Raw genomic sequence first — 57,671 nt, 5'->3', positions numbered from 1 at the left:
AATGGAAGAATCCCGCAGCTACACAGGCGCGCACCTAAAAAAATGGTTGGAACGCAACCATCAGGAGGATTGAAATGGACAATAAAGACCGCATTTTAAAAATGCTCGAAGAAGGAAAAATCACTTCTGAAGAGGCGATCAGACTCATGGAAGCGATGGAATCCAAAGAAAGCGATGCATCGGAGAGCAAACGCAGCAGCCATTCGGATGAACAGAACCGTCAGCAGAACCGGCACAGTCAGCAGGAGAGGCAGAGCGGAAAATCCTCAGGCAACTTTGCAGGCGCAGGCGAAGCCTGGGACCAGTTTGTCGGGGAATTCCAGAAGATAGTCAATCCTGAAAAAGCGAATGAAACGTACAGCAATGTTAAAAGTAAATTTGAGAACCAGAAATATGCATCCCAGGTGTTCGGTTCGCTTGAGAAGGCATTTGACAGTGTCAAAAATTCCAACATCGATTCCATGTTCTCGGCCGGCGCCAAAAACCGTCTGATAGAAACCATTGATGAAGACTTCTCCAATATCTCCGTGGACATCACCAACGGTAACGTTGTCATCGTGCCGACAGACAGGGTGACGACGGCAAAATTTGAAGTGACATCCTTCTACCGCAAACTCGATAAGAAGCGGAACTACTTCCAGGACATCATCTGTGAAGTGAAGAACGGAGAGCTGATGATCGTCTCCGACATCCGCACTGCACGTGTGAACGTCGAACTGCAGGTCAATCCCTCCATCGTCAACCGGCTGATCGTCTCCAGTTCAAACGGCAATGTGACGATAGAGAACGAGGAACTAAGCGACCTCACGGTAGACATACTGAACGGGAACATAACGCTTGAGAATGTTTCTGCAAACAGTGCATTCACAAGGACTTCACGCGGGAATATTACAGTCGGCGGCGGTGGATACGGTGCGCTGGAACTCATTTCGATGGTCGGCACCGTGAATACCGACAGGCTGAATGCCAAGGATCTGACAGTATCATCCAACGGCTCCGTCAACCTGTCATTGAAGGAAGAGACCGAATCTGCATCGATCAACACGAATATGGGCAGCATCAATATCAGCGTGCCGCAGGGCCGCGCCCTCGAAGGCAGGATCAGTACGGTTGTAGGACAGCTGAACTATCCGCCGGATATCAATGTAAGATTCATGAAACAGCAGGATATCGGCTTAAAAGAACTGATGCTCGTAAATGATACGGATGAAAGAGGACTTATTCTGGAAGTCGGTACGAAATTCGGCAGTGTGACGCTGCACCGCCACTAATTGAAAAGACAGCAGCAGAGCCCGGCCGGCAGGAATTGCTGGCCGGGTTTTCATTTTGAGTTGCAGGAGCGTGGTGTCGTAGGTCTGACACATACATTAAATTATCATTTCAATAAACCCCGAATGATTGAAAATGAACAAGTGTTTCTTTATAGTTGAATTATTAAATAGCCGAGGTGACGATATGCTCACAGTAGAAGCATTGGTAGATAAATTCGACCTGACGGTCAAAGCTGGAAATGACGGTCTCGACAATGAGATTGTAAATATAGATGTCTCACGTCCGGGTCTCGAAGTGGCGGGATATTTTTCACACTATTCCTCCGACCGGGTCCAGGTGCTGGGAATGAGTGAAACTTCCTTTTTTGAAAGGATGCTGACGGATGAAGAGCGTGAGGACCGCTGCAAGCGCCTCTGCCGCAGGGAAACGCCATGCATCATCATTACGCGTGGGCTGTATGCACCGCTTGAATTGATTGAAGCGTGCAACCTGACGCACACCCCCCTGCTCATCACAGAGGACAGTACGACAAACTTCATAGGCAGAGTTTCCAATTTCCTGGAGAAGGCGCTGGCGCCTGAAACGAACATGCACGGTGTGCTGGTCGACATCTACGGCATCGGCGTGCTGATTACGGGCGAGAGCGGTGTCGGTAAAAGTGAGACGGCACTGGAACTCGTGAAAAACGGTCACAGGCTGGTTGCCGATGACAATGTGGAAATCAAACAGGTCAGCAAAAATGTCCTGATGGGCTCCGCACCCTCACTGATCAGGAACCTGCTTGAAATCCGGGGCCTGGGCATCATCAATGTCATGACATTGTTCGGCGCGGGGAGCATCCTCGAAGAAAAACGTGTCATGCTGAATGTCAATCTTGAACCATGGGAAGCGAATAAGACGTATGAACGCCTCGGCCTCGATCAGAAGAAGATCAGGATACTGGATACGGAAATAGATCAGAAGACAATACCGATCCGTCCGGGACGGAGTCTCGCCGGCATCATCGAAGTGGCTGCTATGAACCATCGTATGCACTATATGGGATACAATGCCGCTGAGGAGTTCAATGACCGGCTGAATGCACAGATTATGGCAGGCGGAGGGAACAACAATGATATTTAGCACACCGCCGCTCAATCCGGTCGCGCTGGATCTGGGGCCGCTTGAAATACACTGGTACGGCATCATCATTGCAGCCGGTATGCTGCTCGGATTCTATATCGCAAACCGTGAAGCCGACAGGCGCGGCCTCCCCGAAGGCATGTTCATGGATCTGATGTTCTACATCATCATTTTTTCAATCATCGGGGCAAGGCTCTATTATGTAGTATTCCAATGGGAATACTACAGCCGGAACCTGGTCGACATCATCATGATCAATGAGGGCGGCATGGCAATTCACGGCGGTCTGATCGGCGGATTCCTGGCCGGCTTCATATTCTGCCGCGTGAAAGGATACAGCTTCTTCCAGGTTGCGGATATCGCGGCGCCCAGTCTGATCCTCGGCCAGGCGATCGGCCGGTGGGGCAATTTCATGAACCAGGAGGCGCACGGCGGTGAAGTGACGCGCGGGTTCCTGGAATCGCTGAAACTGCCTGAATTCATCATCAACCAGATGTATATCGACGGTGCCTATTATCATCCGACATTCCTCTACGAATCCCTTTGGAATCTCCTCGGGTTCGTCATACTGATGCTGCTGCGTCCGAAATTGAAGATCGGCCAGACGATGCTGCTTTATCTTATCTATTATTCAGCCGGCAGATTCTTCATTGAAGGCATGAGGACGGACAGTCTGATGATCGGGGATGTCCTCCGGACTGCACAGGTCATTTCAATCGTTCTCATTGCCGCTGCAGTCGTCATCTGGATCTACAGGGAGATGAAGTATGATCTGCCGAAGTACGGTAATGTCCACGGAATCTACGGGAAGGCCGGCCGTACCGGAAAGCAGAGAGGCGGACAGAGTGCACCCTCTCAAAAGGTGAAAAACAGGAATCAGAAAAACAGCAATCAGAATAACAGGAACAAAAAGAATAAAAACCGTAAAAAAGGAAGATAGCTCATGAGAAGGCTCGATGTCAGAAAAGCAGGCAGGATCAATCCGCTGTGGAATATGTACAAGACCATTTCCAGGTTCAAAGTGATCAAAAACTTCATATTCATCGAAATCGGGCGCTATGCACCTTCCACCAGGATAAAGCACACTCTCTACCGGAAAATGCTCGGGATGAAACTTGGGAGTAACGTGTCGCTTGCATTCAGGGCAATGCCGGATCTCATGTATCCGGAGCGCATCCATATTGGCAAAAATAGTATAATCGGGTATAATACAGTAATATTGACCCACGAATATCTGGTTGACGAATACCGCATAGGTGATGTCAGAATCGGCCATGATACGATGGTGGGTGCGAACGTGACGATTCTGCCGGGTGTGGTGATTGGAAATCACGCGGTTGTCGGTGCAGGGAGCGTCGTTTCAAAAGATGTCCCCGACCATTCAATCTGCTACGGGAACCCGCTTGTAATAAGGAGCAGGAATGATGAATGACAATAGGAAAGTGATCCCCTTCAACCAGAATGGTGAATTCCATTTCAATCAGGGGATGAAGAAATCAGGACAAAATAATAAACATGATGCTCTGAGGAGTTTCCAGAAAGCGATCGAACTCGAAGGGAACAACCTTGCGTATCTTTCCCAGTATGCCTACTTGCTTGCCGAAGTCGGCCGCGGGGCGGAAGCGGAACATATTCTAATCAATGAGTTCATTCAGCATCAGTACGATGCTGAATTTTATTTTATATTGAGCCAGCTGTTCATCATCATGAATGACCCGAACAAGGCGTTCCTCTTCGGTGTGCAGTATGTGAAGCATGAGCCGGACTCCGGATACGACGAGGAGCTCGAAAACATGTTTGAGGTGAGCATTGATGATGAGGACGAGGTGGAGAAGGAAGCGGACCGTTTTACCGGCCAGCACCTGTTCCAGCATCTTTTCATGAATGCCCGCATCGAGGAGGCATTGGAATACCTCGCCTCCATACCGGTTGAAATCCAGGAAGAGCGGGAGTTCAGGAACCTGAAGGCGATGGGGTCTTTATTCCTTAACAGGTATGAAGAAGCACATGTGCTTCTTGAGCAGCTGCTGAAAGAAGACCAGACGGATATGCATGCACTGAGCCATATGACACTGCTCTATTACCATACGGGTGAGCAGCAGAAGTACCGTGATTATCTGAAGAAGATGGAAGTGGTGCAGCCGCTCGATGACGATGCGCGGTTCAAGGTGGGGCTGGTGCTGAACTTCCTGAAGAAATACGCGCGTTCCTATGAGCTGCTGTTCCCGCTGTATAAGAAACAGGCATTCGTCAGCTTCCAGCTGCTGCATGCGCTGAGTCACTCGAGCTACCATATGGGAGACCGGGCGGAAGCGGAGATGTTCTGGGAGAAGATGCAGTTATTCCACAAAGTGGATGAATCCTACAGCCCGTGGAAAAAGGACGAGGCGGCACAAAAGATCACCCGTCTGGAAACGAAGTATTTGAAAGATGATGACGGATACAGGCGTCTGCTCGGTATATACAGAATATATAATGTGGAGCCGCGTGATGCGATTCTCGGGCATGATGTGTGGGAAACGATCGAGTCGATGGAGGATTATGAAAAACTGTATATCTCCTACCTGTTCCAGGGTCTGAACCTTGTCAGGCTCGGCCGTATGCATAAGGGACTCGAAGCGCTCAGGGAAGCAGGCTTTTCTGATGAGGAGGACCAGCTGGCATGGATTGAAACCTTCCATGATCTGTATGACAAAAAGGAAGATGTCGAAGATACCGGCGCACTCGCTGCGGCGACTATGCATTTCCATAAAAGAGGCAGGAAGATTACGAAGAAAGCACTGGTGGAAAAGTTCGATACGAGCATGTACCGTTTGAACAAGGCGATAGAGAAAATTGAGCACATTTGATGAAATATTGCACGCCACCATTTATAATATGTAAGAATGATTATGAGGTAAAGGAGTAATTATCATGGCTGAAGAAACAATTTATGATGTAGTCATCATAGGTGCCGGCCCTGCGGGAATGACGGCTGCGGTATACGCTTCCCGTGCAAATCTGAAGACTGTAATGCTGGAGCGCGGAATGCCGGGCGGACAGATGGCGAATACCGAAGAAGTCGAAAACTTCCCCGGATTCGATTTTATAACAGGACCGGAACTCTCGACTAAAATGTTTGAACACTCACAGAAATTTGGTGCGGAATATAAATATGGTGATATCAAATCCGTTGAAATCGACGGGGATATCAAAATCCTGAAAACGAGTTCTGAGGATATCAGGACAAAAACAGTAATCATCGCGACGGGCGCGGAATATAAGAAGGTCGGCGTCGAAGGCGAAGATACACTCGGCGGACGCGGTGTAAGCTACTGTGCAGTATGTGACGGTGCGTTCTTCAAGGAAAAAGAACTTGTCGTCATCGGCGGCGGTGATTCTGCAGTCGAAGAGGGTGTATTCCTCACCAAATTCGCAAGCAAAGTGACGATCGTCCACAGAAGAGACGAACTGAGGGCCCAGAAGATCCTTCAGGACCGTGCATTCAAAAACGATAAGATTGAATTCATCTGGGATACGGAAATCCAGGGGATCAACGGCGACAGCAGAGTGGAAAGTGTCACACTGCTCAATAAGAAAGACGGCTCGATCTATGATTATGAAGCTGACGGCGTATTCGTCTATGTCGGCATGAAACCACTCACGGCACCGTTCGAATCCCTGGGCATTCTGAATGACCTTGGATATGTCGATGCGGACGATGAGATGGAAACAGCAATACCGGGCATTTTTGCAGCAGGCGATGTCCGTGATAAAACGCTCCGTCAGATTGTGACAGCAACAGGAGACGGCAGTATCGCGGCGCAGAACGCCCAGCATTATATTGAAAAGCTTGCAGATATGCAGGAATCCAAATAGCATTTCTCAGACCTTCCGGCCGCTTTTCCGGAGGGTCTTTATTATGCATGATTTGAGCCGTTCCGTTGAAAACAAGGATTGCGGATAGTATCATAATATATTGCTATAATCTTTTTAAATTACAAGAATTAGTGTAAAGTAGCCTTAAGAATATCAGGAGGGTGTGGGGCGAGTGAAAGAATTGAAAATTTTAACCGGCATGAGCGGCGCAGGAAAATCCGTCGGTATCCAGGCGCTGGAGGATATGGGGTATTTCTGTATCGATAATCTGCCGCCTATCCTGCTGCCGAAAGTAGTGGAGCTGATGGAGACGGCCGACGGCCATATGTCCAGGGTGGCACTTGGAATCGACCTCCGCGGCAAGGAGTTTTTTGAAAGTCTGATTTCCGAGATTGAAGAACTGCGGGACAATAATGAAATTGCCCTGGAAATCATCTTCATCGATGCTTCGGATGAAACTCTGGTGAGCAGATACAAGGAAACACGCCGGGCGCACCCGATTGATAATACATTGAATGTGCTTGATGCCATTCATGTCGAACGCGGCCTCCTGTCTGAACTGAAAGGCCGTGCCAATAAGATCATCGACACTTCGGAAGCGACCGAAAAGGAACTGAGGAATAAAATATTCGAGCATGGAAGCGGGGAGAACCAGTCGCCGTTTAACGTCAACATAATGAGTTTCGGCTTTAAACATGGCATCCCGATCGATGCGGACCTTGTATTCGATGTGCGTTTTCTGCCAAATCCGCATTATGTGGATGATCTGAAGCCGCTTACGGGATTGGATAAGCCGGTCTCGGACTATGTGATGAAATGGAAGGAAACCCGGACGTTCTATGGAAAACTGCTCGATCTGCTGAAATATATGCTGCCGCAGTTCATGAAGGAAGGCAAGTCCCAGGTTGTAATTGCCATCGGTTGCACAGGGGGACAGCACCGTTCAGTCACTCTTGCTGAACAGCTTGCCAAAGACCTTTCGGAACCTTTCGATTTCAAGATGAAGGCGGTGCACCGGGATGCACCGGTCGAAAGCAAATCTTATGAAGAAGATTAAAATCACCCTGGTCGGTGGCGGCACGGGGCTCAGTGTACTGGCAAGAGGGCTCAGACAGTATCCTGTGGACATTTCAGCGATTGTTTCGGTGGCGGATGACGGCGGTTCGACGGGCATCATCCGTGACCAGATCGACATGCCTGCACCGGGGGACATCAGAAACGTAATGAGCGCCCTGAGTGATGTGGAGACGAAACTGGAAAATCTGTTTACATACAGATTCAATAAAGATGCGCTCGGCGGACATGCGCTCGGCAACCTCATGCTTGCGGCAATGTATGACATGACCGGTGATTTTGCCGTGGCTGTAGAGGAACTGAGTAAGATCCTGAACGTAAAAGGCACGGTGATTCCTTCGACGAACATCAGTCCGAAGCTTGCTGCACGTATGAAAGACAACTCTATCATCGTCGGCGAGAGCTACATTCCGGAAGTGCAGCAGAAAATAGAGGAAGTATATCTGATTCCGAACGACACGGTCGCGACACCGGAAGCGATCGAGGCCGTCGAAGAATCGGATGTCGTCGTTTTCGGACCGGGCAGTCTGTACACGAGCATCATACCGAATCTGATCCCTTCAGGAATGAAAGAGGCGATCATCAATTCGAGAGGTGTAAAAGTATATGTATCAAACATCATGACACAGGTGGGGGAAACGGTGGATTACACGGCCGCAGACCATCTCGAAGCGATCAATTTCCACATGGGCGCGCGGGTGATGGATTTCATCATACTTAATGAACAGAACATCAAAGGCCGGATTTCCGACTATTACGACAGGAACGGCATGACTGTGGTGGACAGCGATGCGCGGCGCCTTAAAAAGATGGGCGTTGAAATCATCACGGATTACCGGCTTGTCCATATCGACGATCAGGGTGCGGTACGACATAATAACAAAGTGCTTGCGGAGAAGATCTATGACATCGCTCTGAAGGAGATCAGCACTTTGCAGTACAGGAAATAAGACAATATTTAAGGGCGTGATTGCATGTCATTTGCTTCAGAGATGAAAAGCGAATTGACAAGGATCGAAGTGGATACGTGCTGCATGAAAAGTGAGCTTTCCGCACTGATCAAAATGAACGGGGTGCTCAGTCATTTCGACGGGGACTGGATCATCAATATCCAGACCGAAAATGCTGCGATTGCGAGGAGGATCTTCAGTCTGATCAAGAAGGTATACGGAGTGGAGATTGAACTGCTTGTGCGCAGGAAGATGAAGTTGAAGAAGAACAACGTCTATATCAGCCGGATTAAAAATGACAGCAGACTGGTTCTGGAAGATCTCAATATCATGAAAGACGGTATCATCTCACATGAAATCAGCGATGAGATCAAGACGAAGGAATGCTGTATCAGGAGCTACCTCCGCGGGGCATTCCTCGCCGGCGGATCCGTTAACAATCCTGAAACGTCGGCATATCATCTGGAAATCTTTTCATTGTATGAAGAACACGCAGAGAGTCTGGCAGAGCTGATGAACGGCTATGAATTGAATGCCAAGTATATCGAACGGAAACGCGGATTCATAACGTATTTGAAAGAGGCGGAGAAGATAGCGGAATTCCTCAGCCTGATCGGCGGTTACCAGGCCCTCCTTAAATTCGAGGATATCCGAATCGTGCGTGATATGCGCAACTCGGTGAACCGCTTGGTCAACTGCGAAACGGCCAATCTGAATAAAACCATCGGTGCCGCGATGCGCCAGGTGGAGAATATCCAGTTCATAGATTCGGAAATCGGACTGGATGAACTGCCTGACCGTCTCAGGGAAATAGCCAGACTCAGAGTGGAGCATCAGGAAGTTTCCTTAAAAGAGCTCGGAGAGATGATGTCTACGGGCGCAATTTCCAAGTCAGGGGTCAATCACCGCCTGAGGAAACTCGATAAAATTGCCGAGAAATTGAGAAACGGTGAAGCAGTCACATTTTAATGATGACAGAAAGAAGCACCGGTTCCGGGACATGGAAATTTTGTCCGGAGCCGGTGCTTCTTTCCTGCGATTAGTATGTTTATTATTTCTTGGATTTCTCTTCCGGTTCGAACAGATCTTCAAGCGCAATTTCCAGAGTCGGGAATATGAACTTGAAATCATGTTTCATCAGGACTTCAGGCACAACGTACTGCCCTTTGAGTACAAGGATGGATTGTTCACCCAGAACTTTTTCAAGCAGGAATCCCGGTGTCTTGAAAAAGTTCGGTTTGCCGAGTGCGGCAGCCAGATAGATGGAGAATTGCTTCTGCCTGTGCGGCATCGGTGCGGTCATGTTCACGGGACCGGAAATCTCTTCGTTAACACCGGCGAAAAGGAGTGCATTAAGCAGATCGTCGATATGAATCCAGCTGTACCACTGATCACCGCTGCCAAGCCTTCCGCCTGCTCCTAACTTATATGGAAGGACCATCTTCGGCAGGGCGCCATTCTCCGCATCCAAAATCAGTCCGAATCTTGCACATACTACACGGACCCCGTGTTCAGATGCTTTTTTTGCTTCCCTTTCCCATGCTGTGACCACAGAGGACAGGAAATCATGCGGTGCGAATGTATCATTCTCATCGAACCGTGCGCTTTTACTTACAGGATAATAGCCGATTGCGCTTGCATTCACCAAAGTGGATGGTGTGATTTCAGTTTTCGCAATCCATTTATTCAACATGCGCGTGACATCAATCCTTGAATCGAATATTTCCTCCTTGTACTCATCAGTCCATTTATCCTGCAGAGATGCACCTGCAAAATTATAGATGATATCAACCTTTTTCGGCATTTCATTCATCCATGTAAAATCATCCGGGTTATCCGGATTGTACTTGATATAATGTAAATAAGGATGTTCGGAATAGTGCTCGCTTCTTGAGAGGATGTAGACGTGGTCATGCTCCTCCTTAAGAATTTCAGCGAGTTTTCCACCGATGAATCCAGTACCGCCAGTAATAAGTACGTTCATATTAAAACGCCTCCTCACTACATTATAACCCGGTTGGTAAACTCGTAATCAGAAAACAGAGAAATTTTTTTGGGAGCGGGTGCGTGCGGAGGGCGTTAAATGGTGTTATCGGCCTCGGCAGCACAAACGGAGACCGACAAACTGTTTTATCGGCCGCCGTTCTCATATTCTTCCAATCTGACATCATCCAACAAAATAAAAAAAGCAGAATCCCATTTTTGGGATTCTGCTTTCGCCGGCTGGGAATTATTTGTTGTCCAGTTTTTCCGGTTCCATTACTTCATCGACAAGGCCGTATTCTTTTGCTTCTTCTGCTGTCATGAAGTTGTCGCGGTCAGTGTCTTTTTCGATTTTGTCATATGGCTGTCCTGTGCGCTCTGCAAGGATCTTGTTGAGTTTTTCGCGTGTTCTGAGGATGTGTTTTGCAGCGATTTCGATTTCAGTCGCCTGACCTTGCGCGCCGCCGAGTGGCTGGTGGATCATCACTTCTGCGTTAGGCAGTGCGAAACGTTTGCCTTTTGCGCCTGCTGCGAGCAGGAATGATCCCATTGAAGCTGCCATGCCGAGGCAGATTGTCTGTACATCCGGTTTGATGTGCTGGATTGTATCATAGATTGCCATGCCTGCCGTTACGCTTCCGCCCGGTGAGTTGATATAAAGGTAAATATCTTTCTCGGCGTCCTGCGCCTGCAGGAATAGAAGCTGGCTGACTACTGAGTTTGCAACGTTGTCATCAATGCCTGTGCCGATCATGATGATTCTGTCTTTAAGCAGTCTGGAGTAAATGTCATATGCACGTTCTCCACGGTTGGTCTGTTCAATGACTGTAGGAATTAAATTCATTTATACTACCTCCTGAAAATATACAATTCATTATTTGCTAATTATGTTATATCATATTAGTCAAATAAGGTCAAAAGAAAATGCTTGGAATAATTGGCCTTCAAAGGGTAAATTTAACTCTTTCATTCGACGCTGATTATTGCTATACTGTATTTGCTTTCAATGCTTATTGAATGTTTATAATAATAACCTACCCCCGTGGTGTAATGGATAACACGTAAGATTCCGGTTCTTGAGATGGGAGTTCGATTCTCTCCGGGGGTGTAAATTGAATCGAGGTGGCCGTATGAGTGGCGAACTTGAGATCATTGAAGCTCCAGACAAAGTCTACAGTGATGACTTTGTCCGGGACGTATTTTACATTGCGATAAACAGTGGAAAAATACTGTTGGAAAATGGAGCGGAAACCTACCGTATTGAAGACACGATGGCGCGTATTGCGTCAAGCTACGGTATTGAAAATGCTCAGGTTTTTGTTACTCCTACGGTCATTATTTTTTCTATGAATGATTACGCACTGACACAGACTGTCCGCATAGAGGAACGTGCAAATAATCTGGAGAAGGTGGCCGGCATCAACAATCTTTCCCGGAGGATATCTGAGGGGTTGCCGCTGAAAAGAGCGATTAATCAGTTGGAGACAATCCATGAAGCACGGATGTTCCCATTCTGGCTGGTCATACTTTCCGGTGGTGTCATCGGTGTCATGTTCCTCTATCTGTTTGAAGGGGTCTTCGTCGACCTGCCGGCGGCATTCATCGGCGGCGCCGGCGGTGTACTCATATTGGAAGGTATACTCCGCTATACGAAACTCAAATTTTTCATAGAGTTCTTTGCAGCCTTGTTCATCGGTATCGTCGGTATCGTATACGTGGAATACGGCCCGGGTCAGATGCTGGATACTATTGTCATTGCGAGCGTCATGCCGCTGGTGCCCGGTGTGCTGATCACAAATGCGATACGTGAAATGCTCCGGGGGCATCTGCTGGCGGGGATAGTAAAAGGTGCGGAAGCGGCACTGACGGCCATTGCCATCGGTGCGGGTGTCGGTCTTGTATTCATGCTGTCATAGGAGGGAAGACCAATGATATATGTATATCAGTTGATTGCCAGTTTCTTCGCCTCCGCGGGGTTCGGCATACTCTTCAATGCACCGAGACGCGCATTGATCAGCTGCGGGGTCAACGGTGCTCTCGGCTGGCTTGTATTCTATCTTTTCCGTGAGGGCGGAACGGATCCTGTACTGGCCTCATACGCCGGTGCCATTTTACTGACTGCGATGGCACTGTTCAATTCCAGAAGAATGAAAATGCCGGTCATTATTTTCATTACATGCGGGATAATTCCGCTTGTTCCCGGCGGTACGGCATATGAAGCAATGCGCCATGTTGTCATGGACCAGTATATGGAAGCGCAAGGATTCGCCTTTGAAGCGGCTCTGGTATCAGGGGCCATTGCACTTGGGATAATCAGTACAGAAATGGCTGATTCTGTCATACAGTCAATAAAGAAAAAATTTAATGAGAAAGAGGCTTAGGCATGTTAGAGCTGGTTTATTATACAAGAAAGAACTGCAAGCTTTGCGAAGATGGCCGGGAACAGATCAAACTGGCATTGTCGGAACTGAGGTACAATAAAGTGAAACTGACGCCGGTTGATATAGATGAAGATGATGCGCTCCAGGAAGAATATATGGTCCGTGTCCCTGTTCTTGTGCATGAAGAGGAAGTAGTCCAGGAAGGACTCATCGATTTTGTGCAGGTATATGATTACTTAAAAGAATATTTGGGTAAAAGGTAAATATCGATTGGTTTTACCCAGTTAGAAATAATTGCATTTTTTAATATATATGCTATATTAATCATGTAGTTATTTTTTTGTCCCTGGTGGGACGGAAATGGTCTCACAGTGGCGAGAGGTGTTGATGCCCATGTGGCAGAGATTGTTGGACATTCAAAGGCGCATCGCTCCGGAAGCCATAGACGAGCTTTTAAAACGTTTCGAACTGCTGAAACGGATAGAAGCGAATCAGCCGATTGGCAGGCGGACACTTGCCAAAAAATTGGAACTGAGCGAAAGGATACTGCGCAGGGAAGTGGACAGGCTACAATCCCTCGGGTTAATCCTGATTGATAAAAGAGGCATAGCTGTCTCGCCGGCGGGTATTGAAGTAATGGAAGAATTATCTCCATACATCACGACAATTGACCGCCGGAGCGATCTTGCACGCGGACTCAGGGAGAAGTTCGGTTTGAAGGACTTTTTCATCGTCCGCGGAGATGCAGACGGCAACCCCGAACTTCAAAAGGAATTATCCAAACGGATGGCCGAAGAACTTCAGAAGATGTTTTTCAACGGCGCAGTCATTTCTGTAGCAGGCGGTTCGACGATGGCGAATGTAGGGAACTATCTGAAGCCGACGGAGCAGGAACTGCTGTTTGTTCCGGCGAGAGGCGGACTTGGAGAAGAAGTCGGCAATCAGGCGAATTCGATTGCAAGCCGTCTGGCAGTCGCAACAGGCAGTGCGCATAAAGTGCTGTATGCACCGGATAACGTCGGTGAATCCGTACTTGAATCGCTTAAACTGGAACCGGCAGTGAAAGAAGTGGCGAAGCTTAACCAGGCGTCGGATTTTGTAATCCATGGCATCGGCGAGGCATTTACGATGGCCAGACGACGGAATGTCGGACAGGATGTTCTTGAACAGCTTGAGCAAAAAGGAGCTGTAGGCGAGACATTCGGCTATTACTTTGATGCCGATGGCGATATTTTACGAAAAGTGAAAACCATCGGATTACAGCTCGAAGACTTGGAAAGCAAGCAGGCAGTTTTCGCAGTTGCAGGCGGCAGCAGCAAGAAAGAGGCAGTGCGGGCATATATGAAGATTGCTCCCAAGAACACATTGCTTTTCATCGATGAGACAATCGCAGAGTATTTGTTAAATAGTTAAACAGTTTATCTATATATCAAGGAGGCCATATATTATGGTAAGAGTAGCAATTAATGGATTTGGACGTATCGGAAGACTGGCAGCAAGAGTGATTCAGAATTATGACGACATTCAAGTGGTAGCAGTAAACGACCTGACTGACGATGATTTTCTCGCCCACCTCATGAAATACGATACAACTCAAGGTCGTTTTGAAGGCGAGCTCGAGCAGATCGAAGGCGGCTTCAAAATTAACGGACAGGAAGTAAAATCTTTCAACCAGAAAGACCCTGCACAACTTCCATGGGGAGACCTCGATATCGACATCGTGCTCGAATGTACAGGTTTCTTCACAGATGAGGAAGGCGCAAGAAAACACATCGAAGCAGGCGCTAAAAAAGTACTTGTTTCAGCACCTGGTAAAGGCAATATGAAAACAATCGTATTCGGTGTGAACGAAGATGTACTTGATGGTTCAGAAGAAATTGTGTCAGCAGCTTCATGTACAACAAACTGTCTGGCTCCTGTAGTGAAAGTACTGAATGACAAATTCGGACTGAATCACGGTCTTATGACGACAATCCACGCTTACACTGGCGATCAGAACACATTGGATGCACCACATCCGAAAGGCGACTACCGCCGTGCACGTGCTGCAGCGATGAACATCGTTCCAAACTCAACAGGTGCAGCTAAAGCAATCGGACAGGTAATCCCTGAGCTTGACGGTAAACTTGACGGTGGTGCTCAGCGTGTACCGGTAGCAACTGGTTCACTTACTGAAGTGACAGCTGTTCTTGATAAAAACGTAACAGTGGATGAAGTGAATGAAGCGATGAAAGCTGCGAATAACCCTTCATTCGGATATAACGAAGATGAGATTGTCTCCGCAGACATCATCGGTATTACACAAGGTTCACTGTTTGATGCAACTCAGACACGTGTGATGGATGTAGACGGCAAACAGCTTGTACGTGCAGTTGCATGGTACGATAACGAAATGTCCTACACTTCCCAGCTTGTAAGAACCCTTCATCACATGGTGACGAGCAAATAATTCTTTTTAATTCAGAACGGGCGGGGGAACCGCCCGTTTTTATTTTATTTAAATTTGAACAATGGGTATAATGGAATGGAATAAAAGTATAGGAGGCAAGGCGATGAAAAAAACTGTAGAAGATGTAGAACTAAAGGGCAAAAAAGTACTGCTTCGCGCAGACCTCAATGTCCCGATGTCAGATGGGACCATCACGAATGACAACCGCATTGTTCAGGCGCTCCCAACGATTGAATATGTACTTGACCAGGGGGGACGTGTCATTTTATTCTCCCACCTCGGAAAAGTGAAATCAGAAGAAGACAAGAAAGAACTGACACTTCAGCCTGTTGCTGAAAGTCTCTCTGAAAAATTGGGCAAAGAAGTGGTGTTCGTCCCTCACACAAGAGGTGAAGAGCTGGAACAGGCGGTCGACGCGCTCAAAGACGGGGAAATCCTGTTGTTCGAAAATACACGGTTCGAAGATCTTGACGGCAAAAAAGAAAGCGGCAACGATGAAGAACTGGGCAGATACTGGGCCTCCCTCGGCGATATTTTCGTAAATGATGCATTCGGCACAGCGCATCGCAGCCATGCATCCAATGTCGGTGTCGGTTCTAACATTGAAACAGTATCCGGGTATCTTATGCAGAAAGAGATTGATTTCGTCGGCGGTGCAATCGATGCACCTGAACGTCCGTTTGTGGCGATTCTCGGCGGTGCAAAAGTTTCTGATAAGATCGGGGTCATTGAAAATGTCCTGTCCAAAGCGGACAAAGTCATCATCGGCGGCGGCATGGCCTATACTTTCCTGAAATCCCAGGGTAAAGAAATCGGCAAGTCACTGCTGGAGGAAGACAAAGTGGAGCTCGCCGGCTCACTGCTTGAGAAAGCCGGGGACAAAATTGTTCTGCCTGTCGACGTTGTCGCAGCAGATGATTTCGCGGAAGATGCAGCCCATGAGACGGTTTCAGTTGACGAAATCCCGGCGGACAAGGAGTGTCTGGATATCGGAGAGGGCAGCATCAAGAGATTCAAGGAAGTGCTTGACGGCGCAAAAACTGTCGTCTGGAACGGACCGATGGGTGTCTTCGAAATGGAAGCGTTCGCCAAAGGAACGATCGGTGTATGCAAAGCAATCGCAGAACTGGAAGATGCGACAACGATCATCGGCGGTGGAGATTCTGCAGCAGCGGCAATGGATCTTGGCTACGCGGATGACTTCTCCCATATTTCAACAGGCGGCGGTGCTTCACTGGAATATCTTGAAGGCAAAGAACTGCCAGGTCTGACTGTCATAGACGACAAATAGTAACAAGAGAAATCAAATGATACTAGGAGGATGTATATGAGAACGCCATTTATAGCAGGTAACTGGAAGATGAACAAAACAGTTTCAGAAGGTGATGCATTTATTGATGCGCTCGGCAGTCTGCCAAAGAAAGATGAAGTGGAAAGTGCAATCTGTGCTCCATTCATCCATCTGCCGTCACTCGTTGCCAAAACGAAGGATTCAGAGCTCGGCATCGGTGCCGAGAACAGCCACTTTGAAGACAGCGGTGCATTCACAGGGGAAGTTTCTCCTGCAATGCTTGAAGACCTGGGTGTGGCCTATGTCATTGTCGGCCACTCCGAGCGTCGCGAACATTTCGCTGAAACAGATGAAACGGTTAATAAAAAAGCACATGCACTGCATGCAAAAGGTCTCGTACCGATCATCTGCTGCGGCGAGACAGATGAAGAACGCGAAGGCGGTGAGGCCGAGTCCCGAGTCAAAGATCAGGTGACGAAAGCATTGGACGGTCTTTCTCCCGATCAGGTAAAGACGTCAGTGATTGCTTATGAGCCGATCTGGGCGATCGGTACGGGCAAATCTGCAACAAGTGATGATGCGAATGAAATGTGCGGTGTCATCCGTAATACGGTTGCATCCCTCTATGATGAAGAGACATCTGAGGCAATCCGCATCCAGTACGGCGGTTCTGTCAAACCGGCCAATATTGAAGAATACATGGCGCAGGAACATATCGACGGTGCACTTGTCGGCGGTGCGTCCCTCGAGCCGGAATCCTTCACTGCATTGCTTGAAGGTGCTAAAAAATGACTGGACCGGTAGGACTGATCATCCTTGACGGCTTTGCCAACAGGGATGAAGTGAAAGGGAATGCTGTCAAAGCCGCCGACAAGCCGAACTTTGACCGCTTCTTCAATAAATATCCGCATAATGAACTCTCAGCATGCGGCCTAGACGTTGGACTGCCTGAAGGACAGATGGGCAACTCAGAAGTCGGCCACCTCAACATTGGTGCCGGACGGGTAGTCTATCAAAGTCTGACACGCATCAATAAATCCATTGAAGACGGTGATTTCTTTGAGAACGACACATTGCTTAATGCAATGGATCATGTAAATGCCAACGACAGTGCACTCCATGTCATGGGGCTGCTCAGTGACGGCGGCGTTCATTCCCATTATGAGCATATGTTTGCGATTCTTAAAATGGCCAAAGAAAAAGGGCTGAAAAACGTCTATGTCCATGCTTTCCTTGACGGCCGTGACGTGAATCAGGAATCCGCCCTCAATTACGTGAAAGAATCTGAAAAAAGGTTTGCAGAAATCGGCATCGGTGAATTTGCGACTGTGAGCGGGCGTTACTACGCTATGGACCGCGACCAGAGATGGGACCGTCAGGAAGCGGCGTATCAAACGATTTCCAACGGCGTCGGCACCCGCTTTAAAACGGCGGAAGAAGGTATACAGGCGAGCTATGATGAAGGCATCTCTGATGAGTTCGTCAAGCCGTTTGTCGTGTTCGGACACGATGATGATTACGACCACGGTGTAATGAACAATGATGCGGTGATCTTCTACAACTTCCGTCCGGACCGCGCAGCCCAGCTGTCAGAAGTCTACACGAACGAGGAATTCATGGGATTTGAAATCGATAAGAAATACAGCGATCTGAAGTTCGTTACATTCACCAAGTACAGTGACAATGTGCGGGCTGATGTTGTATTCGAAAAAGAGGATATCGTCAACACGATTGGTGAAGTGGCGGCAAAAGCAGGTAAAAAGCAGCTGCGTATTGCCGAAACTGAAAAATATCCGCACGTGACCTATTTCATGAGCGGCGGGCGCCATAAAGAGTTTGACGGTGAACGCAGAGCGCTTATTGATTCGCCGAAAGTGCCGACTTATGACCTGAAACCGGAAATGAGCGCATATGAAGTGCGGGACAGATGTATGGAAGAGCTCTCCAAAAAGGATCTCGATCTCATCCTCCTGAACTTCGCCAACCCGGATATGGTCGGCCACAGCGGCAAGCTTGAACCGACCGTCAAGGCAATCGAGGCGGTCGATGAGTGTCTCGGGCCGATCGTCGATGAAATCATCGCACAGGGCGGTACGGCAATCATTACGGCCGATCACGGCAACTCCGATGAAGTGACGTCAATGGACGGTGATCCGATGACTGCACATACGACGAACCCGGTACCGGTCATTGTGACAAAAGAGGGTGCTGATGTGAGAGACGGCGGAAAACTCGCCGACCTTGCACCGACACTCCTCGACTTGATGGGTGTTGAAAAACCTGAGGAAATGACGGGCGAAAGCCTGATCAGATAAAAGTTTGTAATATCTTTATTAATCCCGGATAATAAAATTATAAAACCAATTAAAAGGAGATCTGGATATGCCATTAATTACAGATGTTTATGCACGTGAAGTACTTGACTCCCGCGGGAATCCGACAATCGAAGTAGAAGTTTTAACAGAAAGCGGTGCTTTCGGGCGCGCACTGGTACCATCCGGTGCTTCCACTGGTGAATACGAAGCAGTGGAACTCCGCGACGGAGACGATACACGCTACCTGGGTAAAGGCGTAGAAAAAGCTGTTGAAAATGTCAACGAAAAAATCGGACCGGAACTGGTGGACGGCGATTTCAGCGTACTCGAGCAGGTTTCCATCGACAAGATGATGATTGCACTTGACGGAACAGACAACAAAGGTGAACTTGGTGCCAATGCAATCCTCGGCGTATCAATGGCTGTGGCGAAAGCTGCTGCAGATTTCCTCGGCATGCCGCTTTACAAATATCTCGGCGGATTCAATGCAGTTCAGCTTCCTGTACCGATGATGAATATCATCAACGGCGGAGAGCATGCTGACAACAACGTTGATATCCAGGAGTTCATGATCATGCCTGTAGGTGCGGAATCATTCAAGGAAGCACTCCGCATGGGTGCTGAAATCTTCCATAACCTTAAAAAAGTCCTGAACGAAAAAGGCTATAATACTGGTGTGGGTGACGAAGGCGGATTCGCTCCGAACCTTGGTTCCAACGAAGAAGCCCTGTCCACGATCATTGAAGCTGTAGAAAAAGCAGGCTACAAACCGGGTGAACAGATCCGTCTGGCTATGGACGCAGCTTCCAGTGAGTTCTATGATAAAGATACCGACAAATACGAACTTAAAGGCGAAGGCAAATCCTATTCTTCAGAAGAAATGGTCAACTGGTATGCAGAAATGATCGAAAAATACCCAATCATTTCAATCGAAGACGGACTCGATGAAAACGACTGGGAAGGTACAAGACTCCTTACAGAAAAACTCGGTTCAAAAGTGCAGCTTGTAGGTGACGACCTGTTCGTTACAAATACTGCGAAACTTGCACATGCAATCGAAGAAGGTGTCGGCAACTCCATCCTGATCAAAGTGAACCAGATCGGTACACTGACAGAAACATTCGAAGCAATCGAAATGGCAAAACGCGCAGGCTACACTGCAGTCATCTCACACCGTTCAGGTGAAACAGAGGATACGACAATTGCAGACATCGCAGTTGCAGTCAATGCCGGTCAGATCAAAACAGGTGCGCCATCCCGTACGGACCGCGTTGCAAAATACAACCAGCTGCTCCGCATCGAAGACGAACTCTTCGAAACAGCAAAATACGACGGACTTTCTTCCTTCTACAACCTGGATGAGAAGTAAGCAGCTTTTAGATCAGGCACACCTCCCGGGTGTGCCTTTTTTATGGGAATAAAGTTCACGACGTCCAGCAAAGGGGTTATCTGTCCTTCGCGGATATCGCGACGTCCAGCAAAGGGGTTATCTGTCCTTCGCGGATATCACGACGTCCATCAAAGGGATTATCTGTCCTTCGCGGAATCCCACGGTTCCCTTAAGGCCGGGTGTCCGCGCTTCCCCGAATCCGTTTGCAAATATACTCTAAATCTGTTAATATTCTTAGTGTTAATATTTATGGAGGGATTACCACATGCAAACACTTCTTGTTGTGCTACTGATTATCGTTTGTATATCTTTAATTGCAGTGGTATTGCTACAGTCAGGGAAAAGCGCCGGCCTCTCAGGTGCAATCGGTGGCGGTGCAGAGCAATTATTCGGTAAACAAAAAGCGCGTGGCATGGATCTTGTGCTCCACAGGGCGACAGTTATCCTTTCGCTTCTGTTCTTCATGATCATGCTGCTGCTGACATATTTAGGCTGATAGATCCACCCCCTAGCAATAGGGGGTTTTTATTTTATAAGTGGGAAATTTAACGTACAATGAAATTAATGAAGTGAAAGTAGGGTATAACTATGAAGATACAATTGCCAAAACCATTTTTCTTTGAAGAGGGAGAAAAAGCTGTGCTTCTGCTCCATGGATTCACCGGGAATTCATCGGATGTCAGACAGCTTGGCCGTTACCTTCAAAAACAGGGGATCACCTCCTATGCGCCGCATTATGAGGGGCATGCCGAACCACCTGAAAATCTTCTGCAGTCAAGCCCCCATGTATGGTGGTCCCAGGTGCTTGAAGCCTATGATTTCCTGAAGGAAAAAGGATATGAAAAAATCTTCGTTGCGGGTCTTTCTCTCGGCGGTGTGTATGCGCTTCGCCTGGCGGCTGAACGGGACGTGATTGGCGTGTCCACAATATGCAGTCCGATGTATCTGAAAGACCGTGAGACGATGTATGAAGGGGTGCTGGAATACGCCCGTGGTTTCAAGGAAATGGAAGGTAAGGGAGCGGAGACGATAGAGCGTGAGATGTCCCGCTTTGAACCGACTGGCATGCTGGATGAAATCCGTGATATGATCAGTCTTGTAAACGGTAAACTTGATGATGTGTTCGATCCGATTTTCGTCGCACAATCTGAAAAGGATGAGATGATCAACCCGGATTCTGCAAACATCATCTATGATGAAACTTCAACGGACGAAGATGAGAAAAAATTGAAGTGGTACCCTGAATCGGGCCACGTATTGACAATAGATGTGGAGAAGAAGGAATTATTCGAAGACCTGCATCATTTTATTAACCAGTTGGACTGGAACTAAGACAGGAGGCGTTTCCATGGGTAGCTACAGAGAAAAAATACTGGAAATCATTCAATCGGGCGATTATAAACCGATGACGATGGATGATTTCCAAAAAGAGCTTTCTGCATATGATTCGGATGACTTCAAGGAAATGGTCAAAGACATGGTTTCCCTTGAGGAAACCGGGGAAGTATTCAGAACGAAGAAAGACAAGTATATGAAGACAAGTGAAACGAACCTTGTAAAAGGGAAGCTCTCGATGCACAAACGGGGATTCGGGTTCCTCCGTCCCGAAGACTCGGAGCTCGAAGATGTTTTCATTCCGCCCAACGAAATCAATGGTGCACTGGATGGTGATACCGTCCTCGTGGAAGTACACAAATCGACAAGGGCCGGAGACGACAGTGATAAACAGGAAGGCTCGGTTTCCAGCATACTGACACGTGGAATTACACGTGTTGTCGGTGAATATAAACCGAGCAAAAACTTCGGCTTTGTTGTGCCGGACTCGAAAAAGATCATCGATGATATCTTTATTCCCAAAAACCAGAATCTCGGTGCCGTGGACGGACACAAAGTCCTCGTGGAAATCACGAAGTACCGTGAAGGGGAAGATAACCCGGAAGGGCATGTCATACAGATTCTCGGACACAAGAATGATCCGGGTGTGGATATCCTTTCAATCATATTCCAGCATGGTATCGAAATCGAATTTCCGGAAGAAGTGCTCAAAGAAGCAGAGCATGTGCCTGAAACGATTGAACCGGCGGAACTCGAAGGGCGCACGGATCTGCGTGACGAGTTCACAATCACCATCGACGGTGCGGATGCCAAAGATCTCGATGACGCCGTAGCGGTGAAGAAGCTCGGCAACGGTAACCATGAGCTTACAGTCAGCATTGCCGATGTCAGTTATTATGTCAAAGAGGATTCTGCGCTGGATATGGAAGCGTATGACCGTGCGACGAGTGTGTATCTGGTCGACCGGGTCATTCCGATGATTCCGCACCGCCTGTCTAACGGTATATGCTCGCTGAACCCGGATGTAGACCGTCTGACGATGAGCTGTCGCATGGAAATCGACTCCAGTGGAAAAGTCGTCAGTCATGATGTTTTCCAGAGTGTCATCCATTCCGACCGTAGAATGACCTATGACGCCGTCAATAAAATTCTGGTGGACGGGGATCAGGCGCTGATCAGTGAATTCAGTGATGTTTACCCGATGCTTCAGGATGCTGAAGACCTTGCGCAGATTCTCAGAAACAGGAGAGAAGCGCGTGGTGCGATCGATTTCGATTTCAACGAAGCGCAGGTGCTGGTCAATGAGGATGGCTCGGCAAGTGACATCGTTCTCAGAACACGCTCCGTCGGCGAGAAAATGATTGAGGAATTCATGCTTGCTGCCAACGAAACGGTTGCCGAGCATTTCCATTGGATGGAAGTGCCGTTCCTGTACCGTGTCCACGAAGATCCGAAAGAGGAGAAACTCAGACAGTTCTTCGAGTTCATAACGAACTTCGGCATCGTTGTGAAAGGTAAGGGCAATGAAATTCATCCGAGGGCATTGCAGGAAATCATCGAAGAAGTGGAAGGCCGGCCGGAGGAAATGGTCATCAGCACATTGATGCTCCGTTCCATGCAGCAGGCACGCTATTCGGAAGAGAACCTCGGGCACTTCGGCCTCTCCGCTGAATTCTATACACATTTCACTTCACCGATCAGACGTTACCCTGACCTGATCGTCCACCGTCTGATCAGAAAATATCTGATCGAGGGCAGGACGGACAGAAAAACAGTGGATAAGATGGCTGAATTCCTGCCGGATGCAGCGGAACATACGTCCGACAGAGAACGCCGTGCCCAGGATGCGGAGCGCGACACGGATGATCTGAAAAAAGCGGAATATATGCTTGAGCATATAGGGGAGACATTTGAAGGTGTCATATCCGGCGTGATGAACTTCGGTATGTTCGTGGAACTCCCGAATACGATTGAAGGGCTGGTCCACGTGTCGAATATGACAGATGACCACTACCAGTATCATGAAAGACATCTTGCAATTATCGGAGACCGGACAGGAAAAGTATACCGTATCGGTGATCCGGTCGAGATTGAAGTGAAGGATGTCAATCTGGCCGAAAAACTGATCGATTTCAAAGTAGTGGGAATGCCGGAACGGGCACCGAGACAGAGACGCGACCGTCCTGTGGAAATCAAAGCCAAAACCAAATCCGAGGGAAAAGGGAAAGGTTCAAAACAGGACAGCAAAAAGCACTTTGATAAAGGGAAAAGTAATAAAAAACCATTTTACAAAGGTGCGAAGCACGCGGCAAAAAAACGCAAAGGAAAGAAGTAATGGGCAATGAAAAAAACACATGACAAACCGCTTGCTCAAAATAGAAAGGCAAGCCATGATTACACTATAGAAGAGACGGTGGAAGCCGGGATTGAATTGAAAGGGACAGAAATCAAATCGATCCGGCGCGGTTCCGCCAACTTAAAGGATGCCTATGCCCGTGTATACAGAGGGGAGATGTATGTGTATAACATGCACATCGCTCCTTATGAGGAGGGCAACCGGTTCAATCACGATCCACTCAGGACACGGAAGCTTCTTCTCAAAAGGAAGCAGATCGACAAGTTGTACGGCATCTCCAAAGAGACGGGATATGCACTTATTCCGCTGAAGCTCTATATAAAGAACGGATTCTGTAAAGTGCTGCTCGGTGTCGCAAAAGGTAAGAAGAAATATGACAAGCGTGAATCGCTGAAGCAGAAACAGATGAAACGGGACATCGACCGGGCAATCAAAGACCGGATGCAGTAGAGGGGCAGCTTGATTTTGAAGCTGTTTTCTGCTATAATAGTTATTACGCCAATTGAGGTGTAACCCTTATAAATCCGGGGACGTTCCGGATTCGACAGGGGCTGTTTGGGCATTTTAAGCGTGCCGGAGGTATCGGCTCCGCAAAAACGATACTCAGTTTATAATAACTGGCAAACAAAACAACTTCGCAGTAGCTGCGTAATAGCGCTCTGCATCATCCCTTGTCGTTACCTGTGCGACCTGACCGGATGATTCAACTTTAGCAGGTTACGCATCCAGTCTTCCGTCTGCAGACTGGATGAAGAGACCAATCAGACTAGCATGGTATGTGGTTCGTCCATTACCGTCAGCCATGCGAATTCCAAATATGGACTACGCACGTAGAAAAAAATGTATCAAGGTCTCTGGACGCGGGTTCGACTCCCGCCGTCTCCATTAGATAATGCTTAACCCGAGCGGTTAGGCATTTTTATTTTTTTTCTTTTACAATGACGACAGATGCAGATGATGATACATCCAATTGATGATTTTTGTTTTCAAATCGCATTCTGACCATCCATTAAGTTATAATAGCGTTTCATTAATGCCGGAGGTAAAAACATGGAGAGTAACCTGAAACGTGCTCAAAAGGGAGCCTACCTGAGCCTGATCACATATATCATCCTTTCAATAGCCAAGTTCACAGCGGGTGTTCAGTTCAATTCTGCAGCCCTCAGGGCGGATGCTTTCAATAACATGACGGATATACTGGTATCCATCGCAGTACTGGTCGGCCTGAAGATATCATTGAAGCCGGCGGATAAAAATCATCCGTACGGACATATGAAGTCGGAGAACATTTCGACACTGCTCGTATCGTTCATCATCATGTTCGTCGGACTGCAGGTCATAATGGATAATTTCCCAAAATTGACGGAGGGCGATTATACAACACCCAATCCATTGACCCTGTGGATCAGCTTCATCAGCGGATTTATCATGCTGATGGTCTATTTCTATAATAACAGCCTGGCTAAAAAGACGAAGAGCAGCTCTCTGAAGTCCGCGGCAGTGGACAATCTATCCGACGGTCTGGTCAGTTTCGGCACAGGGTTCGGACTGATTTTCACCCAGATCGGCTTCCCCATCGCCGACCCGATACTGGCCGTTATCCTCGGCCTGCTGATCGTCTACACCGGTTTTAAAATATGCAGGGAAGCGATTTTCACATTAAGTGACGGCTTCCATGAGAAGGATCTGGAATTCTATGTCAATGACGTCATGAGAGTGGACGGCGTAAAAGGCGTCTCTTCAGTCAAAGGCAGATATCACGGTGACAGTGTGTTCCTCGATGTCACGATTTTTGTGGATAAGACCATCACACTTGATGAGGCACATGACATTTGCGATCAGGTTGAAAAATCTTTGAGTGAAGAAGGGGTCTATTCCTCTTATGTACATCCCGAACCCTATGAGGAAGACTGAAAGGCAGGTGCCGGCACCTGCCTTTTTTACATGGAAACATCCATATGGTAAATAAAAGCCCATGAAAAATCCGGAACCCCGACGGTTCCGGATGAACAGGTCCTACATCTTCTCTATATACTCTTTGATGGCAACCGCCTGGTTGTGCTTTTCATCTTTTGCGCCATAAAGCAGTGTCACATTGTGCCCGTCACTGTCTTTTTTGATTTCTTTCAACAGTTCTTTATGCGCATCAAGTTCCTTGAAATATTTCTTCCTGAACTCATCCCATTTATCAGCATCGTGATCGAACCATTTGCGCAGATCAGATGAAGGGGAGAGTTCCTTGTACCACTCGTCGTGATTCAGATCTTCTTTTTTCACACCTCTCGGCCAGACGCCGTCTACCAGATACCTCTTTCCGTCCTGCTGGGATTCATCATCATAGACTCTTTTGATTTTAAGCATTTTATTCACCTCGTTATGAATATGCCCTATAATAAAAAGAAACAAACAATGAATCGGTGCATATCCGTAATGATTCGATTGAAATTTACGCTTACATTCTATAATGTATATAAATAAACAGGAAAAATGGAGGCGCTTAATATGAAGATTAAAAATGTAACCATTGGCGAAGGTCAGCCAAAAGTTGTGGTCTCCTTTACAGGTCATTCTGCCGAGGAGGTACAGGCGGAAATTGAGGAAGCGAAGAAGAACAATGATAAATTTGATATAGTTGAAATCAGAAGTGATTCCTTTGATGCGATGAATCATGAAGACCATTTCAGACTTGTCGACAATATCATTGAGGAAATGGCAGACTGCCCGATCATATATACTTACCGTACCAACGGCGAGGGCGGGAGCGGAACGAAATCGGCAGCTGAATACCAAAGTCTGGTGAGCCATGCGATTGGGAATTGTGATATTGATATCGTAGATATCGAGTTCTTCATGTATGAGGATATCGTGAACCAGCTGATTGATGAGGCGAAAGAGAAAGGGGTTGCGGTATTACTCAGTCAGCATGATTTCCGGGACACACCGCATTTTGAAGAAATGATGGCGACTTATGAAAATATGTACGAGCGCGGCGGTGACATCCTGAAGCTCGCCTACCAGCCGGCGGGCGGACGGGATGTTCTGAGTGTACTGAGTGCAGTGCATGATGCACGCCGGAAATTCAACTGCCAGGTCGTCGGTATTTCCATGGGTGAGACCGGCAAGATCACACGGGTGGCCGGCGGAGTATTCGGTTCATGCATGACTTACGGCCATCTGGTCAATCAGGCGGCGCCGGGTCAGATTGGTGCAGGTATACTGAAAGAGTATTTGAACATATTCGAGGAAGACCGCTGAGTACACCCGGTTTCCATGAAAATGAAAAACCCGCAGCCGATGAGAGGCCGCGGGTGTTTTAAATCGTTCAATATCAGACATTCTCTTTCAGGAATTCAGTGACCGATTCCGGTGTTTTCGCATTTGCGGAATGCAGGTGCGCCAACTTCTCCCCGTTTTGGAAGACGAGCAGGCTTGGAATTCCCATTACGTCATTTTCCTCTGCCGCTTCCGGAATATCATCACGGTTCAGCTCGTACCAGTCAACGGTGTTGTATTCTTCCATGATCGGATCGATGAACATGTTCATCGCTGTACAGTCCGGGCACCATCCTGCGAAAAATTTGACGATGATCTTATCATCACTCTGTGTCTTTGCTTTAAAATCTTCATATTCAGTGATTGGTTCCATTGCCATATCAAATAGCTCCTTTTGCTTATCATGATTAAACATATTCTATCATCTTTTCATCTTTATATAAAATAGCCGGCTTGTATTTCTGTGTTTGCATTACATGTACATATAAAGGTATATTATAGGTAACACTAAATCTGGAGGATATTTGATGATTACACTTTACGAATACCCTAAATGCACAACCTGCCGCAAAGGCCGTAAATTCCTTGAGGAGAACGACGTTGAATTTCAGGCGCATGACATGGTGAAAGTTCCGCCATCCGAAGAAACATTGAAGGAAATCATTTCCAAGTCAGACAGGGAGATTGATGATTTCTTCAATAAGCGCGGTAAGAACTTCAAGGAGTTGGACCTTAAAAACCGGCTTTCAGCCATGTCGGATGAGGAGAAGATCGAAACGCTCTCGGGGGACGGCATGCTGATCAGACGGCCGCTTGCATACGATGGGCAGCAGGTGCTTCTCGGTTTCAAGGCCGACGATTGGCAAAAGGCTTTCCTCGGTTAGATTTACCTTGCTTAAATAGTGTGAACTATGAGATTATATAGTTGTAAAGTCAAAGGAGGTTATTATCGTGTCAACACCAAAAGATTTGAAGTACTCAGAAGATCATGAATGGGTGAAACAGGAAGATGGCAAAGTAAGACTCGGGATCACTGAATTCGCACAGTCTGAACTGGGCGACATCGTTTTCGTTGAACTCCCTTCAGAAGGCGATGAAATTACTAAAGGTGAGTCATTCGGCAGTGTGGAATCCGTTAAGACGGTCTCTGAGCTTTATGCACCTTTGAGCGGTACAGTAGTGGAAATCAACGAAGAGCTCGAAGACAGCCCTGAGCTTGTCAACGAATCTCCGTACGAAGGCGCCTGGATGGTTGTCATTGAGTTGTCAGATGAATCACAATTAGATAGCCTTATGGATGCAGACGCATATGATGAAATGGTGGATGCATAAACTGATGAACTCTGGACACTGTCTGGAGTTTTTTTGAAAATATAATACCAAGGGTGATAAATATGTATTTTTCCGATAAAGTGCTCATAGTTGAAGGTAAAACTGATAAGCGAAGAATCGAAGAAGTATTGATAGAACCTGTACAGATCATCTGCACCCATGGTACGATGGGAATCTCCAAACTGGATGAAATTCTCGACCAGCTTAACGGTTCTGATATTTATATCTTATCCGATGCGGATAAAGAAGGCCGGAAAATCAGAAAGTGGTTCAAAAAACATCTCAGTGAAAGCACGCATATCTATATCGATCCTAAATTCGGGGAAGTCGGCCGCTGTCCGAGGGACTATCTGGCAAATCTGCTGATGAGACACGAATTCTACGTTGATACGAGCCTCATTATGAAAGGTAAGTTTGGTAATGATGAAAGAAGAGATAAGCTCCCTGGATATTACCAGTCATATCCAGTCTGAAGATAAATTCATATTGTATGGATACGCACCAATATGTGCAAACTGTACAATAGCTGAACGCATGCTCGGCATCGTTTCGGAAATGAAAGGGTTCGATTATACTTCCATCAACCTGAATTTCCATAAAGATCTGATTGAAAAATATCAGATCAGATCCGCCCCCGCCCTGCTGTTTTTCAGCCGCGGCGAGCTGGTCAGGGAAGTATACGCGTTCCAGTCGGTCACTTACCTTTCGGAAGTGATAGAGGAATTTATGGTTGACCGATAGGTTTTAAAATGATAATATTATTAACAATCTAATAAAGAAATACTCTTATCAAGAGTGGTGGAGGGATAGTGCCCTGTGAAACCACGGCAACCGTCTTTGGACAAGGTGCCAATTCACTGATCAAAAGGTCAAAGATGAGAAGCTCGGAATGAAATCCAGCAGCCTGCTCATTATCTGAGCAGGCTTTTATTTTTATGAAGTCAGGATGATTACGCATGATTGATATAAGGAATGTCACAAAAATATTCAAAACAAAAAGTTCTGATATCCAGGCTGTCGATGACGTCAGTATGAATGTCACCCAGGGTGAAATATTTGGTGTCATCGGCTATTCCGGTGCAGGTAAATCGACGCTGATCAGACTATTGAACGGCCTCGAGCTGCCTTCTTCCGGCGATGTGGTGATTGGAGAAGATGTAATCAGCAAAATGTCCAAACCGGACCTGCGGAAGAAACGCCAGAAAGTCTCCATGATATTCCAGCATTTCAACCTGCTCTGGTCCCGTACGGTTGCTGAAAACATCAGCTTCCCGCTTGAAATCGCAGGAGTCCCGAAGAAAGAGAGGCAGAAAAGAGTGCAGGAACTGGTTGAACTCGTCGGCCTCACCGGCCGTGAAGACAACTATCCGAGCCAGCTCTCCGGCGGACAGAAGCAGCGTGTGGGCATTGCGCGGGCACTGTCCAATGAACCGAAAGTCCTTCTGTGCGATGAAGCAACAAGCGCACTGGATCCCGAAACGACTGACGAGGTCCTGGATCTGCTGGTGAAGATCCGGGATGAGATGAACTTGACAATCGTTCTGATCACCCATGAAATGCATGTCATACGTAAAATCTGCGACCGCGGGGCGGTGATGGAGAACGGCAGGATCGTTGAAACCGGCCCGGTATTGAAACTGTTCCAGAATCCGGAGCACAGCGTGACGAAACGCTTCGTTAAAGATGATATCAATGACGAAGAGACAGCACTTTCCTTCGATGAGGTCAGGGAACTGTTCCCGACATCACAAATACTTAAATTCGGGTTCGTCGGTTCACAGTCGAAAGCGCCCATCGTTTCCCAGGTCGTTAAAAAATATGATCTGGACCTGAATATACTGTCCGGCAACATCAAGCGGACGAACAATGAATCATACGGACATCTGTATGTGGCAATCGATGTGGACGACGATACGCTTGAACGTCTGAAAACGGAACTTTCCGACCACGACGTTACAGTGGAGGTGGAAGACAAATGAATGAAATGATCAAAGAACTCACAACCATGTTCTCTTTTGAAAACGTAAAGTGGGACGCGGTATGGGAAGCGACATATGAAACGCTGTATATGACAGTCGTCGCCACAGCATTCACCTTCATATTCGGTATCATTTTGGGAATCATACTCTTTCTGGCCTCGAAAAGCGAAGTCAAAGCCAGCAAGCCCGTCTACGGTGTCACGGCCTTTCTTGTAAACCTGTTCAGGGCGATTCCGTTCATCATACTGATCATCCTGCTGATTCCATTCACGAAAGTGCTGATGGGCACCATCATGGGGCCGAACGGTGCAATACCCGCACTGATAATCGGATCGGCACCGTTCTATGCCAGGCTGGTGGAAATCGGACTGAAGGAAATCGACAAAGGTGTCATTGAAGCGGCGGAATCCATGGGCGCAGGTACATGGACCATCATCTGGAAAGTGCTGCTTCCGGAATCCATGCCGGCACTCATTTCAGGCATCACAGTCACGGCGATCATGCTCGTCGGTTCAACCGCAATCGCCGGTGTCATCGGTGCAGGCGGACTGGGTAACCTTGCATACATGGTCGGTTTCACAAGAAACCAGAGTGACGTCACACTGGTTGCAACGATAGTAATACTGATTATCGTCTTTATCATACAGATTGCGGGGGATTTCTTCTCCAAAGCTGTGGATAAACGGTAGTCTCCATATAAAAAACAATTAAGGAAGAGGGTATGTTTTATGAAGAAGTTCTTATTACTGCTTACTATGTCACTGTTTGCCGTCATTCTGGCTGCATGCGGAAGCGGTGGTTCAGAAGAGGAATCAGCTGAAGAAGGCGGAGAAAATGCAGAAAACGCGCAGGAGGACGGCACGCTGAAAATTGCAGCTTCCCCGTCACCGCATGCTGAAATTCTGGAAGAGGCAGCTGCGCTTCTTGAAGAGGAAGGCATAGAGCTCGATATTTCAATCGTCAATGACTATACAACGCCAAACCGTCTGCTCGCGGATGAAGAAGTCGATGCGAACTTCTTCCAGCACACACCTTATCTTAAGACGGAATCAGAATCACACGGCTACGAACTCGCAAGTGCAGGGAACGTACATATCGAACCGATGGCCGTTTATTCACAGGATTATGATTCCCTGGAAGACATTCCTGAAGGTTCAACGATTCTCGTATCAAACAACCCGGCAGAAGAAGGCCGCTTCCTGTCATTCTTCGTGAATGCGGGCCTCATTGAAATAGAGGAAGGCATCGACATCGAGGATGCGACATTCGACGACATTACTGAAAATCCGAAAAACCTTGAATTCAATAATGAGACAGCACCGGAAATGCTCGTTCAGATGTATGAAAACAATGAAGCACCGGCAGTCATCATCAACTCCAACTTCGCACTCGACGGCGGATTGAATCCACAGGAAGATTCAATTGCGCTTGAGGACAGCGAATCACCATATGCCAACCTTGTGGCTGTACGCGAAGGTGATGAGGATCGTGAAGACATCCAGAAACTGATGGAAGTGCTCCAGGGCGATGAAATCAAGCAGTTCATCGAAGAAAACTATGAGGGTGCAGTTATCCCGGCAGAATAAAAACCCGTATCCCGATGGTCAGCCGACTGTCGGGATATTTTTTTGGAAGTTTAGGAAGCACGGATAGAGGAATAATGTAATAAGCAGCCACGCAAGGGAGCAGAGACATATGAGAATATTCACTATCGGACATTCAGTCCATTCAAAAGAGAGATTATTGGAAATGCTTAAGTATGCAGAAATCCAGTTTGTCGCAGACGTCCGGGCATTCCCGGCCAGCCGCAAACATCCTCAATTCAAAAAAGAGAACATGGAGGAGTGGCTCGACGAAGCGGGCATTGCCTACAGGCATTTCCCATTGCTTGGCGGCAGACGCAATCAGTCGAGGCTTGTGGGCGATGAACTGAATGCCGGCTGGAGAAACCGCTCTTTCCATAACTATGCGGACTATACATTGACTGATGAATTCAAAGAAGGGCTGGATGAGCTGAAAAGGGAAGCGGAGGAGAGGAACGTCGCCTACCTATGCTCAGAACGCCATCCTGCCAGATGCCACCGGATGATCATCAGCAACAAGCTTAAGGCGGATGGCTGGGACGTAGAGCATATCATCGAAGATTCAGAGGATGAAACCGAATTGATGGAACACGAACTCGGCAGATGGGGGGCCATGCCGATCATAGAAGAGACCGGTGCGGTCGTGTATCCGAAACTGTAAAAGACAATACTTGAAAAGAAGGATAACCCTTCGGTCTGGACTGGCCGTGGGTTCTTTTTAATGCGGTGAAAAATCATGCCATTTAATTGGAGTTGGGCTATCACTAAGTAAACCTGGGAAACATTGTGGAGAGACTCTATAATATACATTTATAAAATAACCTGTTGTGAGGGTGAAATATGGTTTGAAATCCCTCTCGATAAATAACTTTTTAGAACGAAGACACCCGCTCATTACTGATCTTTACTGCATTTTATTCTTTTGAATTACAGCAATGATATAAAATGATTACCATCTTATATAAGATTTCACCAGAAGCTATTTAAAATGCGGCAAGCATATAAAACAGGTGTTTTTAGATTACATATGCATATACATCCTGATTGGTGTAAAATTATCCTAAAAAATATTTTTGATGAACTTACTGTAAATACTCGAATTTGCTGATAAAGAACCAAAAGAATTCATTAGCTTAAATTTTAAAATTTTACTTAATTATGAAGTGATATATAACAAAAAAGCCTTTATAAAAGCTTTTCCAGAAGTTATATGTGAAATGTATATAAAAATTAATATGTAGTAAAATTTCCATTATAATAATATATAATTAATTTTTTCACAATCTATCTTTAATCCAAGACAATATTTATACTGATTTCCTCCAAAATTATTGACAGCATTTTGACAATTAGGAGGTTGATGTGTATCTTTAGTTTATGATTTTTTAGTCAGATTAATTTCATCAAGTAAACTAACTTACTTATAATAAACAACTATCATTGTTTAAATTTTAATACTTATCCTTTTAAATTTAAGTGGCTGAAAAATAATCTTCAGTATTTATTTCTTTCGATTGGCGGGACTGTTATGCAGAAAATTAAAGTAGTATTGGTATCCAATGACACTGAATACATAAATTTATTCGAATCATACTTAATGGACAATGAATATAATAATAAACTGCTGGTTGAAATATTCCATGATTTCAACAAAATGAATGAGTCGGTTAAAAATTCAAACCATAATATTCTGCTTTCTGAACTTTATCCAACGGATGAGGAATTGCAAAATATGGAGAAGGTATTCGACAGGGTTGTATTATTGACAGAAAATAAACAGGGCTTCGAAGAGGAAATCTTCAAATATCAGCCATTTGATAATATTGTAGAAACTTTGTTGATGTATTATTACGACAATGACGGACGTCTGCTGGAATCAAAAAATGAACGGAATACAAGCACGATTGCGTTTGCCAGCGGCAATGGAGGTACAGGAAAAACTTTGCTTTCTCTGATGCTCGGCAAGGTGTTGTCGAAGCATTCCCAGAAAGTATTCTACCTTTCTCTGGAACAGATGCTTTCAGCTTCTTCCTACCTTGAATCCGACAAACCGAAAAGCTCTGAAATTTTCTATTTCCTTAAAGATAATCCATATAGACTGCTGTCCAAATTCCATAAATTAAAAGATACTGATGCAGCTACGGGTATAGATTTTTTCCCTGTCAATATAAATTTTGATGAGATAGATTCCCTTAACACATTAGATATCGAGAATCTGGTTAAAACGATTACTTCTTTGAACGAGTATGATTTCCTGATTATCGATATGGATTCCAGGCTGTGCGAAATAAATTCTGAAATCCTCCGTTTGAGCAATGAGATTTTCTGGATACTTGAATCTAATGAGACCAGTTTCATGAAAACAAAAGCAATTATGGAAATGGATGGGCTGCAGCAGGAGATAGACAATAAAAAAATCCATTATATCGTAAATAAATTCGGTGAGAATCTATTTGCAGATAATGGCGAATATAACTTCAATATTGAATCGAAAATCAAGTTCAATCCTGAATGGCTGAATTATAACGAAAAAGAAAAAGTTCTGGAAGACAGTGAAATCGGCAGTGAGCTCCTGAAATCATTGAGCAGGATATCTCTGGCCATGGAGGTATCCGATGAAAAATAAAGAAAACAGCAATATTGAAGAGATTGCCAATTATAAATTTGAGGAGCAGGACAGTGATGATGCCATAGTCGATCACCTCACAGATAAGTTGAGAGATGTATTGGACTTTATGTATTCTGTTTCGAATGATGAATTGCGGCAGTATATCGAAGAATTTGTCATCACTTATGCCAAACAATACCAAATAAGTTCCAGGCAAATGAGCGTAATTGTTGAGCGTATGTATAATTCATTCCGTGGTTTAGGAGTATTGCAGCCTCTGTTGGATGATAAGGACATTACGGAAATAATGGTGAACAACTACTTGGAGATATTTGTCGAAAAGCATGGTGAAGTATTCAAGTCGGATGTAAGGTTCGAATCCCAGCAAAAGCTGGAGGATACAATACAGGCTATTGTTTCCAAAGTCAACAGAGTGGTAAACGAATCAACTCCGATAGTGGACGCGAGACTGGAAGATGGCTCAAGGGTCAATGTGGTGCTGCCTCCAGTCGCTCTGAAAGGCGCAGCAATGACAATTCGTAAGTTCCCCGAACATGCCTTAACAATAGATGACCTCATAAGATTCAAAGCTCTCAATAAAGAAGTATCACAATTCCTAAAACATCTGGTTGAAGCTAAATACAATATTTTCATAGGTGGAGGGACAGGCTCCGGTAAAACAACGTTCCTGAATGTCCTGTCGAACTTCATACCTAAAAGTGAACGGATACTAACTATAGAAGACTCGGCTGAGCTGCAGCTGAAAAGTATTCCAAACCTTATAAGTCTCGAAACAAGAAATGCCAATACTCAGGGTGAAGGTGAAATAACTATAAGAGATTTGATACGGACCTCTCTGAGAATGAGACCTTCACGGGTCATTGTAGGGGAAGTCAGGGGCGCAGAGGCGCTGGATATGCTTCAAGCTATGAATACTGGTCACGACGGTTCTTTATCCACCGGCCACGCCAATTCAGTGACTGATATGCTCAGCAGAATAGAAACGATGGTATTGAGCGGTGCTGACCTGCCGATCGATGTCATCAGGAAGCAAATAACATCAGCTATCGACATAATGGTGCATTTATCAAGATTCAGAGACCACTCCAGAAAAGTTGTAGAGATTTCTGAAATCACCGGATTTGAAAATGGTGAAATACAATTGAACCCACTGTTCATCTTCAAAGAAGAAGCAGAGGACAAAGAAGGTAAAATCGTGGGAGACCTCGTACCAACCGGAAACAAACTTCAATCTACTATGAAGCTTGAAATATCAGGTAAGCATGATATTGCAGGAATTTATGGTCAGAGAGATGAAGAAACGGAAGTGATGTGATGGATCTGTTTCAGGTTTTCGGTCTTGTAATCATTGTGCTTGCTGTATTTGGCATAGTTTATAAACGGATTACCAACACTGATTTAAAAAAGAAGAAAAAACATCTGAAGCGTGAAGAAGAGCGTAGAAGACGCTCCATTGCAGCCATAAACTCACGGAGTTCATCCGATAATCAACTGATTGATTACGGGGACTATAAAATGAGTTTCGGAGAAATCATATCCGCAGTAATAGTTGTATTTTTGATCATCATGCTGGTTGGTGAGCTTTTTTATGATAATTTGATCATTTCACTTTTTCTTGGTCTCATCGCTCTTTTTGCACCAAGGATAAGGAAAAAACAATTGAAGGAGAAGCGGAAAAACATACTGTCACTTCAGTTCAAAGAAGCGGCTGCTTCTCTATCTTCATCACTGGCGGCGGGACAATCAATCGAAAATGCTTTCAGGGATGCATTGAAGGACTTAAAGCTCTTATATCCTAACGAGGAGACTTATATCATCAAAGAATTCTCGATTATCAACAGACGTGTAGAGAATGGTGAAAGTATCGAAAGAGCGTTTGATGATTTTGCAAAACGATCTGATGTAGAAGACATAAAGAATTTTTCCGATGTATTCATAACCTGCAAGCGCAGTGGTGGTAACCTGGTGGACGTCATCAAAAGGACTGTGGATATCATCAATGAAAAAATCGAAATCCAACAGGATATCAAAGTGCTTGTATCACAAAAAAAATTCGAATCAAGGATCATTGCAGTAATGCCGCTCGGAATGATTGCATTCCTGAAATACACTTCAGGAGATTTCGTGAGACCTCTTTATGAATTCGGCACTCCGGGGCCTATTGTTATGACAGTTGTTCTTGGATGCACAATCCTGAGTATGGTAATAAGTCAGAAACTGATGAAAATCGAAATGTAGGTAATAAGAATGGAAATGATAATTTTAATACTCGTGACCTGTATATTGATTACAGCAGTGCTTCAAAAAAAGAATTATAGAACGTTTATAGAGACGTATAGAAGCAACATACTTTTGCCTGTTCTTGCACCATATTCACTTTTTCTGGTGGATAAACTGGACTTGTATAGAAGATTTCCTACAATTGTAGCACCGGTGCATCAGAAGATGATCATTTTGCGGGGTTCCAGGCTGAGTCAGATTTTTACCAGGATTCATCTTGCGAAAATAGTCACTGTTTTTACAATATGTGCGCTGGTTACATTTGCAGCATTTGTGTCCGTTGAAGCCGGTGATTACACATTGCCAATATTTTGTGTGTTCATGACTGTAATCCTGGTTTATGCACAAATGAAAGAGCTGGACACGAAAGTTAAGAAAAGAAAAGAATCAATACTTCTTGAGCTTCCAGAATTCACTAATAAGCTTATACTTCTGGTGAATGCAGGAGAAACGGTTCAAGGTGCAATAAATAAATCGGTACAGCAAAACATAAACAGGATATATGATTCACCATTGTATTATGAATTGAATGAAGCTATGAACAAACTTCAATCAAATTCATCATTTCAAGATGCTATGAAAGATTTCAGTCAACGGTGTGGTATACAGGAAGTTTCAGTTTTAACAACAACGATAATGATGAATTATCGTAAGGGCGGTAAGCAATTAGCGGAATCCCTGAAAGATTTATCAAAATCACTGTGGGATAAACGCAAAACTCTGACGAGAATTAAAGGGGAAGAGGCTTCATCAAAACTGATTTTCCCGATGATTTTTGTTTTTGCAGCAGTATTGCTCGTAATTATTTACCCGGCGATTACGATGTTCAATTTTTAGTTTGAGAGTTATCACTTTGATATAACGCAAGATCACTTGCTTTATATATAAATTTAAAATTAATGAGGAGAGATATTATGACACAGTTTTGGCTGGATTTTTGGAACGATGAGGAAGGTTTGGAAGTAGTTGAGGTATTATTGATTCTGGCGGTTCTGATCGGGATTGCGATTTTATTCAAAGGAAGAATTGAATCATGGGCTAACAGTCTATTTGATGCCATCGAAGGAAACCTTGGAACATTCGGCGGGTGATTTAATTGAAGAAGTTCTTAAAAGGGGAAAGAGGCAGCATGACTATGGAAGCTACCCTTGTTTTCCCTTTTGTCATGGTCTTTGTCCTCATGACAGTATTCTTATGCATCATTGTTTTTCAGGCAGGCATGACAAATTATGTGGCATACCAATCATCAAATCTGGTTGCCTACAATTATGATAACAGCAATAAGACGTATACCGGCGAAATTAAAAGTACCAGCCAGTACACAGGGAATGAAGCCGGTGACGGGCTTTACTGGAGGATCGGTGAAGGTGCCGGTGATTTTTTTAACAGTTTGGGCATCGGCGGCTTTGGCGGTGGATCCGGGGGAATATCCCAGAGCAAGAAAGCGGTTGTGACCAATAACTATGCCGGACCGATTTCTATAGAAATTTCGGATGGCGGAGGTAATATATTAATTTATAAGAAAATCAGGGTCACTACCGAGTCAGGACTCTATATGCCTGACATGTTCAAAAATCTGCTGGGAGTTTCGAATGTAACTGGTGAGTCAACAAGTATAATTACCGAATCTACAGAGATGGTGCGGACTTATAACTTTGCGAAATTCCTGATGAGTTTCACACCACTTGAAGACGCAGGGAGTATTACAGAAGCAGTAGAGCAATGGGTTGGAGGTTAGAACACCAATGAAAAAAATCAAACAGTTTATAAAACCTCTGATCTTTGGTAATGGCGGTTCAGTTTCCATCTTCGCCATATGTATCATACTGCCCATCTTTATCATCAATGCTCTTCTGATTGACATGGTACGGATAATGTCGGCAGAAAGACAGCTTGATAACGCTGTTGAATCAGCTGTCAGGTCGACAATGTCACAATATGACAGTTCACTCGCTGATTACGGGATTTTTGTTACCGGCAATGATTCACTTTCGATTTTTGAGAAGACACTCGAAGAGCAGCTTTTTACCCCGGGAGAATTGGAAGGGTACTCCAATCTATCCCAAGTATCCATCAGCTCGAGTTCAGCTTCCTTTGACACTGACAGGGATATATTGAATCCGGATATATTCAAATATCAGATCAATGAAACGATGAAGTATCAGGCTCCCATACAGATGGCCGGGGTTTTTGCAGACCTCCTGAAGAAAGCTGATGGTACTGTAGACCCGAGCGAAGTAGAAGATATGGAAGAAACACAGGAATTCCTCGAGAAATTTGAAGAAGTTATGGAACTTGTCAAAAAACGGAATGCGGAACTGAAGAAAGCTGACGAGGAAGTTAAAAGTCTCAAGGAAGACATTACATCAAGATATAATTCCAAAATCGTAGGTAAAGAGTCATCATCTGAGAAAATCCCTGAATCTATAAAGTCGAACATGGCGGATCTTTCAAAATATTACCCAAGATACCTTGAATTGAAAAACAAGCATGAGGAAGAAGATTCCGAAGATGAAGAATCAGAAGAAGAATTAAGCGATGAAGAAAAAGAAGATAAAGAAAAGAAGCGTGACGATGAAGAAGATGAGCTCGGGTACTTTGAGGATGCCAGATCTAAATTCAACACAGAAACATTACCAACAGAAGGTCTGATTCAGACCAATTACGCCAGTTATAAAGAGGATATTCTCAAAGCACTTTTCGGTTCCGGAAATTCAAGTTCACCCAGCAATAATTCAGCAATGGATTACAACAATGAAATTAAAGAAATGGTCGGATCTACAGACGGATTGGAAGAAATCAACAAGTTGATTCTGGACAATGAATTTTTTACTTCGATAGAAAATGATTTTGAAAGTCTGGACGATTATGTACTGGGAAAGGCTGACGCACCGGGGACCATGACCAGCTTTGGGAATTTACAAAGGTATGGACTGCTTTCACAAGCGTCAATTTTCAAATTGGCAGTCAACTCTGAAACAAAAGAGGCGCCTGGTTATGTCGAGACAGCAGCATCTGAGCTTATTTCCGATGCTGACACCAATATTGATTCTATAACAACAAGCTGGAAAAAGTATGAGGAGTCAGAAGAGATACTTCAGAAAGATGAAAGATATGATCAGACTTATGATGAAGTAGAAGAAGAAGCGGATGAATCTTTCGGAAAACTTTTAGAGACGCTGAATGATGCATTGGGCATGGCCGAATCATATTCCGCTGACCAGGAAATCTACAATACATTGGAAATGTATAACAGCAAATACTCTGGTGCCGGGTCTGATGGCGAATTGATTGCCGAGGAAGACAGGAAAGAATTCATAACTAAAGCATTTGATAAACTTAAAAACCTTTTTGAACTAATGTCAAACCCTTATGCTATCCGATCAGAAATCTATATGAATGAATACATCATGGCCAACTTTGGAGTTTCCAAACCTTTTGAAATCAAACAGGAAAGTTTCAATTATGATACTAAACAAGCAATGTATATGATATATGGTCACCATCAATCCGGAGCAAATTATGGACAGTTTCTACTTGAGATGGCAGGTATTATCCTCGCTATTAATATATTTGATACTTTAGTGAAAAATCCTCTCAGTAAATTGGGATGGATAGGAGTTGCGATTGCTCTCGTAGTTGCAATTACACAAACTGTGACGGATTTTAATGATTTTTTAAATAAAGATCGCGGTATAGAATTAAAGATTTTAGGCAAGAAAAGATCTGGAGTTAATGTAACGCCGGATCTTATGACTAGATTATTCTTGAGTTTGCGGTCCTTGAATGAAACTTTTAATGCACAAAAAAGAATAAGAATACAATCTGCATTGTCCCAGGCTACTAGTGTTGATTTCACTCAAACAGGCGAAACCTACTTGAATAGTAATGTTAGGGGCGAAGTTAATCTTTTATTCTTACCTACTTTTTTCCCTGGAAAAGTAGAAGGTAACAATTATATATTTAATAAGGAAAAACATTATTCATATTAATATGGAGGGTCTATAATGAAAAAATATTTAGGGATTATAAGCATTTTTGGGTTGATATTTATACTGGGCGCCTGCTCTGACAGTAATGAATCCGAAGGAGAAACAACTGAAGAAAACACAGAAGAAGAAACATCGGAAGACACAGATGAAGAATCCACGGAAGATTCAGAGTCTGAAGATGGAGAAATACATGAGATTGGCGATACTGTAGAAGTAGAGAGTTTTGAATGGGAAATCCCTTACGAAGTAACTGTGAATTCTTTTGAGCAAGTACAAGAATACGACGGTGAACCATTAGAGTCATATTTAATGAACGCACATGAAACGAATTTCTTAGGTGTGGTAAATATGACGGTGAAAAATTTAGCTGATGAACCAATTGTAATTGGGGAATATGTTGCCCCTGACATTGTGCAAGGTGGAACAGACGGTGGCGAGCAATTTATTTTTGATGTGTCTGAAGAAGATCTATCACAAGAGTTACAGCCGGATGAAGAAGCAACATTTGATTTGGTTTATACAATGAGTACTGATATAGATAGTGGTTACTACGAATTAAAGTTTCAAAATATGTTTCCAACAGAACAATCATACAGATTACCTTTAGAATAGTACCAAAGGGTAACATTTATATTTTCGGTAAAGATAAAATAATCATACTAAGATAGAGGATTTGTAATGAAAAAATACTTGGGAATACTAAGCATTTTGAGTCTGTATCTGATATTGGGTGCCTGCTCTGGCAGCAATGAATCAGAAGGTGAAACGACCGAGGAAAGTACAGAAGAGACAACGGATAATCAGGAAGAAAGCACCGAAGAAGAATCAGACGGAAGTATGTATGAAATAGGCGATACAGCTGAAATTGAAAGTTTTGAATGGGAAGTCCCGTATCAAGTGACAGTAAACTCTTTTGATCAGGCCCAGGAATATGATGGTAATAGTTTGGATTCACTGGTATCTAATGCAGGTGATTCACATTTCTTAGGTATTGTGAATATGACTGTGAAAAACATTTCAGATGAACCTATAGTGATAGGAGAATATGTCTATCCAAATATGGTTAAAGGTGGCAGTTCTGGTGGAGAGCAGTACGTTTATGATTTATCCGAAGAAGATGTCTCACAGGAACTTCAGCCAGATGAAGAAGCTACGATTGATCTAGTGTATATATTGAGCGAGTATGGGGACAATGAACATTTTGAACTGACATTTGAACAAATGTCTCCTAATGAAACAGCATTCAGATTACCTTTGGAATAGTATTAAAAGATAATACTTATATTTTTGGTAAAGATAAAATATTCATACTAAGATAGAGGATTTGTAATGAAAAAATACTTTGGAATATTAAGCACTTTGATCCTGATTCTGATATTGGGTGCCTGCTCGGACAGTAATGAGTCCGAAGGTGAAACTACAGAAGAAAACACAGACGAGGAAACTGCAGAAGATGCTAACGATGAGGCATCTGCGGATTCAGAATCTGAAGATGGAGAAATCCATGAAATTGGCGATACGGTTGAAGTAGAAAGCTTTGAGTGGGAAATACCTTATGAAGTTACAGTCAATTCGTTTGAACAAGCTCAAGAATACGATGGGGAGCCGATGGATTCATTTGTTATGAATGCAGGAGAATCCCATTTTCTGGGGGTTGTCAATGTTACAGTTAAAAATATAGCAGACGAACCGATTGTAATTGGTGAATATGTTCATCCTGATATTGTCCAAGGTGGAGAAATGGGAGGAGAACAATTTATTTTTGATGTGTCGGAAGAGGATTTATCTCAAGAACTTCAGCCGGGAGAAGAAGCTACATTTGATTTAGTTTATATTATGACAGATGCCATTGAGAGTGACTATTATGAATTGAAATTTGAGAATGGTGCACCTACAGAACAATCATACAAATTGCCTTTAGAATAGTATTGAGGAGTGACTGGCGTGTTCAAACGATTACGGGAAAATGAAGATGGAGTGATTACGATTGAAGCCGCGCTGGTCATTCCTATCATGGTTACTTTTATACTGATGCTGATGTGTCTTGTTCAGATAGCCATTGCTGAAATGGCTTTGCAGGAATCTGTATCTGAGAGTACCCAGACTATGGCGCATTATGGCTACCTGGCCCAGGAGGCTGAAGGGCTCCTTGAAAATGAGTCGGGTGCCATGATGGATGTCATCAAGGAAAAGGGCGGCAGTGTTACTGAAAACAATGTTGTCGATTTTCTTGTTGAGAAGGCAGGCAGTCACGCTGAGGGTAAAATCGGTGAGTTCATATCCAATATGAGTGTTTCTGCTCAAACGGGCATAACCGAAGGTCTGGTGAAAGAGCTTTATGCAGATCGGGTAGGTGATGGCAAATTCTTCAATGCAGAAGGTGTTAAAGTGGAACCTGTTGTAAACAGGGAGACTATTGAAGTAGTCGCCGAAGTGCCTCTTGAGATAAATTTACCTTTTTTCAGCAGGACGATAACAATCAAGAAAAAATCTGTTGAATATATTTGGAATGGAGCTTAACTATGGAAATACATTTTATCATTTTGGGGATATTCCTATGCATTGTTTTCTATTATGATGCTATCAAACAAATCATTCCAAATTGGCTGAATGTCTCAGGCGCCGTTGTTGGGGTGGGCTATCATTCGCTGAGCGCAGGCGTGGATGGTTTTATCCAATCTTTTGGCGGCGGCCTGGTCTGCGGCATCATTCTTCTGGTACTTTATGTTTTTAAAGCCATTGGTGCAGGCGATGTGAAGCTCTTTTTTGCAATTGGTACAATTACCGGAATACTTTTCGGCCTGTATTCAATAATGTACTCAATTATATGTGCAGGGATCATTGGTCTCCTATATTTATTGTTTACAAGGACATTTTTAATTCAGCTCACTCTGAGTATTATACATATGAGAGAAAGCATACAGGAAAAATCCTTGACACCTATGGAGGAGTTTAAAAGAAACCGGGCAACCAGATTTCCTTTCATTTTTGCAGTAATACCAGGTGTTTTGATCACTTTTTACTATATGGTTGTATTAGGAGGGTAAATATTTGAATATCTCAGGATATAATATCGAAGTGAAAGATAATAAAAAACAAAAATCGTTGGAATCTGATAAAAATGGAAACAGATTGACTATCGATGACTTGAAAGAATCTGAATATAAGATGTTTCTATATAATAGAATAGACGGGACACTTCCTATCAATTTTGTGAAGGAGAATAATCATCAGACGTTGCATTTCAACACAGAAAACCATGCATCCTTATCGGATAGACTGGAATATGGTGAATTAAGATTCGAGGATTTTTATCGGTTGATTGTTGAAATATGCAATACTCTGAAGAAGTCCAGGAACAACCTGTTAAGCATTGAGAAATATTGTATCAGTGAAGAAACAATATTTGTTGGGGAAAGATATTATGATATCAAGTTGATGTATATGCCCCTTAGAAATTTTGAGAAGGACGAGTCGACAGAAGATGAATTAAAACGTCTCGTTTTCAATGTGTCAAAAAAAATCGTAGATATAGACCGGGAAGACTACATAAACCTGTGTCAGTATCTGAAGCATCCAAATTTCAGCATAGAAAATATAAAAAACTATCTTCTCGATATCAAAAATTCAGGTGTTTCTATCAAAGGTGATATGCAATACGGTGACACTGATAAATACAAGATTAAAAAAATCAAAACAATGCCGCCGTTAAACCGCAAAGAAAAATTGTATTCCTCTTTGATCGCGATTGTGCTGCTTGCAGTGATCTGGAGTCAGATGCCGCTCAGCAGCAACATATTACTCGGGACAGCTTTCCTTCTGTCCGTTGGAGTGGCAGTTCTGCTGCATGTTTACTGGAAAAAGTGGCGTCCAGGGGCGGAACCTATTGTTGTTGAAAAGAAAGTGAAGAAAAAGGTCAGGAAAAGCGAACTTGAAGATTCAGAGCTTGAAAACGACCATCGGTCCCGAGTGTTCGATGCTCTGAAAAATATGGATTATGATACGTTCATTGTTACAAAAGCAGTCGTTCAGCCAGAAGCGGAGGTTGCCCCATCTGAAGAAAGTGCATATTCTGCACCTGAAGAAGCATCTTCAAAACAGGACAGTACCACCGGTGAGGATGAAGCCAGTGAAGAGCAGGAAACTACTGATGAAGTGGAATCCTTTGTACTCACTGATAAAACAACACTTCTGGAAGATGAGGATGATGAAGAACTGAAAAGGAATGTCAAATTGGAAAAGGGGAGAGCAAGTGATTTTCTGATTCCATTTGATGGAAAGAATGATATTGGTGAGGCAATTGCAATCCTTGGAGAGAACTTCCTCATAGGAAGAAACAAGGACGAGTCTGATTATCATGTCAATGATTCTAACATTTCCAGGAAGCATGCGATGCTGGTTAAAAAGGATGACTGCTACTCATTCAAAGACATCGGATCGGTAAACGGTTCGAAAATCAACGATGATAAACTTATCCCGTACAAGCTCTATGAACTGAAATCTGATGATGTGATCACACTAGGTGAATTGTCGTTCAAATACAGAGTGAATGAGGCATGATCATGTCCAAAAGAGATATCGGTGTGATTAATGCAAAAGGACGCGGGAAAGAAACCAATGAAGATTACCATTTTGGCGCCGGAGGACAGATGTTCGGAGGCCATGACGTATACTTCCTTTCCATTGCAGATGGGATGGGAGGCCATGATAATGCGAAATCAGCGAGCCATCACGTCATCGAAAAGCAGGAAGGATGGTGGAATGACGCTGTTGGCCAATCTCTGGATATTCAGGAGCTGATTGCTGCATTTGAGAACGGGCAGGGAAATGAGTTCCGCCAGCTGAATCAGGAACTGATAGATATGGGCAGCAATGATAATGTGAAAATGGGTACAACATTATCTTCATTGGTATTAGTAAATAATATGTATCTGATTCACCATGTTGGAGATGCGAGAATATATAGATACAGTTTAAACGGTCATGATACTGAAGAAACATCTGAATTGGACGGCCGCAGGGGCTTTATTCAATTGACTGAAGACCATACTCTGGTCAGCCGGAAAATCAGGGACGGTGAGATTTCTGCAGATGAATCAACAAATCACCCCCAATCGGGTGTACTCACACAGTGCCTGGGGGTGAAAGGTGAAATACAGCCTTTTGTAACCTTCGGGACAATCAGGGATGAAGATATGATTCTTTTGTGTACCGACGGCGTCTACAAATCTTTAACGGATGAAAAGCTGAATAAAATCATCGAAGACTCATTTCAGAAAGATGCGCAGGATATCGTCGATATAATCTACGATGAAATTAAGCGGTCAGACTTCAATGATGATATTTGTATTTTATTAATTAAATGATGTGGGTGGTGCAGTAATGATCTTGGATAACTGGCAGCATGAGAAATATAGTGTAGTAAAACATATTACTAACGGCGGCACATCCAAGATATTTCTGACTGAACTTAAGGATGGTACCCGGGCAATTCTCAAGGTTGCCAAAGATCCTGTGTTTATAAATAATAAACAGCTGGATAACGAGGCATCACTTCTTAAAAAATTGAATCATCCTGCCATACCCACATTGATTGATTATCTGAATGTTGATGAATATAAAGCAATAGTGATGACACTGATGGAAGGAAGAAATCTTAAGCATATAATTGATGTAAAAGATTATCAATACAACTGGCAGGAAACGCTTTATATAGGCAAACAACTGGCCGGAATTATTAAATATTTCCATAGGCAGGAACCTCAGGTTGTTATCCGTGATATTAAACCGTCAAATGTTGTCATCGATAAAAAACTTACTGTGAAACTTGTCGATTTCGGTACCTCCTCAGATGATACGAACATCATACATAATAAAGCCTTTGGAACGGTTGGTTTTGCGGCTCCGGAACAATTTGAAAATGGAGTAGTGGATAAAAGATCCGATATCTTTGCCCTTGGTGCAACATTGTACTATGTCATATCAAACGGTGGAAACATTTATACACAAAGTTCGCTGTTTGAAGAAACCGATGCGCCGAGGAAACTGAAAGAGTTTATTTACAGATGTACCAAATCCAGTATGGATCAGCGTTACCAGACAATAGATGAAGTGATTTCAGAATTAGAAAAAATTAATGAGACAACGTGGGAAAAAATCATACGCTATTTTAATAGTAAAAGTTAGGACGAAAGTGATTATGAGGAATTGGATAAAGGTAATTCCGCTGGGGATCATCCTTGTGGTTTTATCAGCATGTGGAAATGGGGCAGAGAGTGTTGTCTCTGATTATGAAGAGGCAGTTTTGAATGATGATTATGAAACATTGCAGGAGATCCTGAGTGATGAGGATGTCCAGGTGACAGAAGACGAGGCAGTGGGGCATGTTAAACTTGTTAAAGAGGAATATTCTGAAGAATCTTTGAGAAGGGCGCTTGAAAACATGGCTGAATCCGTAGGAGATGCTGACGGTGATTCAGAGTCGGATCTTCGCGGGGAAGGCGGCTCGATTGTTACTCTTGAAAAAGAGGATGGAGAAACTGCGATGGAAGTAGAAAGACATGAAATTTTCGCCGACCTTCAGTATGCTTCTTTTACATATACCTTTGATGGAGAGCAATATACAATCGGTTCTTCGGAAGAAGAAACGACGTTGCTTGATAATTTCATCCCCGGGATTTATGAAATTGATGGCGAAGGTGAGATGAATGGTGAAACATTCGACATGTCTTTACTCGTCAATTTCAACGGGTCTTCTCAAAAAACAGTGACGGTCAAAGATGATATGGGAATCCTTTATACCAGTATAGCCAGTTATCAAGGTTTGGAAAATCTGAAGGTATACGCTAATGGCAAAGATGTGACAGACCTCGAATTCGAGCGTGGCGGATATGGCCCGATTAGTGCTAAAGAGCCTGTTGAAGTGTATGCTGAAGGCGAAATCGAAGGCCAGGTCATCCAGACGGATAAAGTCGAAGTCGGTCCGCGCGGAGAAGATGAAAGAGCTATACGGGCGGATCTTGAATTTGATCATAATGAGATAGAGAAGATACAGGATGAAGCGAGGGAAAAGGAACAGACTGCAAGAGACAGTGAATATGCGAAAAAGAAAACGGAAGAGCATATTCCTGAGTTCTACGAGGACTTTGAGGAATCATTCAATGCTGATTCTGAAATGAGCCAGACGAGTTCCCTCAGGTTCAGTTTCTCCGAAACGTCTGTTCCGGACAATGTATTGGATGTGCTGAGGCCGGCGCTTGAAACCGAAACAGAGTATGAAATCGAAGTTGGTGATATTGAACTTACAGAGCATAAAGAGGACAACTCCGAGTTGATTTATGAAGTAAATGTAAATATTAAGGAAGACGGCTCCGATAATAAACAGACCCACACGATCACTTATAGTGATGAAAGCGGACTTTACCGTATCTCTGATATAAAATTAAAGTAATCTTTACAAGCTATTGCTGTTATTCATGCACATATATAGGGTAGAATTAAAGTAACCTATAAAATTATAATTGGAGGTGTTTTAAATGAATGAACAAAATACACACGGTTTTGATAAATCCATGGTCCTCGTCTCTTTCATACTGTCCGCATTTACTGCAGTCGTTGGTCCTTTGATTCTCTGGGTACTAAAAAAAGATGAAGACCCGGCTACAGCTGAAGCACTGAGACATGTTGTGAATTTCGGTCTTTCCTATACGATTTACATGTTCGTAGCATGGTTGACTTCGTTCATCCTTATCGGGCTGATAATCGGCCCGATCATCACTGTCGCATTTTATATCTTCCTGATTTTAGGTGCGATCAAAGCGAACAACGGCGAGATGTACAAACCGCCGTTCACATTGGACCTCATTAAATAGGTTGTTTTCATTTACCCTGCGATCATTATCAGTCGCAGGGCTGTTTTTTGTGGAGAGACTTTAACAAAGCGGTCTGAATGGTTTAAAGTGGAACGCATTTAAGGTATACTATAGTGGTAATTGGAATGCTGTACTAGACTTTGACTATTATTTAGAATTATTATAAACTAGTATAGTAAAATATTATCCTAAAAATCTGTTGGAGGGTTATAAATGACATCTGTTCTAGAAATCAAAGACCTACATGTCGAAATTGACGGCAAAGAAATTTTAAAGGGTGTTGACCTCACTCTTAAACAAGGTGAAATCCATGCGGTCATGGGACCAAACGGTACTGGTAAATCCACGCTTGCACAGGCGATCATGGGTCACCCGAGATATGAAGTAACAAGCGGAGAAGTGCTTCTCGATGGAGAGAGCGTACTCGATATGGAAGTTGACGAGCGTGCACAGGCTGGTCTTTTCCTTGGCATGCAGTACCCATCCGAGATTTCCGGAGTGACAAACTCTGATTTCCTTCGTTCTGCAATCAATGCTCAGCGCGAAGAGGGCGATGAAATCAATCTGATGCAGTTCATCAAAAAATTGGATAAGAACATGAACTATCTTGAGATGGATCTCGATATGTCCACACGTTATCTCAACGAAGGTTTCTCCGGCGGCGAGAAGAAACGTAACGAAATTCTTCAGCTTATGATGCTTGAGCCTAAATTCGGTATCCTTGATGAAATCGACTCCGGTCTCGATATCGACGCATTGAAAGTTGTTTCCAAAGGAATCAATGGTCTGCGCGGAGATGGCTTCGGTGCGCTTATCATCACTCACTATCAGCGTCTCCTGAACTACATCACACCTGACAATGTTCACGTTATGATGCAGGGCCGCGTTGTTAAGTCGGGCGGTAAAGAGCTTGCTGAACGTCTTGAGAACGAAGGTTACGACTGGATCAAGGAAGAACTAGGCATCGAAGACGAAACTATTGGCGCAGACGCTTAATAAGACAGGAGGATGACAATGGCTACTGATGTAAATGAATTTGTGATCAATGCTGATGAAGTAATCTCACGGGCAAAAGAACGCGGTGAGTCTGAACTTCTGATCAGCAAAAAGCAGGAAGCACTTGATAAGATTGAAAGTCTTGAAATGCCTAAACCTGACAAGACTAAGCTCAACAGATGGGACTTCTTCACTGTCACGCAACCTGTAACCGACAGCTCTGTCTACGGCAGCCTGGAAGAACTTCCGGAATCTGTAAGAAGTCTGCTTGATATCGAGCATACTGAGAATATTTACGTACAGCACAACAACACGCCTGCTTTCCTTAAAGTATCTGATGATCTTCTGGATAAAGGCGTAATCATAGAGAACATCATCGAAGCGAGTGCGAACCACCCTGAACTCGTTGAAAAATATTTCATGACCGATGGTGTGAAAATGGATGAACATAAGCTTGCTGCATACCATGCGGCGATGCTGAACGGCGGGTTGTTCATCTATGTCCCTAAAAATGTACAGATAGAAAATCCTGTACAGATGGTTGTACTTCATGATGATGAAAAAGCATCATTGTTCAACCACGTACTGATCGTTGCAGACGAAGGTTCTGAGCTGACTTATGTTGAGAACTACCTCTCCGGCGTTGATAAATCAAATGAACAGGTGAATATCATTTCCGAAGTGATCGCCAAAGATAACGCAAAAGTGAAATATGGCGCAGTGGACTTCCTTGCCGAGGGCTTCACTGGTTATATCAACCGCCGCGGTGTAACCGGCAGAGATGCTGACATCGACTGGGCACTCGGACTCATGAATGACTCAAACGTCATCTATGACAATACGACTTACCTGATTGGGGATAATTCAGACTCAGATCTTAAGATCGTTGTTGTAGGACGCGGGGAACAGAAGCTGAATTTCACTTCCCAGATCATCCATTACGGTAAAGATACAAACGGACACATCCTCAAGCACGGTGTCATGAAGGACAGTGCCTCCAGTATCTTCAACGGTGTGGGATACATCAAGCACGGTGGTACACGTGCCGATGCACAGCAGGAATCCCGTGTATTGATGCTCAGTGAAAAAGCGCGCGGCGACGCGAACCCGATTCTTCTGATTGATGAAGATGATGTAACAGCAGGTCACGCAGCTTCAGTTGGGCGTGTCGACCCGATACAGCTGTTCTATCTGATGAGCCGGGGTATTTCCCAGAAAGAAGCGGAAAGACTTGTCATCCACGGATTCCTGGATCCGGTTGTGAGAGCACTGCCGATCGAATCTGTTAAAAATCAGCTCAGAGAAGTCATTGAGATGAAAGTTCTTTCAAAATAAGTTTTAAAGGGGTTTTCCCGAATGAATGCAATTGATATCAGAAAGGATTTCCCAATCCTTGACCAGAAGGTAAACGGGAAAGACCTCATATACTTTGACACTTCTGCAACAAGCCAGACACCGGCGAAAGTCATCGAAGCAATGAACGACTATTACCGCGAGTACAATTCAAATGTGCACCGCGGGGTACACACACTTGGAACAAAAGCGACAGATGGTTATGAACAGACGCGTATGAAGGTTAAGAACTTCATCAATGCTAAGAGATATGAGGAAATAGTATTCACGCGGGGAACCACTGCAGCAATCAACCTTGTGGCACGCAGCTTCGGTGACATGATTGTCGGCGCGGACGATGAGATTGTGGTGACTGAAATGGAACACCATGCAAACATCGTCCCATGGCAGCAGCTTGCCAGGCGCACAGGTGCCAAACTCGTTTTCATCCCGATGGAAGCAGACGGCACGATTACGCTTGAAAGTGTTGAATCCGTCGTGTCTGAGCGCACGAAGATTGTTGCAATCACACATGTATCCAATGTTCTGGGTACAATAAACGACATCAAAGAAATAGCGAAAATTGCACACAGGAACGATGCTTATATCTCAGTGGACGGTGCCCAGGCTGTTCCGCATATGACAGTGGACGTACAGGATCTGGACGTTGACTTCTATGCATTCAGCGGACACAAGATGCTGGGGCCGACCGGTATTGGCGTGCTCTATGGCAAAAGCGAACTGCTTGATAAAATGGAGCCCATCGAATACGGTGGAGATATGATAGACTTCGTAGATTTGAGAGAATCGACCTGGACGGATCTGCCTGTGAAGTTCGAGGCAGGCACACCTATGATTGCCGAAGCGATCGGCCTCTCAGCAGCAATAGACTATATCACAGAAATTGGTCCGGAAGCGATTTTGGATTATGAGCAGGAACTGGTAAACTATGCTTACGGGCGCATGAGTGAGATCGAAGGCATCGAGATCTACGGTCCTAAGGAACGTGCCGGTCTGATTACATTCAATCTGGATGGAGTCCACCCGCATGACCTTGCGACAGCGCTCGATACCGAAGGTATTGCAGTTCGTGCCGGTCACCATTGTGCCCAGCCTCTGATGAAATGGCTTGACGTTTCATCGACCGCAAGAGCCAGCTTTTACGTATATAACACCAGAGAAGAAATAGATGAGTTCATAGAAAGCCTTAAACGTACGAAGGAGTTTTTCTCTTATGAATTTTAACAATCTGAATCAGCTCTACCGTTCAGTAATCATGGACCACTACAAGAACCCGAGAAATAAAGGGGTTATTGAAGATGGCACTCTGACTGTAGATATGAACAACCCGACTTGCGGCGACAGGATCAGACTTACTTTAAATGTAGTGGATGACGTTGTCGAGGATGTTAAATTCGAAGGGGAAGGTTGCTCCATTTCTATGGCCAGTGCTTCCATGATGACAGAAGCGATTACTGGTCAAAAACTCGATAAAGCCCTCTCGATGGGCGACGAGTTCAGCAAGATGATGCTGGGCGAAGATTATGATATCACCGACGATATGGGTGATATCGAAGCGCTGGCCGGCGTGAATCAATTCCCTGCCCGTATCAAGTGCGCCACTTTATCCTGGAAAGCACTTGAAAAAGGCGTTAAGGAATCGGACAGCGAATAATAAAAAGGAGTGACTGATATGGCTAAAAAAGCACCAGAAGTCGGCGATTACAAATACGGTTTCCATGATGAAGACGTATCGATTTTCCGTTCTGACCGCGGTTTGACAGAAGAAATTGTCCGCGAAATTTCCAATATGAAAGAAGAGCCTCAGTGGATGCTTGATTTCCGTCTTAAGTCCCTGGAACATTTCTATAAAATGCCAATGCCAATGTGGGGTGGAGACCTCTCAGAGCTGGACTTTGATGAAATTACGTACTACGTAAAACCATCTGAGATGGCAGAACGTTCGTGGGATGAGGTGCCGGATGAAATCAAACGTACATTTGATAAACTTGGTATCCCTGAAGCGGAACAAAAATATCTTGCAGGTGTTTCTGCACAGTATGAATCCGAAGTTGTTTATCACAACATGGAGCAGGACCTTGAAGATAAAGGTGTAATCTTTAAAGATACAGATTCTGCACTTCGTGAAAACGAAGAGTTGTTCAAGGAGCATTGGGCAACAGTGATTCCGCCGACGGACAACAAATTCTCTGCACTTAACTCTGCAGTATGGTCCGGCGGTTCATTCATCTATTGCCCGCCTGGAGTAAAACTGGATACGCCACTGCAGGCGTACTTCCGTATCAACTCTGAAAACATGGGACAGTTTGAACGTACGCTCATCATCTGTGACGAAGGTTCAAGTGTGCACTATGTAGAGGGTTGTACAGCTCCAGTCTATACAACGAATTCACTGCACTCTGCAGTCGTTGAAATCATTGTTAAAAAAGATGCTTACTGCCGTTATACTACAATTCAGAACTGGGCAAACAACGTTTATAACCTTGTTACAAAACGTACGTTTGTTGAAGAGAACGGTACGATGGAATGGGTCGATGGCAACATCGGTTCCAAACTTACAATGAAGTATCCTTCCGTATTCCTGAAAGGCGAAGGCGCACGTGGTATGACACTGTCCATCGCTCTTGCAGGTAAAGGACAGCACCAGGATGCAGGTGCGAAAATGATCCACCTCGCTCCGAATACTTCATCAACTATCGTGTCCAAATCCATCTCTAAAAATGGTGGTAAAGTATCCTACCGTGGCCAGGTACACTTCGGCCGTAAAGCTGAAGGCGCACGTTCCAACATCGAATGTGACACGCTGATCATGGATAACGAATCCACTTCGGATACAATTCCGTACAACGAGATCCTGAACGATAATATCTCGCTTGAACACGAAGCAAAAGTTTCAAAAGTATCTGAAGAACAGCTCTTCTACCTGATGAGCCGCGGTCTTGGTGAAGAAGAAGCGACAGAAATGATCGTTATGGGCTTCATCGAACCATTCACAAAAGAACTGCCAATGGAATATGCGGTCGAAATGAACCGTCTTATCTCCTTCGAAATGGAAGGTTCCATCGGCTAATATATCTTTTCAAACTCCTATCCCGTTCAGGCGGGGCAGGAGTTTTTTTATTTCCAATAAAAAAAGGACTTTTCCGGATGGAAAGTCCTTAAATGTCATCCAGCCACGATTGGTGATGTCAGAATGATCATCGCAATGCAGATGACTGCAAGATAGATAATGGAAAAGCGTAAATTCAACTGGGCCCATCTATGCACATCTTTCTTCTTAAGTCCTGCAGCCACGAGAATGACCCAGCCAATAGTCATCGATATGGCAATGATGAAGAAGATTCCGCCCAGAGATTCGATCAATACGAAAGGAAAAGGCAGCAGGGCAATCGTATAGATCAGCATCTGGCGGATTGCCGTATTTACGCCGGATACAACCGGCAGCATCGGTACGCCGGCCCGTGTGTAGTCTTCAAGCCTCTTGATTGCGATGGCAAGTGTATGCGGGACCTGCCAGACGAACAGTACATAGAAAAGGGTAAGTGGAACGATGTGGTCTGCCGGGGCGATTACAGCCCAGCCGATCAGCGGTGTGAATGCCCCCGAGATACTGCCGATGATCGTATTGATTGTATATTTACGTTTTGACCAGAAAGTATAGAGCACTACATAGAAGAACCATCCGAGAAATGAGTAGATGAAAGCTTCAAAAGTTGTAAACAACATCATTATCATTCCGATGGCGGATGTTGCGATTCCGGCCCATAACACAGAATTAAGGGGGAATGCGCCTGTAACAGTCGGTCTTTGACGGGTGCGGTCCATCTTTTTATCCAGGTCGGCCTCATACCAGTTATTGAGCATCAGTGCGCCTGATATAACAATTGTACTGCCGGCCATTGTCAGAAGAAAGAGGCCAGGATGATCTGAAAATTTTTCATTGTTAAAATAGAGTGCCAGCCAGAAAGCAGTGAAAACCGGAAGCACATTGGCTGCAAGCACCTTGCCTTTCAGCAGGTGTTTGATATTAATTAGAAATCTGGAAAAACCGGGAATGCTGTCACCGGTTTTTCCGGATGAAGATTGAAATGATAATTGTTCTTTTTTCAAAAATATTCCCTCACTCACGTACCATTTATAAAAGAGAGGTAAAAAAGCCTCATCCTTCATTATAACAGTCCCCATTTCATACAGTAATGGATAATTTGTGTCATCAGTCTTGCCGGGACGGGAAGTTTTTTCTTTCTGGTAACAGTGTTTCGATTCTTTTCTCCCGCCTGCTTTTGCCCAGCCCGCTATTCATGTTTTATTTGAAATTATAAAGGGTAGACTGTATGAAAGCTGAATTTATTTTATTGGGAAGGACCCGCTTCAGTAATACGCGATTATGAAGAGGAGGAAAGGCGAATATGTCTGTTGTCGAAAACATTAAAAAGATCAAGTCGAAACAAGATGATATCGGAGTACTTACACTTTATCTGAATACCGACGCCACGGATCCGGGCCAATCCAACGGGGAATGGAAGATTCATTTGAAAAATGGAATGAAGGAACTTAAGGAACAGGTAAAGGACAGGGATAACCCTGAAGAATTGAAAGCGTTGAAGAAGCTTCTGGAGAAGGCTGAGGCGGAGATTTATTCGAAGCAGAAGGAGATGCAGAGAGGCTATATTCTCATTGCTTCCGCAGATGGTGAACTGTGGAGGGAGCGGATCCTCCAGGTGCCGGTGACGACTTCCATACAGTGGGATAAAACTGCCGATACACAGCAGGTTGAGGAACTGGAACAGAAATTTCCCGAAACAGCTATCATCGTAGTCCAGCAGGCTGACGTGACGTTCATTGAAACGGAACTTGGAACGATCCAGGATGAAAAATACTTCAGCTGGGATTTGGAACGGCAGAGCTGGGTGGATTATCAGGAAGCCGTACAACCCGGGGAGCGAGGTTCGGGCAAAGATGAGTTCCAGCGGAGGTTTAATGAAAACCAGCACCGCTGGTATAAGGACCTTGCCCAGAGTCTTTCCAAAGAATTGAAGGAACGCGGGTTGAAAGGGGCCTATCTTGTCGGCAGCAGAGAATCCGTTTCCGAACTGGAATCGAATATGAGCGGTTCGCATGTCAGGGGGACCATTGCCAGAAATCTCGGTTCGAGACCGAATCACGAAATTTTAAAAGAAGTATATGACACGCTGATTTAAGTTGAATGAACTTACAGGACCACACCGTTGCTTTTTGAAAAGCCGGTGTGGTTTTTTGATATAGTGGAATCATGGAACTGTTGAAAGGGGAGTCGAAGGATGATTGAAGGAAAAACTTTTGAACAATGGAAGATGGAGTTTCCCCTGCTGGAACTCATGGTTGGATATGAACCCGTCGTATGGACGAATGATAAAGTGCATTCGGCAGAGGCGGCGCTTGCGGGACTGTCTCTCGGTGAAGCGGATGTGCTGGAAGCCGAAGCGCGTCTGAAACGCTTTGCGCCCTACATTGCACATGTTTTCCCGGAAACGGAAGATAATGCGGGGATCATCGAATCCCCGCTGACGGGGGCACCCGATATGAAAAATGCGCTCGGAAAAATGTACAGGGCGCCGATCGACGGGGAGCTGTTCGTAAAAGAAGATAATAAACTGGCTGTTTCCGGGTCCATCAAGGCGCGCGGCGGTATATATGAAGTGCTGAAGCGGGCGGAGGATTTGGCTTTTGAAGCGGGCATGCTGAATGAAATGGATGATTACAAAAAGCTTGCAGATAAGGAATTCAAAGAATATTTCTCGCAGTATTCCATCGTCTGCGGCTCCACAGGGAATCTCGGCCTCAGCATCGGCATCATGAGTGCGGAACTGGGGTTCAACGTGACGATCCATATGTCTGATGATGCCAGGGCGTGGAAGAAAGAAATGCTCCGTGCGAAAGGAGTGAATGTGGTTGAGCACAGTGATGACTACAGCAAAGCTGTGGAGCAGGGGCGCATCGAAAGCGGGAATGATCCGAAAAGCCATTTTGTCGATGACGAGAATTCACAAACTTTATTCTTCGGCTATGCGGTGGCGGCAGTAAGGCTGAAAGCCCAGCTCAAGGACCATAATATAACAGTGGATGAAGACCATCCCCTGAATGTGTATCTGCCGTGCGGTGTGGGCGGCGGCCCCGGCGGCATTGCATTTGGGCTTAAAATCATTTTCAGCGATCATGTCCACTGCTTCTTTGCGGAGCCGACGCATTCGCCCTGCATGCTGCTGGGGATGATGACAGGATACCATGAACAGCTTTCCGCAGCTGATTTTGGGCTTGATAATAAAACTGCAGCAGACGGCCTTGCGGTAGGCAGACCGTCAGGTTTTGTCGGAAGGCTGCTGCAGGAGCTGATGGCAGGGGTGTACACAGTGAGTGATGAGGATCTTTTCAGGATGCTTGCCATGATCTATGTCACTGAAGGCATAAAACTCGAGCCGTCTGCACTGGCGGGATTCATGGGTCCTGCAGTTGTACGGAATGACAATGAAAACACGACACATATAGCCTGGAGTACCGGCGGGGATATGGTGCCGGATGCAGTATGGCAGGATTATTATGAGACTGGAAAAAATCTGCTGTAACACAA

General features: G+C 44.8%; 62 protein-coding genes, 1 tRNA gene, 1 other RNA gene and 1 riboswitch (1 of these 65 only partly in view). Of the genes, 59 read left to right on the top strand and 5 right to left on the bottom strand.

Annotated features, from left to right (window positions below; genetic code table 11):
* From uvrA to whiA, 10 genes are all read left to right on the top strand, one after another.
* On the top strand, positions 1-73 hold the 3' portion of the coding sequence (gene uvrA / locus BM271_RS09775; protein WP_046789413.1) for an excinuclease ABC subunit UvrA. The gene continues 2,768 nt to the left of window position 1, outside the view; 73 of the gene's 2,841 nt are visible here — the last part of the coding sequence; the start codon falls outside the window, past its left edge; the stop codon is at positions 71-73.
* 1 nt (position 74) lies between these two features.
* Positions 75-1,271 carry a DUF4097 family beta strand repeat-containing protein gene (locus BM271_RS09770; RefSeq protein ID WP_046789414.1) on the top strand — a complete coding sequence of 399 codons (1,197 nt, stop codon included), beginning with the start codon at positions 75-77 and terminating at the stop codon, positions 1,269-1,271.
* 184 nt (positions 1,272-1,455) lie between these two features.
* Positions 1,456-2,394: an HPr(Ser) kinase/phosphatase gene (gene hprK / locus BM271_RS09765; RefSeq protein WP_046789415.1), complete on the top strand. Its 939-nt coding sequence runs from the start codon at positions 1,456-1,458 to the stop codon at positions 2,392-2,394.
* Positions 2,387-3,334, top strand: coding sequence for a prolipoprotein diacylglyceryl transferase (gene lgt, locus BM271_RS09760; RefSeq protein WP_420806931.1), 948 nt, complete (start codon positions 2,387-2,389; stop codon positions 3,332-3,334). Before hprK ends, lgt begins: the two co-directional genes overlap by 8 nt.
* Positions 3,335-3,337: 3 nt before the next feature.
* Positions 3,338-3,826 (top strand): acyltransferase, encoded by a 489-nt coding sequence (locus tag BM271_RS09755; RefSeq protein WP_046789417.1) that lies wholly within the window; start codon positions 3,338-3,340, stop codon positions 3,824-3,826.
* On the top strand, positions 3,819-5,243 hold the full coding sequence (locus tag BM271_RS09750) for a tetratricopeptide repeat protein (protein WP_052749809.1): 1,425 nt from the start codon (positions 3,819-3,821) through the stop codon (positions 5,241-5,243). The genes BM271_RS09755 and BM271_RS09750 overlap by 8 nt, the downstream gene beginning before the upstream one ends.
* Before the next feature lie 64 nt (positions 5,244-5,307).
* Positions 5,308-6,252, top strand: a complete 945-nt coding sequence (trxB, locus tag BM271_RS09745) for a thioredoxin-disulfide reductase (RefSeq protein ID WP_046789418.1) — start codon at positions 5,308-5,310, stop codon at positions 6,250-6,252.
* Between the two features lie 172 nt (positions 6,253-6,424).
* Complete coding sequence (gene rapZ, locus BM271_RS09740) at positions 6,425-7,309, top strand: RNase adapter RapZ (protein ID WP_074924566.1); 885 nt, start codon at positions 6,425-6,427, stop codon at positions 7,307-7,309.
* Positions 7,296-8,276, top strand: coding sequence for a gluconeogenesis factor YvcK family protein (locus tag BM271_RS09735; RefSeq protein WP_046791409.1), 981 nt, complete (start codon positions 7,296-7,298; stop codon positions 8,274-8,276). Before rapZ ends, BM271_RS09735 begins: the two co-directional genes overlap by 14 nt.
* Positions 8,277-8,300: 24 nt before the next feature.
* Complete coding sequence (whiA, locus tag BM271_RS09730; protein WP_046789419.1) at positions 8,301-9,245, top strand: DNA-binding protein WhiA; 945 nt, start codon at positions 8,301-8,303, stop codon at positions 9,243-9,245.
* 82 nt (positions 9,246-9,327) lie between these two features.
* On the opposite strand, the gene BM271_RS09725 is transcribed toward whiA, so the two are convergent.
* A complete protein-coding gene (locus BM271_RS09725) occupies positions 9,328-10,260 on the bottom strand; it encodes a TIGR01777 family oxidoreductase (RefSeq protein WP_046789420.1) in 933 nt (310 codons plus the stop codon).
* 246 nt (positions 10,261-10,506) lie between these two features.
* A complete protein-coding gene (gene clpP, locus BM271_RS09720) occupies positions 10,507-11,103 on the bottom strand; it encodes an ATP-dependent Clp endopeptidase proteolytic subunit ClpP (RefSeq protein ID WP_046789421.1) in 597 nt (198 codons plus the stop codon).
* 192 nt (positions 11,104-11,295) lie between these two features.
* Here clpP and BM271_RS09715 point away from each other — a divergent pair.
* From BM271_RS09715 to BM271_RS09640, 16 genes are all read left to right on the top strand, one after another.
* Positions 11,296-11,367, top strand: a tRNA-Arg gene (locus tag BM271_RS09715).
* A 4-nt stretch (positions 11,368-11,371) separates the two neighbouring features.
* Positions 11,372-12,175, top strand: a complete 804-nt coding sequence (locus tag BM271_RS09710) for a threonine/serine exporter family protein (RefSeq protein ID WP_234960534.1) — start codon at positions 11,372-11,374, stop codon at positions 12,173-12,175.
* A gap of 12 nt (positions 12,176-12,187) precedes the next feature.
* Positions 12,188-12,640, top strand: a complete 453-nt coding sequence (locus BM271_RS09705) for a threonine/serine exporter family protein (protein ID WP_046789422.1) — start codon at positions 12,188-12,190, stop codon at positions 12,638-12,640.
* A 2-nt stretch (positions 12,641-12,642) separates the two neighbouring features.
* Positions 12,643-12,903: a glutaredoxin family protein gene (locus BM271_RS09700; protein WP_046789423.1), complete on the top strand. Its 261-nt coding sequence runs from the start codon at positions 12,643-12,645 to the stop codon at positions 12,901-12,903.
* A gap of 130 nt (positions 12,904-13,033) precedes the next feature.
* On the top strand, positions 13,034-14,053 hold the full coding sequence (locus BM271_RS09695; RefSeq protein ID WP_046789424.1) for a sugar-binding transcriptional regulator: 1,020 nt from the start codon (positions 13,034-13,036) through the stop codon (positions 14,051-14,053).
* A gap of 31 nt (positions 14,054-14,084) precedes the next feature.
* Positions 14,085-15,089: a type I glyceraldehyde-3-phosphate dehydrogenase gene (gap, locus tag BM271_RS09690; protein WP_046789425.1), complete on the top strand. Its 1,005-nt coding sequence runs from the start codon at positions 14,085-14,087 to the stop codon at positions 15,087-15,089.
* Between the two features lie 103 nt (positions 15,090-15,192).
* Positions 15,193-16,380, top strand: coding sequence for a phosphoglycerate kinase (locus BM271_RS09685; RefSeq protein WP_046789426.1), 1,188 nt, complete (start codon positions 15,193-15,195; stop codon positions 16,378-16,380).
* A gap of 36 nt (positions 16,381-16,416) precedes the next feature.
* On the top strand, positions 16,417-17,172 hold the full coding sequence (gene tpiA / locus BM271_RS09680; RefSeq protein WP_046789427.1) for a triose-phosphate isomerase: 756 nt from the start codon (positions 16,417-16,419) through the stop codon (positions 17,170-17,172).
* On the top strand, positions 17,169-18,695 hold the full coding sequence (gene gpmI, locus BM271_RS09675; protein ID WP_046789428.1) for a 2,3-bisphosphoglycerate-independent phosphoglycerate mutase: 1,527 nt from the start codon (positions 17,169-17,171) through the stop codon (positions 18,693-18,695). Before tpiA ends, gpmI begins: the two co-directional genes overlap by 4 nt.
* A gap of 67 nt (positions 18,696-18,762) precedes the next feature.
* Entirely contained in the window at positions 18,763-20,064 is a 1,302-nt protein-coding gene (gene eno / locus BM271_RS09670; protein ID WP_046789429.1) for a phosphopyruvate hydratase, read from the top strand.
* A gap of 286 nt (positions 20,065-20,350) precedes the next feature.
* Complete coding sequence (secG, locus tag BM271_RS09665; protein WP_046789430.1) at positions 20,351-20,581, top strand: preprotein translocase subunit SecG; 231 nt, start codon at positions 20,351-20,353, stop codon at positions 20,579-20,581.
* A gap of 92 nt (positions 20,582-20,673) precedes the next feature.
* Positions 20,674-21,417: an alpha/beta hydrolase gene (locus tag BM271_RS09660; RefSeq protein ID WP_046789431.1), complete on the top strand. Its 744-nt coding sequence runs from the start codon at positions 20,674-20,676 to the stop codon at positions 21,415-21,417.
* Positions 21,418-21,433: 16 nt separating this feature from the next.
* Positions 21,434-23,755, top strand: coding sequence for a ribonuclease R (gene rnr / locus BM271_RS09655; RefSeq protein ID WP_046789432.1), 2,322 nt, complete (start codon positions 21,434-21,436; stop codon positions 23,753-23,755).
* Between the two features lie 6 nt (positions 23,756-23,761).
* A complete protein-coding gene (gene smpB / locus BM271_RS09650; RefSeq protein ID WP_046789433.1) occupies positions 23,762-24,226 on the top strand; it encodes an SsrA-binding protein SmpB in 465 nt (154 codons plus the stop codon).
* 76 nt (positions 24,227-24,302) lie between these two features.
* Positions 24,303-24,664, top strand: a transfer-messenger RNA (tmRNA) gene (gene ssrA, locus BM271_RS09645).
* Between the two features lie 162 nt (positions 24,665-24,826).
* Positions 24,827-25,690, top strand: a complete 864-nt coding sequence (locus BM271_RS09640) for a cation diffusion facilitator family transporter (protein ID WP_046789434.1) — start codon at positions 24,827-24,829, stop codon at positions 25,688-25,690.
* Between the two features lie 102 nt (positions 25,691-25,792).
* On the opposite strand, the gene BM271_RS09635 is transcribed toward BM271_RS09640, so the two are convergent.
* A complete protein-coding gene (locus BM271_RS09635; protein ID WP_046789435.1) occupies positions 25,793-26,137 on the bottom strand; it encodes a DUF488 domain-containing protein in 345 nt (114 codons plus the stop codon).
* Between the two features lie 141 nt (positions 26,138-26,278).
* Between BM271_RS09635 and aroD the strand changes: the two genes are divergently transcribed.
* Positions 26,279-27,031 carry a type I 3-dehydroquinate dehydratase gene (gene aroD, locus BM271_RS09630; RefSeq protein ID WP_046789436.1) on the top strand — a complete coding sequence of 251 codons (753 nt, stop codon included), beginning with the start codon at positions 26,279-26,281 and terminating at the stop codon, positions 27,029-27,031.
* Between the two features lie 73 nt (positions 27,032-27,104).
* On the opposite strand, the gene BM271_RS09625 is transcribed toward aroD, so the two are convergent.
* Positions 27,105-27,422, bottom strand: a complete 318-nt coding sequence (locus BM271_RS09625) for a thioredoxin family protein (protein ID WP_046791411.1) — start codon at positions 27,420-27,422, stop codon at positions 27,105-27,107.
* A 154-nt stretch (positions 27,423-27,576) separates the two neighbouring features.
* On the opposite strand from BM271_RS09625, the gene BM271_RS09620 reads away from it, so the two are divergent.
* The 30 genes from BM271_RS09620 (at position 27,577) to sufB (ending at position 54,134) form a co-directional block, all read left to right on the top strand.
* Entirely contained in the window at positions 27,577-27,933 is a 357-nt protein-coding gene (locus tag BM271_RS09620; protein WP_046789437.1) for a Spx/MgsR family RNA polymerase-binding regulatory protein, read from the top strand.
* A 67-nt stretch (positions 27,934-28,000) separates the two neighbouring features.
* Complete coding sequence (gene gcvH / locus BM271_RS09615) at positions 28,001-28,381, top strand: glycine cleavage system protein GcvH (RefSeq protein ID WP_046789438.1); 381 nt, start codon at positions 28,001-28,003, stop codon at positions 28,379-28,381.
* Positions 28,382-28,443: 62 nt separating this feature from the next.
* Complete coding sequence (locus tag BM271_RS09610; RefSeq protein WP_046789439.1) at positions 28,444-28,854, top strand: toprim domain-containing protein; 411 nt, start codon at positions 28,444-28,446, stop codon at positions 28,852-28,854.
* On the top strand, positions 28,802-29,122 hold the full coding sequence (locus BM271_RS09605) for a thioredoxin family protein (protein WP_052749811.1): 321 nt from the start codon (positions 28,802-28,804) through the stop codon (positions 29,120-29,122). The genes BM271_RS09610 and BM271_RS09605 overlap by 53 nt, the downstream gene beginning before the upstream one ends.
* Positions 29,123-29,164: 42 nt before the next feature.
* A riboswitch (SAM riboswitch) is annotated at positions 29,165-29,263 on the top strand.
* A gap of 74 nt (positions 29,264-29,337) precedes the next feature.
* Positions 29,338-30,360, top strand: coding sequence for a methionine ABC transporter ATP-binding protein (locus BM271_RS09600; RefSeq protein WP_046789440.1), 1,023 nt, complete (start codon positions 29,338-29,340; stop codon positions 30,358-30,360).
* Complete coding sequence (locus BM271_RS09595; protein ID WP_046789441.1) at positions 30,357-31,049, top strand: methionine ABC transporter permease; 693 nt, start codon at positions 30,357-30,359, stop codon at positions 31,047-31,049. The genes BM271_RS09600 and BM271_RS09595 overlap by 4 nt, the downstream gene beginning before the upstream one ends.
* A gap of 39 nt (positions 31,050-31,088) precedes the next feature.
* Positions 31,089-31,946, top strand: coding sequence for a MetQ/NlpA family ABC transporter substrate-binding protein (locus BM271_RS09590; protein ID WP_046789442.1), 858 nt, complete (start codon positions 31,089-31,091; stop codon positions 31,944-31,946).
* Positions 31,947-32,055: 109 nt separating this feature from the next.
* Positions 32,056-32,604, top strand: coding sequence for a DUF488 domain-containing protein (locus BM271_RS09585; protein ID WP_046789443.1), 549 nt, complete (start codon positions 32,056-32,058; stop codon positions 32,602-32,604).
* An 867-nt stretch (positions 32,605-33,471) separates the two neighbouring features.
* Positions 33,472-34,569 carry an AAA family ATPase gene (locus BM271_RS09580; RefSeq protein WP_046789444.1) on the top strand — a complete coding sequence of 366 codons (1,098 nt, stop codon included), beginning with the start codon at positions 33,472-33,474 and terminating at the stop codon, positions 34,567-34,569.
* On the top strand, positions 34,559-35,887 hold the full coding sequence (locus tag BM271_RS09575; protein ID WP_082103632.1) for a TadA family conjugal transfer-associated ATPase: 1,329 nt from the start codon (positions 34,559-34,561) through the stop codon (positions 35,885-35,887). The genes BM271_RS09580 and BM271_RS09575 overlap by 11 nt, the downstream gene beginning before the upstream one ends.
* Positions 35,887-36,810, top strand: a complete 924-nt coding sequence (locus BM271_RS09570) for a type II secretion system F family protein (protein ID WP_052749812.1) — start codon at positions 35,887-35,889, stop codon at positions 36,808-36,810. The genes BM271_RS09575 and BM271_RS09570 overlap by 1 nt, the downstream gene beginning before the upstream one ends.
* A gap of 45 nt (positions 36,811-36,855) precedes the next feature.
* Entirely contained in the window at positions 36,856-37,689 is an 834-nt protein-coding gene (locus BM271_RS09565; protein ID WP_046791415.1) for a type II secretion system F family protein, read from the top strand.
* A 77-nt stretch (positions 37,690-37,766) separates the two neighbouring features.
* Positions 37,767-37,943, top strand: a complete 177-nt coding sequence (locus BM271_RS09560; protein WP_074924565.1) for a Flp1 family type IVb pilin — start codon at positions 37,767-37,769, stop codon at positions 37,941-37,943.
* A gap of 5 nt (positions 37,944-37,948) precedes the next feature.
* Positions 37,949-38,590, top strand: coding sequence for a TadE/TadG family type IV pilus assembly protein (locus tag BM271_RS09555; protein ID WP_143544933.1), 642 nt, complete (start codon positions 37,949-37,951; stop codon positions 38,588-38,590).
* A 7-nt stretch (positions 38,591-38,597) separates the two neighbouring features.
* Complete coding sequence (locus BM271_RS09550) at positions 38,598-40,844, top strand: pilus assembly protein TadG-related protein (RefSeq protein WP_046789447.1); 2,247 nt, start codon at positions 38,598-38,600, stop codon at positions 40,842-40,844.
* 15 nt (positions 40,845-40,859) lie between these two features.
* A complete protein-coding gene (locus tag BM271_RS09545; RefSeq protein ID WP_017547931.1) occupies positions 40,860-41,456 on the top strand; it encodes a DUF4352 domain-containing protein in 597 nt (198 codons plus the stop codon).
* 66 nt (positions 41,457-41,522) lie between these two features.
* The gene (locus BM271_RS09540) at positions 41,523-42,107 is read left to right on the top strand and encodes a DUF4352 domain-containing protein (RefSeq protein WP_046789448.1); all 585 of its coding nucleotides are present in this window, start codon (positions 41,523-41,525) and stop codon (positions 42,105-42,107) included.
* Positions 42,108-42,173: 66 nt separating this feature from the next.
* Entirely contained in the window at positions 42,174-42,770 is a 597-nt protein-coding gene (locus tag BM271_RS09535; protein WP_046789449.1) for a DUF4352 domain-containing protein, read from the top strand.
* Between the two features lie 18 nt (positions 42,771-42,788).
* Entirely contained in the window at positions 42,789-43,364 is a 576-nt protein-coding gene (locus BM271_RS09530) for a TadE/TadG family type IV pilus assembly protein (protein WP_046789450.1), read from the top strand.
* A 2-nt stretch (positions 43,365-43,366) separates the two neighbouring features.
* On the top strand, positions 43,367-43,891 hold the full coding sequence (locus BM271_RS09525) for an A24 family peptidase (protein ID WP_046789451.1): 525 nt from the start codon (positions 43,367-43,369) through the stop codon (positions 43,889-43,891).
* 4 nt (positions 43,892-43,895) lie between these two features.
* Entirely contained in the window at positions 43,896-45,404 is a 1,509-nt protein-coding gene (locus BM271_RS09520) for a DUF6382 domain-containing protein (protein WP_046789452.1), read from the top strand.
* Positions 45,405-45,406: 2 nt separating this feature from the next.
* Entirely contained in the window at positions 45,407-46,210 is an 804-nt protein-coding gene (locus BM271_RS09515; protein ID WP_046789453.1) for a PP2C family protein-serine/threonine phosphatase, read from the top strand.
* A gap of 16 nt (positions 46,211-46,226) precedes the next feature.
* Positions 46,227-47,030, top strand: coding sequence for a serine/threonine-protein kinase (locus BM271_RS09510; RefSeq protein WP_046789454.1), 804 nt, complete (start codon positions 46,227-46,229; stop codon positions 47,028-47,030).
* A gap of 13 nt (positions 47,031-47,043) precedes the next feature.
* Positions 47,044-48,294, top strand: coding sequence for a TcaA 3rd/4th domain-containing protein (locus BM271_RS09505; RefSeq protein WP_046789455.1), 1,251 nt, complete (start codon positions 47,044-47,046; stop codon positions 48,292-48,294).
* An 85-nt stretch (positions 48,295-48,379) separates the two neighbouring features.
* Positions 48,380-48,715, top strand: a complete 336-nt coding sequence (locus tag BM271_RS09500) for a DUF4870 domain-containing protein (protein ID WP_046789456.1) — start codon at positions 48,380-48,382, stop codon at positions 48,713-48,715.
* A 213-nt stretch (positions 48,716-48,928) separates the two neighbouring features.
* Positions 48,929-49,711: a Fe-S cluster assembly ATPase SufC gene (gene sufC, locus BM271_RS09495; RefSeq protein ID WP_046789457.1), complete on the top strand. Its 783-nt coding sequence runs from the start codon at positions 48,929-48,931 to the stop codon at positions 49,709-49,711.
* 18 nt (positions 49,712-49,729) lie between these two features.
* Positions 49,730-51,046, top strand: a complete 1,317-nt coding sequence (gene sufD / locus BM271_RS09490; protein WP_046789458.1) for a Fe-S cluster assembly protein SufD — start codon at positions 49,730-49,732, stop codon at positions 51,044-51,046.
* 21 nt (positions 51,047-51,067) lie between these two features.
* A complete protein-coding gene (locus BM271_RS09485) occupies positions 51,068-52,288 on the top strand; it encodes a cysteine desulfurase (RefSeq protein WP_046789459.1) in 1,221 nt (406 codons plus the stop codon).
* Positions 52,278-52,718, top strand: coding sequence for a Fe-S cluster assembly sulfur transfer protein SufU (sufU, locus tag BM271_RS09480; RefSeq protein ID WP_046789460.1), 441 nt, complete (start codon positions 52,278-52,280; stop codon positions 52,716-52,718). Before BM271_RS09485 ends, sufU begins: the two co-directional genes overlap by 11 nt.
* 18 nt (positions 52,719-52,736) lie before the next feature.
* Positions 52,737-54,134, top strand: a complete 1,398-nt coding sequence (gene sufB / locus BM271_RS09475; RefSeq protein ID WP_046789461.1) for a Fe-S cluster assembly protein SufB — start codon at positions 52,737-52,739, stop codon at positions 54,132-54,134.
* 95 nt (positions 54,135-54,229) lie between these two features.
* Here sufB and cyoE read toward each other — a convergent pair whose 3' ends face one another.
* Positions 54,230-55,174: a heme o synthase gene (gene cyoE, locus BM271_RS09470; protein WP_234960532.1), complete on the bottom strand. Its 945-nt coding sequence runs from the start codon at positions 55,172-55,174 to the stop codon at positions 54,230-54,232.
* A 299-nt stretch (positions 55,175-55,473) separates the two neighbouring features.
* On the opposite strand from cyoE, the gene BM271_RS09465 reads away from it, so the two are divergent.
* Positions 55,474-56,265 carry a VLRF1 family aeRF1-type release factor gene (locus tag BM271_RS09465; protein WP_046789462.1) on the top strand — a complete coding sequence of 264 codons (792 nt, stop codon included), beginning with the start codon at positions 55,474-55,476 and terminating at the stop codon, positions 56,263-56,265.
* A 99-nt stretch (positions 56,266-56,364) separates the two neighbouring features.
* Positions 56,365-57,666 (top strand): D-serine ammonia-lyase, encoded by a 1,302-nt coding sequence (locus BM271_RS09460; protein ID WP_046789463.1) that lies wholly within the window; start codon positions 56,365-56,367, stop codon positions 57,664-57,666.
* Positions 57,667-57,671: the final 5 nt, after the last annotated feature.

Source organism: Salinicoccus halodurans (genome assembly GCF_900114445.1).
Classification (GTDB): Bacteria; Bacillota; Bacilli; order Staphylococcales; family Salinicoccaceae; genus Salinicoccus; species Salinicoccus halodurans.
This window is presented reverse-complemented; position numbering and strand designations above follow the sequence as displayed.

Bases quoted from the DNA above. Each gene is read 5' to 3' on its own strand.
- BM271_RS09770 (WP_046789414.1), top strand. From the start codon at position 75: ATGGACAATAAAGACCGCATTTTAAAAATGCTCGAAGAAGGAAAAATC.
- hprK (WP_046789415.1), top strand. From the start codon at position 1,456: ATGCTCACAGTAGAAGCATTGGTAGATAAATTCGACCTGACGGTCAAA.
- BM271_RS09755 (WP_046789417.1), top strand. From the start codon at position 3,338: ATGAGAAGGCTCGATGTCAGAAAAGCAGGCAGGATCAATCCGCTGTGG.
- BM271_RS09750 (WP_052749809.1), top strand. From the start codon at position 3,819: ATGAATGACAATAGGAAAGTGATCCCCTTCAACCAGAATGGTGAATTC.
- trxB (WP_046789418.1), top strand. From the start codon at position 5,308: ATGGCTGAAGAAACAATTTATGATGTAGTCATCATAGGTGCCGGCCCT.
- BM271_RS09735 (WP_046791409.1), top strand. From the start codon at position 7,296: ATGAAGAAGATTAAAATCACCCTGGTCGGTGGCGGCACGGGGCTCAGT.
- whiA (WP_046789419.1), top strand. From the start codon at position 8,301: ATGTCATTTGCTTCAGAGATGAAAAGCGAATTGACAAGGATCGAAGTG.
- BM271_RS09725 (WP_046789420.1), bottom strand. From the start codon at position 10,260: ATGAACGTACTTATTACTGGCGGTACTGGATTCATCGGTGGAAAACTC.
- clpP (WP_046789421.1), bottom strand. From the start codon at position 11,103: ATGAATTTAATTCCTACAGTCATTGAACAGACCAACCGTGGAGAACGT.
- BM271_RS09705 (WP_046789422.1), top strand. From the start codon at position 12,188: ATGATATATGTATATCAGTTGATTGCCAGTTTCTTCGCCTCCGCGGGG.
- BM271_RS09700 (WP_046789423.1), top strand. From the start codon at position 12,643: ATGTTAGAGCTGGTTTATTATACAAGAAAGAACTGCAAGCTTTGCGAA.
- BM271_RS09695 (WP_046789424.1), top strand. From the start codon at position 13,034: ATGTGGCAGAGATTGTTGGACATTCAAAGGCGCATCGCTCCGGAAGCC.
- BM271_RS09685 (WP_046789426.1), top strand. From the start codon at position 15,193: ATGAAAAAAACTGTAGAAGATGTAGAACTAAAGGGCAAAAAAGTACTG.
- tpiA (WP_046789427.1), top strand. From the start codon at position 16,417: ATGAGAACGCCATTTATAGCAGGTAACTGGAAGATGAACAAAACAGTT.
- gpmI (WP_046789428.1), top strand. From the start codon at position 17,169: ATGACTGGACCGGTAGGACTGATCATCCTTGACGGCTTTGCCAACAGG.
- eno (WP_046789429.1), top strand. From the start codon at position 18,763: ATGCCATTAATTACAGATGTTTATGCACGTGAAGTACTTGACTCCCGC.
- secG (WP_046789430.1), top strand. From the start codon at position 20,351: ATGCAAACACTTCTTGTTGTGCTACTGATTATCGTTTGTATATCTTTA.
- BM271_RS09660 (WP_046789431.1), top strand. From the start codon at position 20,674: ATGAAGATACAATTGCCAAAACCATTTTTCTTTGAAGAGGGAGAAAAA.
- rnr (WP_046789432.1), top strand. From the start codon at position 21,434: ATGGGTAGCTACAGAGAAAAAATACTGGAAATCATTCAATCGGGCGAT.
- smpB (WP_046789433.1), top strand. From the start codon at position 23,762: ATGAAAAAAACACATGACAAACCGCTTGCTCAAAATAGAAAGGCAAGC.
- BM271_RS09640 (WP_046789434.1), top strand. From the start codon at position 24,827: ATGGAGAGTAACCTGAAACGTGCTCAAAAGGGAGCCTACCTGAGCCTG.
- BM271_RS09635 (WP_046789435.1), bottom strand. From the start codon at position 26,137: ATGCTTAAAATCAAAAGAGTCTATGATGATGAATCCCAGCAGGACGGA.
- aroD (WP_046789436.1), top strand. From the start codon at position 26,279: ATGAAGATTAAAAATGTAACCATTGGCGAAGGTCAGCCAAAAGTTGTG.
- BM271_RS09625 (WP_046791411.1), bottom strand. From the start codon at position 27,422: ATGGAACCAATCACTGAATATGAAGATTTTAAAGCAAAGACACAGAGT.
- BM271_RS09620 (WP_046789437.1), top strand. From the start codon at position 27,577: ATGATTACACTTTACGAATACCCTAAATGCACAACCTGCCGCAAAGGC.
- BM271_RS09610 (WP_046789439.1), top strand. From the start codon at position 28,444: ATGTATTTTTCCGATAAAGTGCTCATAGTTGAAGGTAAAACTGATAAG.
- BM271_RS09605 (WP_052749811.1), top strand. From the start codon at position 28,802: ATGATGAAAGAAGAGATAAGCTCCCTGGATATTACCAGTCATATCCAG.
- BM271_RS09600 (WP_046789440.1), top strand. From the start codon at position 29,338: ATGATTGATATAAGGAATGTCACAAAAATATTCAAAACAAAAAGTTCT.
- BM271_RS09595 (WP_046789441.1), top strand. From the start codon at position 30,357: ATGAATGAAATGATCAAAGAACTCACAACCATGTTCTCTTTTGAAAAC.
- BM271_RS09590 (WP_046789442.1), top strand. From the start codon at position 31,089: ATGAAGAAGTTCTTATTACTGCTTACTATGTCACTGTTTGCCGTCATT.
- BM271_RS09585 (WP_046789443.1), top strand. From the start codon at position 32,056: ATGAGAATATTCACTATCGGACATTCAGTCCATTCAAAAGAGAGATTA.
- BM271_RS09580 (WP_046789444.1), top strand. From the start codon at position 33,472: ATGCAGAAAATTAAAGTAGTATTGGTATCCAATGACACTGAATACATA.
- BM271_RS09575 (WP_082103632.1), top strand. From the start codon at position 34,559: ATGAAAAATAAAGAAAACAGCAATATTGAAGAGATTGCCAATTATAAA.
- BM271_RS09570 (WP_052749812.1), top strand. From the start codon at position 35,887: ATGGATCTGTTTCAGGTTTTCGGTCTTGTAATCATTGTGCTTGCTGTA.
- BM271_RS09560 (WP_074924565.1), top strand. From the start codon at position 37,767: ATGACACAGTTTTGGCTGGATTTTTGGAACGATGAGGAAGGTTTGGAA.
- BM271_RS09550 (WP_046789447.1), top strand. From the start codon at position 38,598: ATGAAAAAAATCAAACAGTTTATAAAACCTCTGATCTTTGGTAATGGC.
- BM271_RS09545 (WP_017547931.1), top strand. From the start codon at position 40,860: ATGAAAAAATATTTAGGGATTATAAGCATTTTTGGGTTGATATTTATA.
- BM271_RS09540 (WP_046789448.1), top strand. From the start codon at position 41,523: ATGAAAAAATACTTGGGAATACTAAGCATTTTGAGTCTGTATCTGATA.
- BM271_RS09535 (WP_046789449.1), top strand. From the start codon at position 42,174: ATGAAAAAATACTTTGGAATATTAAGCACTTTGATCCTGATTCTGATA.
- BM271_RS09525 (WP_046789451.1), top strand. From the start codon at position 43,367: ATGGAAATACATTTTATCATTTTGGGGATATTCCTATGCATTGTTTTC.
- BM271_RS09515 (WP_046789453.1), top strand. From the start codon at position 45,407: ATGTCCAAAAGAGATATCGGTGTGATTAATGCAAAAGGACGCGGGAAA.
- BM271_RS09510 (WP_046789454.1), top strand. From the start codon at position 46,227: ATGATCTTGGATAACTGGCAGCATGAGAAATATAGTGTAGTAAAACAT.
- BM271_RS09505 (WP_046789455.1), top strand. From the start codon at position 47,044: ATGAGGAATTGGATAAAGGTAATTCCGCTGGGGATCATCCTTGTGGTT.
- BM271_RS09500 (WP_046789456.1), top strand. From the start codon at position 48,380: ATGAATGAACAAAATACACACGGTTTTGATAAATCCATGGTCCTCGTC.
- sufC (WP_046789457.1), top strand. From the start codon at position 48,929: ATGACATCTGTTCTAGAAATCAAAGACCTACATGTCGAAATTGACGGC.
- sufD (WP_046789458.1), top strand. From the start codon at position 49,730: ATGGCTACTGATGTAAATGAATTTGTGATCAATGCTGATGAAGTAATC.
- BM271_RS09485 (WP_046789459.1), top strand. From the start codon at position 51,068: ATGAATGCAATTGATATCAGAAAGGATTTCCCAATCCTTGACCAGAAG.
- sufU (WP_046789460.1), top strand. From the start codon at position 52,278: ATGAATTTTAACAATCTGAATCAGCTCTACCGTTCAGTAATCATGGAC.
- sufB (WP_046789461.1), top strand. From the start codon at position 52,737: ATGGCTAAAAAAGCACCAGAAGTCGGCGATTACAAATACGGTTTCCAT.
- BM271_RS09465 (WP_046789462.1), top strand. From the start codon at position 55,474: ATGTCTGTTGTCGAAAACATTAAAAAGATCAAGTCGAAACAAGATGAT.
- BM271_RS09460 (WP_046789463.1), top strand. From the start codon at position 56,365: ATGATTGAAGGAAAAACTTTTGAACAATGGAAGATGGAGTTTCCCCTG.